52 protein-coding genes and 1 tRNA gene (1 of these 53 running past the window's edge) are annotated in these 57,671 nt (G+C 53.0%); 25 read left to right on the top strand and 28 right to left on the bottom strand.

Translation table 11 applies throughout. The annotated features are described in order from the left end of the window. Positions 1-467: the 5' portion of a helix-turn-helix domain-containing protein gene (locus tag L579_RS14900; RefSeq protein WP_021185033.1), read on the bottom strand. The gene continues 352 nt to the left of window position 1, outside the view; 467 of the gene's 819 nt are visible here — the first part of the coding sequence; its start codon is at positions 465-467; its stop codon lies off the left edge, out of view. A gap of 239 nt (positions 468-706) precedes the next feature. Here L579_RS14900 and L579_RS14895 point away from each other — a divergent pair, with 239 nt between their 5' ends. The 5 genes from L579_RS14895 (at position 707) to arsC (ending at position 7,092) form a co-directional block, all read left to right on the top strand. Next, positions 707-2,107, top strand: a complete 1,401-nt coding sequence (locus L579_RS14895) for an MFS transporter (RefSeq protein WP_021185032.1) — start codon at positions 707-709, stop codon at positions 2,105-2,107. A 10-nt stretch (positions 2,108-2,117) separates the two neighbouring features. After that, on the top strand, positions 2,118-4,073 hold the full coding sequence (locus L579_RS14890; protein WP_021185031.1) for a glycoside hydrolase family 127 protein: 1,956 nt from the start codon (positions 2,118-2,120) through the stop codon (positions 4,071-4,073). Between the two features lie 918 nt (positions 4,074-4,991). Beyond that, the gene (locus L579_RS14880; protein ID WP_036626855.1) at positions 4,992-5,318 is read left to right on the top strand and encodes a metalloregulator ArsR/SmtB family transcription factor; all 327 of its coding nucleotides are present in this window, start codon (positions 4,992-4,994) and stop codon (positions 5,316-5,318) included. A 45-nt stretch (positions 5,319-5,363) separates the two neighbouring features. After that, positions 5,364-6,653, top strand: coding sequence for an arsenic transporter (locus L579_RS14875; protein WP_021185029.1), 1,290 nt, complete (start codon positions 5,364-5,366; stop codon positions 6,651-6,653). A 13-nt stretch (positions 6,654-6,666) separates the two neighbouring features. After that, positions 6,667-7,092 (top strand): glutaredoxin-dependent arsenate reductase, encoded by a 426-nt coding sequence (gene arsC / locus L579_RS14870; RefSeq protein ID WP_036626852.1) that lies wholly within the window; start codon positions 6,667-6,669, stop codon positions 7,090-7,092. A 58-nt stretch (positions 7,093-7,150) separates the two neighbouring features. On the opposite strand, the gene L579_RS14865 is transcribed toward arsC, so the two are convergent. From L579_RS14865 to L579_RS14855, 3 genes are all read right to left on the bottom strand, one after another. Further along, positions 7,151-7,227 (bottom strand) — tRNA-Pro (locus tag L579_RS14865). Positions 7,228-7,299: 72 nt separating this feature from the next. Then, a complete protein-coding gene (yejM, locus tag L579_RS14860; RefSeq protein WP_021185027.1) occupies positions 7,300-9,054 on the bottom strand; it encodes an LPS biosynthesis-modulating metalloenzyme YejM in 1,755 nt (584 codons plus the stop codon). A gap of 22 nt (positions 9,055-9,076) precedes the next feature. Further along, complete coding sequence (locus L579_RS14855; protein ID WP_021185026.1) at positions 9,077-9,304, bottom strand: YejL family protein; 228 nt, start codon at positions 9,302-9,304, stop codon at positions 9,077-9,079. Between the two features lie 158 nt (positions 9,305-9,462). Between L579_RS14855 and yejK the strand changes: the two genes are divergently transcribed. Then, on the top strand, positions 9,463-10,467 hold the full coding sequence (gene yejK / locus L579_RS14850) for a nucleoid-associated protein YejK (protein ID WP_021185025.1): 1,005 nt from the start codon (positions 9,463-9,465) through the stop codon (positions 10,465-10,467). 58 nt (positions 10,468-10,525) lie between these two features. Here yejK and rplY read toward each other — a convergent pair whose 3' ends face one another. Together rplY and L579_RS14840 are read right to left on the bottom strand one after the other, a co-directional pair. Then, positions 10,526-10,810: a 50S ribosomal protein L25 gene (gene rplY / locus L579_RS14845; protein WP_013509825.1), complete on the bottom strand. Its 285-nt coding sequence runs from the start codon at positions 10,808-10,810 to the stop codon at positions 10,526-10,528. Positions 10,811-10,940: 130 nt separating this feature from the next. Further along, positions 10,941-12,695, bottom strand: a complete 1,755-nt coding sequence (locus tag L579_RS14840) for a DEAD/DEAH box helicase (RefSeq protein WP_036626842.1) — start codon at positions 12,693-12,695, stop codon at positions 10,941-10,943. 168 nt (positions 12,696-12,863) lie between these two features. On the opposite strand from L579_RS14840, the gene rsuA reads away from it, so the two are divergent. From rsuA to L579_RS14825, 3 genes are all read left to right on the top strand, one after another. Beyond that, positions 12,864-13,586 carry a 16S rRNA pseudouridine(516) synthase RsuA gene (gene rsuA, locus L579_RS14835; RefSeq protein WP_021185023.1) on the top strand — a complete coding sequence of 241 codons (723 nt, stop codon included), beginning with the start codon at positions 12,864-12,866 and terminating at the stop codon, positions 13,584-13,586. A 12-nt stretch (positions 13,587-13,598) separates the two neighbouring features. Then, a complete protein-coding gene (locus tag L579_RS14830) occupies positions 13,599-14,795 on the top strand; it encodes a Bcr/CflA family multidrug efflux MFS transporter (protein ID WP_036626795.1) in 1,197 nt (398 codons plus the stop codon). A 364-nt stretch (positions 14,796-15,159) separates the two neighbouring features. Continuing rightward, positions 15,160-15,486 (top strand): hypothetical protein, encoded by a 327-nt coding sequence (locus L579_RS14825; protein WP_021185021.1) that lies wholly within the window; start codon positions 15,160-15,162, stop codon positions 15,484-15,486. Here the strand turns inward: L579_RS14825 and yejF are convergent. The 9 genes from yejF to yeiP form a co-directional block, all read right to left on the bottom strand. Continuing rightward, entirely contained in the window at positions 15,483-17,072 is a 1,590-nt protein-coding gene (gene yejF, locus L579_RS14820; protein ID WP_021185020.1) for a microcin C ABC transporter ATP-binding protein YejF, read from the bottom strand. The two genes, L579_RS14825 and yejF, sit on opposite strands and share 4 nt — an antisense overlap. Next, the gene (locus tag L579_RS14815; protein WP_021185019.1) at positions 17,073-18,095 is read right to left on the bottom strand and encodes an ABC transporter permease; all 1,023 of its coding nucleotides are present in this window, start codon (positions 18,093-18,095) and stop codon (positions 17,073-17,075) included. It abuts the gene before it with no gap. Next, positions 18,095-19,189: a microcin C ABC transporter permease YejB gene (locus L579_RS14810; RefSeq protein ID WP_021185018.1), complete on the bottom strand. Its 1,095-nt coding sequence runs from the start codon at positions 19,187-19,189 to the stop codon at positions 18,095-18,097. The genes L579_RS14815 and L579_RS14810 overlap by 1 nt, the downstream gene beginning before the upstream one ends. A 10-nt stretch (positions 19,190-19,199) precedes the next feature. Beyond that, the gene (locus tag L579_RS14805; RefSeq protein WP_021185017.1) at positions 19,200-21,008 is read right to left on the bottom strand and encodes an extracellular solute-binding protein; all 1,809 of its coding nucleotides are present in this window, start codon (positions 21,006-21,008) and stop codon (positions 19,200-19,202) included. A gap of 65 nt (positions 21,009-21,073) precedes the next feature. Next, positions 21,074-22,645, bottom strand: a complete 1,572-nt coding sequence (locus L579_RS14800) for a cyclic di-GMP phosphodiesterase (RefSeq protein ID WP_021185016.1) — start codon at positions 22,643-22,645, stop codon at positions 21,074-21,076. Between the two features lie 299 nt (positions 22,646-22,944). After that, entirely contained in the window at positions 22,945-23,520 is a 576-nt protein-coding gene (gene mepS / locus L579_RS14795; protein WP_013509814.1) for a bifunctional murein DD-endopeptidase/murein LD-carboxypeptidase, read from the bottom strand. Between the two features lie 516 nt (positions 23,521-24,036). Continuing rightward, positions 24,037-24,744 carry a phosphatase PAP2 family protein gene (locus L579_RS14790; RefSeq protein WP_021185015.1) on the bottom strand — a complete coding sequence of 236 codons (708 nt, stop codon included), beginning with the start codon at positions 24,742-24,744 and terminating at the stop codon, positions 24,037-24,039. Positions 24,745-24,788: 44 nt separating this feature from the next. After that, positions 24,789-25,763, bottom strand: coding sequence for a CobW family GTP-binding protein (locus L579_RS14785; protein WP_021185014.1), 975 nt, complete (start codon positions 25,761-25,763; stop codon positions 24,789-24,791). A gap of 109 nt (positions 25,764-25,872) precedes the next feature. Then, positions 25,873-26,445, bottom strand: a complete 573-nt coding sequence (gene yeiP / locus L579_RS14780; protein WP_021185013.1) for an elongation factor P-like protein YeiP — start codon at positions 26,443-26,445, stop codon at positions 25,873-25,875. 254 nt (positions 26,446-26,699) lie between these two features. Between yeiP and L579_RS14775 the strand changes: the two genes are divergently transcribed. From L579_RS14775 to fruA, 4 genes are all read left to right on the top strand, one after another. Next, positions 26,700-26,954, top strand: a complete 255-nt coding sequence (locus L579_RS14775) for a YkgJ family cysteine cluster protein (protein WP_036626791.1) — start codon at positions 26,700-26,702, stop codon at positions 26,952-26,954. Between the two features lie 278 nt (positions 26,955-27,232). Then, a complete protein-coding gene (gene fruB, locus L579_RS14770) occupies positions 27,233-28,363 on the top strand; it encodes a fused PTS fructose transporter subunit IIA/HPr protein (protein ID WP_021185011.1) in 1,131 nt (376 codons plus the stop codon). Further along, entirely contained in the window at positions 28,360-29,298 is a 939-nt protein-coding gene (gene fruK / locus L579_RS14765) for a 1-phosphofructokinase (RefSeq protein ID WP_021185010.1), read from the top strand. The genes fruB and fruK overlap by 4 nt, the downstream gene beginning before the upstream one ends. A gap of 16 nt (positions 29,299-29,314) precedes the next feature. Next, positions 29,315-31,006, top strand: coding sequence for a PTS fructose transporter subunit IIBC (fruA, locus tag L579_RS14760; protein ID WP_021185009.1), 1,692 nt, complete (start codon positions 29,315-29,317; stop codon positions 31,004-31,006). Positions 31,007-31,061: 55 nt separating this feature from the next. On the opposite strand, the gene nfo is transcribed toward fruA, so the two are convergent. Then, positions 31,062-31,907, bottom strand: coding sequence for a deoxyribonuclease IV (nfo, locus tag L579_RS14755; protein WP_021185008.1), 846 nt, complete (start codon positions 31,905-31,907; stop codon positions 31,062-31,064). A gap of 39 nt (positions 31,908-31,946) precedes the next feature. Next, positions 31,947-33,008: a YeiH family putative sulfate export transporter gene (locus L579_RS14750; protein ID WP_021185007.1), complete on the bottom strand. Its 1,062-nt coding sequence runs from the start codon at positions 33,006-33,008 to the stop codon at positions 31,947-31,949. 109 nt (positions 33,009-33,117) lie between these two features. Here L579_RS14750 and yieE point away from each other — a divergent pair, with 109 nt between their 5' ends. Both yieE and L579_RS14740 read left to right on the top strand, forming a co-directional pair. After that, complete coding sequence (yieE, locus tag L579_RS14745) at positions 33,118-33,984, top strand: DNA-binding transcriptional regulator YeiE (RefSeq protein WP_021185006.1); 867 nt, start codon at positions 33,118-33,120, stop codon at positions 33,982-33,984. 123 nt (positions 33,985-34,107) lie between these two features. Further along, positions 34,108-35,574, top strand: coding sequence for an amino acid permease (locus L579_RS14740; protein WP_021185005.1), 1,467 nt, complete (start codon positions 34,108-34,110; stop codon positions 35,572-35,574). Positions 35,575-35,618: 44 nt separating this feature from the next. On the opposite strand, the gene L579_RS14735 is transcribed toward L579_RS14740, so the two are convergent. Genes L579_RS14735 through L579_RS14725 form a run of 3 tightly spaced genes read right to left on the bottom strand, consistent with a single transcriptional unit; the run spans position 35,619 to position 38,432 of the window. After that, complete coding sequence (locus L579_RS14735) at positions 35,619-36,821, bottom strand: MFS transporter (protein WP_021185004.1); 1,203 nt, start codon at positions 36,819-36,821, stop codon at positions 35,619-35,621. 8 nt (positions 36,822-36,829) lie between these two features. Beyond that, entirely contained in the window at positions 36,830-38,125 is a 1,296-nt protein-coding gene (locus tag L579_RS14730; protein ID WP_021185003.1) for a dTDP-4-dehydrorhamnose 3,5-epimerase family protein, read from the bottom strand. 43 nt (positions 38,126-38,168) lie between these two features. Then, the gene (locus tag L579_RS14725; RefSeq protein ID WP_021185002.1) at positions 38,169-38,432 is read right to left on the bottom strand and encodes a hypothetical protein; all 264 of its coding nucleotides are present in this window, start codon (positions 38,430-38,432) and stop codon (positions 38,169-38,171) included. Between the two features lie 459 nt (positions 38,433-38,891). On the opposite strand from L579_RS14725, the gene L579_RS14720 reads away from it, so the two are divergent. Both L579_RS14720 and L579_RS14715 read left to right on the top strand, forming a co-directional pair. Beyond that, entirely contained in the window at positions 38,892-39,971 is a 1,080-nt protein-coding gene (locus L579_RS14720) for a FecCD family ABC transporter permease (protein ID WP_021185001.1), read from the top strand. Beyond that, positions 39,971-40,759, top strand: coding sequence for an ABC transporter ATP-binding protein (locus tag L579_RS14715; protein ID WP_021185000.1), 789 nt, complete (start codon positions 39,971-39,973; stop codon positions 40,757-40,759). The genes L579_RS14720 and L579_RS14715 overlap by 1 nt, the downstream gene beginning before the upstream one ends. Before the next feature lie 96 nt (positions 40,760-40,855). Here L579_RS14715 and fghA read toward each other — a convergent pair whose 3' ends face one another. The 3 genes from fghA to L579_RS14700 are packed head-to-tail and all read right to left on the bottom strand — an operon-like array spanning position 40,856 to position 43,807. Further along, positions 40,856-41,698: an S-formylglutathione hydrolase gene (fghA, locus tag L579_RS14710; protein ID WP_021184999.1), complete on the bottom strand. Its 843-nt coding sequence runs from the start codon at positions 41,696-41,698 to the stop codon at positions 40,856-40,858. Positions 41,699-41,710: 12 nt separating this feature from the next. After that, entirely contained in the window at positions 41,711-42,835 is a 1,125-nt protein-coding gene (locus tag L579_RS14705) for an S-(hydroxymethyl)glutathione dehydrogenase/class III alcohol dehydrogenase (protein ID WP_021184998.1), read from the bottom strand. Positions 42,836-42,895: 60 nt separating this feature from the next. Beyond that, on the bottom strand, positions 42,896-43,807 hold the full coding sequence (locus L579_RS14700) for a putrescine utilization regulator PtrR (RefSeq protein WP_021184997.1): 912 nt from the start codon (positions 43,805-43,807) through the stop codon (positions 42,896-42,898). A 102-nt stretch (positions 43,808-43,909) separates the two neighbouring features. Here L579_RS14700 and L579_RS14695 point away from each other — a divergent pair, with 102 nt between their 5' ends. The 7 genes from L579_RS14695 (at position 43,910) to mglC (ending at position 52,145) form a co-directional block, all read left to right on the top strand. Next, the gene (locus tag L579_RS14695; RefSeq protein WP_021184996.1) at positions 43,910-45,040 is read left to right on the top strand and encodes a YbfB/YjiJ family MFS transporter; all 1,131 of its coding nucleotides are present in this window, start codon (positions 43,910-43,912) and stop codon (positions 45,038-45,040) included. Positions 45,041-45,164: 124 nt separating this feature from the next. Next, the gene (gene folE / locus L579_RS14690; protein WP_013509796.1) at positions 45,165-45,830 is read left to right on the top strand and encodes a GTP cyclohydrolase I FolE; all 666 of its coding nucleotides are present in this window, start codon (positions 45,165-45,167) and stop codon (positions 45,828-45,830) included. Positions 45,831-45,882: 52 nt separating this feature from the next. Further along, complete coding sequence (gene yeiB / locus L579_RS14685; protein WP_021184995.1) at positions 45,883-47,037, top strand: DUF418 domain-containing protein YeiB; 1,155 nt, start codon at positions 45,883-45,885, stop codon at positions 47,035-47,037. Between the two features lie 147 nt (positions 47,038-47,184). Next, entirely contained in the window at positions 47,185-48,225 is a 1,041-nt protein-coding gene (galS, locus tag L579_RS14680; protein ID WP_021184994.1) for an HTH-type transcriptional regulator GalS, read from the top strand. A 304-nt stretch (positions 48,226-48,529) separates the two neighbouring features. Beyond that, positions 48,530-49,525, top strand: coding sequence for a galactose/glucose ABC transporter substrate-binding protein MglB (gene mglB, locus L579_RS14675; RefSeq protein ID WP_021184993.1), 996 nt, complete (start codon positions 48,530-48,532; stop codon positions 49,523-49,525). 70 nt (positions 49,526-49,595) lie between these two features. Then, entirely contained in the window at positions 49,596-51,116 is a 1,521-nt protein-coding gene (gene mglA, locus L579_RS14670; protein WP_021184992.1) for a galactose/methyl galactoside ABC transporter ATP-binding protein MglA, read from the top strand. Positions 51,117-51,134: 18 nt separating this feature from the next. Beyond that, entirely contained in the window at positions 51,135-52,145 is a 1,011-nt protein-coding gene (mglC, locus tag L579_RS14665) for a galactose/methyl galactoside ABC transporter permease MglC (RefSeq protein ID WP_013509791.1), read from the top strand. Between the two features lie 132 nt (positions 52,146-52,277). Here the strand turns inward: mglC and sanA are convergent, their stop codons facing one another. From sanA to L579_RS14640, 5 genes are all read right to left on the bottom strand, one after another. Beyond that, a complete protein-coding gene (gene sanA, locus L579_RS14660; RefSeq protein WP_021184991.1) occupies positions 52,278-52,997 on the bottom strand; it encodes an outer membrane permeability protein SanA in 720 nt (239 codons plus the stop codon). A gap of 139 nt (positions 52,998-53,136) precedes the next feature. Further along, complete coding sequence (locus tag L579_RS14655) at positions 53,137-54,834, bottom strand: NAD-dependent malic enzyme (protein ID WP_021184990.1); 1,698 nt, start codon at positions 54,832-54,834, stop codon at positions 53,137-53,139. Positions 54,835-54,991: 157 nt separating this feature from the next. Then, positions 54,992-55,891, bottom strand: coding sequence for a cytidine deaminase (gene cdd, locus L579_RS14650; protein ID WP_021184989.1), 900 nt, complete (start codon positions 55,889-55,891; stop codon positions 54,992-54,994). Between the two features lie 119 nt (positions 55,892-56,010). Continuing rightward, entirely contained in the window at positions 56,011-56,703 is a 693-nt protein-coding gene (locus tag L579_RS14645; RefSeq protein WP_021184988.1) for a CidB/LrgB family autolysis modulator, read from the bottom strand. Continuing rightward, complete coding sequence (locus tag L579_RS14640; protein WP_021184987.1) at positions 56,696-57,088, bottom strand: CidA/LrgA family protein; 393 nt, start codon at positions 57,086-57,088, stop codon at positions 56,696-56,698. Before L579_RS14640 ends, L579_RS14645 begins: the two co-directional genes overlap by 8 nt. 151 nt (positions 57,089-57,239) lie before the next feature. On the opposite strand from L579_RS14640, the gene L579_RS14635 reads away from it, so the two are divergent. Next, positions 57,240-57,593, top strand: coding sequence for an endonuclease domain-containing protein (locus L579_RS14635; RefSeq protein ID WP_021184986.1), 354 nt, complete (start codon positions 57,240-57,242; stop codon positions 57,591-57,593). The last annotated feature ends 78 nt before the right edge of the window (positions 57,594-57,671 follow it).

Raw genomic sequence — 57,671 nt, 5'->3', positions numbered from 1 at the left:
GTGCTTTCCTGCGGGCCGGGCGCGGCAATTTGTTGCAGGATCAGCAACAAAATACACTCCAGCGCGATGCTGCGATGAATGTTTTCCTGCTCGCTGAGAAACTGACGAAACAGCGAAATGACGTATTGGGGATCGCTGACGCGTGTGTGCTGCGGGATGTTCAGCAGTGTCGCATGTAACCCGGCTGCCGATGTGGCTTTCAGCCAGTCAAAATGCAACCAGTAGAATTTGAGGTCGGCAGGAAATGCCCCTTCACCCACATGACGATGGCCGGGTCGCAGCAGCAAACTCTCTCCTGCCTGGACGGTGAACAGGCGATCGTCTTCGCGGATTTGCAGTTGTCCTCGTTCAACAAAGATGACTTCCCACGAGGTCAGAATCCGTGCCGGATGGCTTCCTACCCCACGCGAAATGAACAACCCGCCATTTTGCACCTGAATCGGAAACGCTATGGATAATTCGAGCATTGATATTCAATTTTCCGCTTTTTATGTCATATAAAATACGATTTCTTATTGATTATTAATCATAAAATCTTCATTCGCTCGATCCAGTTCACACTTTGTTAATCAGGTCGGAATTACCCCTTTTTTATACTTTTCCCTTCCCTTGTTGCACGGCATATTCCGGGCAGAATAAATCCGTACCTGAAAATAAGCCCGCCCTGATGCGGGTAATGGACTCTGACCCTGATGAGGAGTTTGCAATGACTTCTACCCCGATTACCCACACCGAATTGACGCAGCAGGCAGCGAGTGATTCGCTCTCTCTGCGTGAGAAAATCGGTTACGGGCTGGGTGATGCCGGTGGCACGGTGATCACCTGCCTGATCATGAATTTCCTGACATTTTTCTATACCGATGTGTTTGGCCTGACACCTGCGCTGGTCGGGACGCTGTTTATTGCGCTGCGCGTGTTTGATGCCGTATCCGACCCGATTATGGGCATTGTGGCAGACCGTACTCAAAGTCGCTGGGGACGTTTCCGTCCGTGGCAGCTGTGGATCGCGGTACCGATTGGCATTATCGGCGTACTGACCTTTACCGTCCCTGACGTCAGTATGAATCTGAAGATCATCTGGGCGTTTGGTACTTATCTGCTGCTCTCCGTCAGCTACACCGCGATTAACGTGCCGTACTGCGCATTGATCAACACTATGACCAGCCGCCACAGCGAAGTGATTGCCTGCCAGTCATGGCGTTTTGTGCTGTGCGGTGTGGCGGGCTTTTTGGTATCGGTGGGGCTGCCGTGGCTGGTATCGACCCTGGGCAACGGCAATGCGGCGCAGGGATATCAGCTCGGTGTCGGTATCCTGTGTAGCGTGGCGGTGGTGATGTTTCTGTGCTGCTTTTTCTGGGTGCGCGAGCGTGTCTCGCTGGACAGTATGGGGAAATTTACCCTGCGGGAACATCTGGCAGGGCTGCGCAAAAATGACCAACTGCTGCTGATGCTGCTGATGTCGTTCCTGCTGATCAATGTGTTCAACATTCGGGGGGGCGGCTACATGTACTTCATCACCTACGTGTTGCAGGGCAGTACCGCTTACACCTCGCTGTTTTTTACCATGGTGACTTTTGCTTCGATTCTTGGCTCGGTGCTGGTCAGCCCGCTGTCAAAACGCGTGGATACCGTCAGGCTGTATTATTGGACCAACATCGTGCTGGCTGCGCTGGCGGTATTAATGTGGCTCTTGCCCACCGGCCCGGCGTGGCAAACCCTCTGGCTGGTGGTGATCCTTGGCAATGGGATTATCCTTGGCTTCACGCTGCCGCTGCATTTTTCACTGATGGCCTTTGCCGATGATTACGGCGAGTGGAAAACCGGCGTACGTTCTTCGGGGATGAACTTCGCCTTTAACCTGTTTTTCATCAAGTTGGCCTGGGCCTCCAGTGCCGGCATCATCAGCCTGGTGTTTATTTTCGTCGCCTATCAACCTGGTGCAGCTAACCAGACGGCGGTATCTCTGCACGGCATCACCAGCATGGAAACCTTGTTGCCTGCCTTTTTCCACCTGCTGCTGGCGTTCACCATTCTCGCCTGCAAACTCAAAAATCCCATGATGGCGCGCATTGCCAGCGATCTGCGTGTTCGCCATGTCCAGTCTTAAGGAGAACGTTATGTCTGTAATGGAAGTCGATCTGCATCAGCTCAAAATTAACGATCCGTTCCTCGGTCAGTATCAGCAACTGGTGCGTGATGTCGTGATCCCCTATCAATGGGAGGCACTGAACGACCAGATTGCTGAAGCCGATCCCAGCCATGCGATTGAAAATTTCCGTATCGCTGCCGGGTTACAGCAGGGGGAATTCTACGGCATGGTGTTTCAGGACAGCGACGTGGCGAAGTGGCTGGAGGCGGTTGCCTGGTCGCTGTGCCAGCGGCCAGATGCAGAACTGGAGAAAACCGCTGATGAGGTGATTGAACTGGTGGCGGCCGCCCAGTGTGACGATGGCTATCTTAACACTTACTTCACTGTCAAAGCGCCCAACGAACGCTGGACTAACCTCGCGGAGTGTCATGAGCTGTACTGTGCCGGACACATGATCGAGGCCGGTGTCGCTTTCTTTCAGGCCACCGGCAAGCGCCGACTGCTGGAAGTGGTGTGTAAACTTGCCGACCATATCGACAGCGTGTTCGGGCCGGGTGATACCCAGTTGCACGGCTATCCGGGACATCCGGAAATCGAGCTGGCGTTGATGCGTCTGCATGAAGTGACCCGGGAGCCGCGTTATTTGACGCTGGTGAACTACTTCGTTGAGCAGCGTGGCACGCAGCCGCATTTTTACGATAGCGAGTACGAAAAGCGTGGCAAGACCTCTTACTGGAATACCTATGGCCCCGCATGGATGGTAAAAGACAAAGCCTACAGTCAGGCGCATCAACCGATTGCCGAACAACACACGGCGATTGGCCACGCAGTGCGCTTTGTCTATCTGATGACCGGGGTGGCGCACCTGGCCAGACTCAATCAGGATGAGGCAAAACGTCAGGACTGCCTGCGGCTGTGGCATAACATGGTCCAGCGCCAGTTATATATCACCGGCGGTATCGGTTCGCAAAGCAGTGGCGAAGCTTTCAGCAGTGATTACGATTTGCCGAACGACAGCGTCTATGCCGAAAGCTGCGCGTCGATTGGCCTGATGATGTTTGCCCGTCGCATGGTGGAGATGGAGGCCGACAGCCAATATGCCGATGTGATGGAGCGGGCGTTATATAACACCGTGCTGGGGGGGATGGCGCTGGATGGTAAACACTTCTTCTACGTCAATCCGCTGGAAGTCCATCCGAAAACCCTCAGCGCAAACCATATCTATGACCACGTAAAACCGGTGCGCCAGCGCTGGTTCGGTTGTGCCTGTTGTCCACCCAATATTGCTCGCGTGCTGACTTCACTCGGTCATTACATCTATACGCCACGCGAAGATGCGTTGTATATCAATCTCTATGTTGGCAATAGCCTTGAAGTGCCGGTGGGTGAGGATAAGTTGCGCTTGCGCATCGGTGGCAATTTCCCGTGGCAGGAGCAGGTGACCATCACCATTGATTCCCCGCAACTCATTCAGCACACGCTGGCATTACGTTTGCCGGACTGGTGCGATGCGCCACAGGTGATGCTTAATGGTACGGCAGTGGAAGGTCAGGTCCGGAAAGGCTATCTGCATATTAGCCGCTGCTGGAAGGAGGGCGATACCTTAATCCTGACGTTGCCGATGCCGGTACGTCGTGTCTATGGCAATCCGCTGGTACGTCATGTGGCGGGTAAAGTGGCGATCCAGCGCGGGCCACTGATCTATTGTCTTGAACAGGCCGATAACGGTGAGGAACTGCATAACCTGTGGTTACCGCAAACGGCGACCTTCCGCACTTTTGAAGGTAAAGGGCTGTTTGCGCACAAGGTGTTGATCCAGGCTGAAGGCAGCAAACACAGTGCGAGTTCGCCGGAAGAACAAGCGCTATGGCATTATGATCGCTCTCCTGCCACCCGTCAGACACAAACATTGACCTTTATTCCCTGGTTTAGCTGGGCGAATCGAGGGGAAGGCGAGATGCGAATCTGGGTGAATGAGGGATAGCAGAAAATAAAAAAACAGCCATAAGGCTAATGCTGGTCAGTTAAGGCTGCCATTTTTAAGGAATGGCAGCCTTTTTTCATGCGTACTCTGCTTTGGGCCATCGCCCCTCTACGGCTGCCTGGCAGTCCTCGCGCCGCTGACGCGGTGCCTTCAGCTTCAACGTCGTGCCGACGGACCGTTCGGGGAAGTCCATCCCTGTTCACCCCGAACTGACTCACGCATCCCTGCGTGAGTCTCCTGGCACAACGTCAAAGCCTCAGCGCTGCGGATAGCCCTTTGCAGCAGCAGAGGGGCGATGGCCTTCACAATTGTGCCCTTTCTGGCAACACACATCGAAGCTCTGGAGCAGGCTGGGGCCGCTCCGGGGCTGGCAATCCGCAGCGCTGAACAGAGTGAGTCTGCCAGGAGAGCGCGCATGGATGCGCGCGAAAGGCGGGGGTGGGACAGGGATGTTCCATCCCCGCCGGTCCGTGAGGCAGACGAATGACGTGAAGGAACCGCGTCAGCGGCGCGAGGGCAACCAGCCCCGGAGTGACACCAGGCTGCGTTATCACCGATTGCTTAACTGACCAGCAATAGCCTTATGGCTGCTTTTTTATTGGGAATTTTGGTCGGCACGAGAGGATTTGAACCTCCGATTGAGGGTGATTCACCTGACCGAAACAAAAATGATGAAAGCCCGGATGTTCCACTTTCATCCGGACCCCAACCATTCCAGTATTCCATCCCACCATGCTGCGCAATTCCTGAACTTTCGGATGTGTATCTGGAACATCATCAGGCTGTGAATTGAACAAAATGTTCAACATCAAGGGCTGGAAATAACGATATGTAATGTTCCCCCAGTGAATAAAATCTGCCTTTACATTAAACATATATGATTTAACATATGTGTTAAATGATTATCAGGAAACATCACTGATGCAGCCAGTTCAACTTTTCAAACTCCTTGCTGATGAGACACGCACAACAATCATCTTGCTGTTGCGTGAGGCTGGAGAACTCTGTGTGTGCGACCTATGTGCTTTTACAAGTCAATCCCAGCCGAAGATTTCACGCCACATTGCGTTACTGCGAGATGCTGGTTTGGTGTTGGATCGTCGTGAGGGTAAATGGATTCACTACCGTTTATCGCCTCATATGCCAGCCTGGGCGGCGTCGATAATAGATACTGCCTGGAGCAGTCAGCGTGATGAATTACGTGAATCATTCAAAAGTGCCAACGCAAATGTGTGCGGCCGTTAAAACATATTCATAAAAACATATGTATTTTCAGAGCAGGGGATTTTAATGTTACTGGCAGGCGCAATATTTGTTCTCACCATCATTTTTGTCATCTGGCAACCTCGCGGACTTAGCATCGGCTGGACCGCGTCGATAGGCGCAGTTCTGGCGTTGATGACCGGGGTCATCCAGTTACATGACATTCCGGTTGTCTGGAATATCGTCTGGAACGCAACGACTGCGTTTATCGCAGTAATAATCATCAGCCTGTTGTTGGACGAATCGGGTTTTTTCGAATGGTGTGCCTTGCATGTCGCCAAATGGGGTAACGGGCGAGGGCGGTTGCTGTTTACGTATATCGTCCTGTTAGGTGCTGCGGTTGCTGCATTATTCGCTAATGATGGTGCGGCGCTGATTCTGACACCTATTGTTATCGCGATGCTACTGGCATTGGGGTTCAGCAAAGGAACGACACTGGCTTTCGTTATGGCGGCAGGCTTTATCGCGGATACCGCCAGTTTGCCGCTGATAGTCTCCAATCTGGTTAACATCGTTTCTGCCGATTTTTTCCAACTGGGATTTAGTGATTATGCGTCAATCATGGTGCCGGTTGATCTTGCTGCCATCATTGCCACGCCGATCGTACTGCATCTTTTCTTCCGCAAGGAGATTCCCAGCCACTACGATCTTTCCCTGCTAAAGTCCCCGGCTGAAGCCATCAAAGACCCTGCGACATTTAAAATGGGCTGGCTAGTGTTGGTTCTGCTGTTGGTTGGTTTCTTCCTCCTTGAGCCGCTCGGTATTCCTGTCAGTGCAATAGCGGCGGTTGGTGCGCTAACGCTATTTGCGGTGGCTAAACGCGGTCATGCTATTAACACAGGAAAAGTTCTGCGAGGCGCACCCTGGCAGATCGTCATTTTCTCACTGGGGATGTATTTGGTCGTCTACGGTCTGAAAAATGCGGGCCTCACCCAGTATCTCACCTTGCTGTTGAATACCTTTGCAAACGGGGGGGTATGGAGTGCCACCTTTAGCACTGGTTTAGTTACGGCGATACTTTCATCTGTGATGAACAATATGCCTGTTGTTTTGATCGGTGCGCTCTCAATTGATGCCAGCACGGCGGAAGGTGTCATTAAAGAAGCCATGATTTATGCCAACGTAATTGGCTGCGATTTGGGGCCGAAGATCACACCCATTGGAAGTCTCGCTACGTTACTTTGGCTGCATGTACTCGATCAGAAAAACATCAAGATTAGCTGGGGTTACTACTTCCGGGTGGGTGTTGTGATGACACTGCCAGTGCTGCTGGTAACTCTGAGTGCGCTAGCTTTGCGCCTGGCCTTTACCCAATGATTTGAGAATGAACATGACTGACATCACCATCTATCATAATCCTGCTTGCGGGACTTCACGTAACACGTTGGCATTAATTCGCAACAGTGGAGTTGAACCTGTTGTCATCCACTATCTGGAGACACCGCCGCAACGTGAAGAGTTAAAGGAACTGATCCATGCGATGGGGATTAGTGTGCGGGCCTTATTACGCAAGAATGTCGAGCCTTATCAGCAACTCGGTTTGGCTGATGAGCACTTTAGCGATGATCAATTGCTTGATGCCATGCTGTCTTATCCCATCCTGATTAACCGTCCGATAGTGGTGACACCATTAGGGACGCGGTTATGTCGCCCCTCAGAAGTGGTGCTTGAGATTCTTCCTGACCCACAGCAGGGGGAGTTCAGCAAAGAAGATGGCGAAAAAGTGATTGATAAGGATGGCAACCGTCTGCTGTGATTGCAGCATGCAGAAAATAAAAAAGCAGCCTTTATGGCTGCTTTTTTATTGGGAATTTTGGTCGGCACGAGAGGATTTGAACCTCCGACCCCTGACACCCCATGACAGTGCGCTACCAGGCTGCGCTACGTGCCGAACGTGGAGGCATATAGTAACGTTTCCGCGCGCGATTGCAAGATGCACGGGATTTAACTGCCTCATAATTAATCAGTTTGCGATGAAACGCTTCTGTTCCGTCAGCACTTGCAACAGCAATGCCAGTTCAGGTTTATGGTCCCTGAGGACTTTTCCCTGCGCATCATAAGCGTAATAGCTGCCGTTGTTGTTCAGCACCAGGGTTGTTTCAGGGGTAGTGACTACCAATCTGCCATCTTCACTGCTCGCCACCCAATTATGGTTGCGTTGCGCGGCAAAAAGATCTTCACCCTGAGAGTAGTTCACCGGATTGGTACGCACATGCAACAGACGCTGCATCAATGTTGCCATCACATCCTGCTGATCGGTCAGGCGATCGATAGTTTGTGCAGGCGTATTAGGCCAGTGCACCACCAGCGGTACCTGAAGCGTCGCACGGTTACCTGGATTGTCATCATCACCATCCAGCGCAATCGCATGCTGGGCGGTAATCACCACAACGGTATTTTTCAACAAATCGCGCTCCTGCAAAGTTTGCAGCACAGCGGCGATTTGGCTGTCAACGCCAGCGGCCTGACGCAGATAGCTGCGCTGGCGCGCTTTAACACTGTCGCCATTCACGGTAATGCCGTTCAACGCGATCCAGGAGAACCACGGGGCATTATTGTCTTTCTGCCCATTCAGCCAGTTTTGCCATTGGGTAACCGTAGCGCTATTGGTCTGACTCTCCATCGTTGGCAGCGAGTAATCGGCCAGCAATGCCTGGCGATACAAGGGCTGATTAAAGCCATCGGACGAGAACAGGCCGAACTGATAACCCTGGCTATTCAGGGCGCTGAGTAACGCGGAAGGCATACGCGCCGCCAACACGCCATCCATATAGCTGGATGAGATACCGTAGAAAAGGCCAAACAGGCCTTTTTCAGCCTGGTTGCCCGCGCTGAAGTGTTGCGTGAAACGCACATTGTCGCTGGCAAACTGAGTGAGCGACGGCAGGGCTTTCTCTACCGTAGCGTTGTTAAGGCCGTTTACCGTCAGCACCAACAAGTTATGCCGTGTACCGCCATCGCGGAAAGTAATGTCGCTCAGCGGATATTGAACCGAGAGGGCTTCGGGATCACCTTGTTGCACCAGACGACGCTGATATTCCTGTGCATCCAACAGGCCGTGGCGTTCAAGGAAACGTCTTGCGGTCATTGGATAAGAAAGTGGCAGGTTCGCGCGCTGCATGGTGATGGGGCGATAGAAATTGGCATCGGCCCAGATATACAGTAGATGGCTGGCGAAGAACGCTGAGATAAACAACGCCGCCAGCGGCTTGCCGAATGAGCGTCGATTGAGGCTGCGCAGTTTCTGCCAGCTCCAGGTGGCGAACAGCATCTCCACCAGGAATATGATCGGCACACCGATAAACATCAGCTGCCAGTCACGCGCCATCTCACTCTGGTCGGGGTTAATCACCAGTTCCCACACCACCGGGTTGAGGTGGAGATGGAAGCGATTGAACACCGCGCTGTCGACCATAATCAGCGTCAGGCCCGCCGTCGCGATAATGGCCGACAGGAATCTCAGCAGCCGTTGCGACATCACCACGAAGGTGAGGGGGAAAATTATCAGCAGATAGCCAGCAAACACCAGGAAGCTAAAGTGGCCAATCCAGCTGCTGTAGGCATAGATACGACCAGCCAGCGACGCGGGCCAGTCGGAAACCAACAGGTAGCGGCTGCCTAAAATTAACGCGAAGATAATATTAAACAGGGCAAACCAATGCCCCCAGCTGATCATCTGGGAGACTTTTTCACGGTAGCGCTGCCGGTTGGTTACCATATTATAAGGTCAAATCTGCAAATTAATGGGCGTTGTCATCGCGAACCGACGCCTGCAATGCATCGGCAAAAGATCGCGCCAGGCTACGGCGCTGCGCCGGAGAGACACTGGTGTTGATCAAATTGGTTACCATATTTCCCAGCACCATCAGGGAAAGGTCGGTTGGCGCTTTGTCTTTTTCAAGAACCTGCGCCAGTTGCGCGAGGAGTTTCTCCACGCGTTCGTCACTGTAACGGGATGATTGTGGCATATCGTCGACTAATCAAGTATCAAAAGGCGGTATATTACCGTAACAACGCGATTTTTTCCGCAATTTTATCGAAAGCGAAATGTTCGTGTTGTGCATGGAGTTGAAAGCCGCGGCGGGCGGTGTTTGAATACGCGCCTGAGCTTAAAGGAGAGTCTATCATGAGTCTGGATATCGACCAGATCGCCCTGCATCAGTTAGTCAAACGTGATGAAAACCAGCTGGAGCTGGTGCTGCGCGATACCCTGCTGCCTGCCACCAAAGCGGTGGAAGAGATGGCAGAAGAGTTACACCGGGTTTATAGCGCGAAAAACAAAGCCTATGGGTTATTCGATGAAGAGAGCGAACTGGCCGCTGCGCTGCGTAACTGCCGCAAAGGAGAAGATGACTTTCTGGCCTTCAGTCGGGCGGCGACCGGTCGTCTGCGCGATGAACTGAGCAAATATACGTTTGCTGAAGGCGGTATCGTTCTGTTTATCCATTATCGTTATCTGGCGGTGGAATATTTGCTGGTGGCGGTGCTTAACAGCCAGTCCAGCATGCGTGTTAACGAACAACTGGACATCAGCAGCACCCATTATCTTGATATCAATCATGCGGATATTGTGGCGCGTATTGATCTCACCGAATGGGAAACCAACCCGGAGTCCACCCGTTATTTGACGTTTTTACGCGGGCGGGTGGGGCGTAAAGTCGCTGACTTCTTTATGGATTTTCTCGGTGCCAGCGTGGGCCTCGATACCAAAGCGCAGAACCGTGGCTTGTTGCAGGCGGTTGATGATTATTGCGCGGAATCGAATCTGGATAAAAACGAGCGCCAGAATTATCGTCAGCAGGTCTACAGCTACTGCAACGATCAGCTCCAGGCCGGTGAGGAGATTGCGCTGGAAGATCTATCCAGCGAACTGCCGCCACTGGGCGAGAAGACGTTCCAGGCATTTACCCAGGAACAGGGCTACGAACTGGAAGAGCATTTTCCGGCCGACCGTAGCACGTTGCGTCAGCTGACAAAGTTTGCTGGCAGCGGCGGTGGCTTAACCCTGAATTTCGATGCCATGCTGCTGGGCGAACGTATTTTCTGGGATCCGGCGACCGATACGCTGACGATTAAAGGGACACCGCCGAATCTGCGCGATCAGTTACAACGTCGCACTGGCGGCAACTGATTTTCGCCCATAAAAAAACGCCGCAAATGCGGCGTTTTTTCTTCAACTCGTCAGGCGATTAAGCGCGAACGAAGTCGATGTGGTGCAGTTTCGGCTTGAACGGGTGACGCTGTACAGCCTGAACTTTAACCTTGGTTTCTTTACCGTCAACAACGATGGTCAGAACTTCAGAGTAAAAACCTTCTTTAGCCTGCATGTTCATGATTGAATCGTGATCCAGTTCGATAGAAACCGGTGCTTCAGTTCCGCCGTAAACGATGGCCGGGAACTTGTTAGCGTGGCGCAGGCGGCGGCTCGCACCCTTACCCTGCTCTTTACGTGCTTCTGCGTTGATAGTGAACATCTTAATGTCTCTTCGTTGATTCCTGCTACAGGCGACCCAGCAACAGGACGATTATTCAAACGCTCTTGCGGATGCAAAAGCGGGCGGCATTATAGCCGCTATCCCGGCGCCGGGCAAATGATTCCGTGGCTTATCGCAGCTCATTGGCGCGGCGATAACGCCCCTGATAATCAAACACCTTTTCGCGAACCTGCCAGAAATGGCCTTTCGCGCGCGCGACGACAAAATCAGGGTGGCGCAATAACGGCTGCAACGCCACCACATCAGCGGCGGTCTGCCATCCCAGCGGTACGCCAGGCGCGCGCTGATGCGGGCGCATAAACAGTTGCTCAAAGGCTTTGCGCTGTGCGGGCGTATGCAGACGGAAGCGCTCACTTACATCCAGCCCATCTTCATCGTAGTAGGTGGCCTTTAACCATTCGCCTTTCTCGTCTCGTCCTTGCGTCAGCGTCATACCGCCACAGCGTAATACCCGGGCATCTTTCAGCTTCAGCGCCGCTTTCAACATATCGTCGGGATCGACCAGCACCTTGTCACACTGGTGACAGCGGCGCGCGGCTATATCGTTTTCCGCACCACAATCCGGGCAGCTTTTAAAGCGGAAACGGTAATCACATTGTTCGCGTGCGCCGTCGTCATCTTCCAGTACTCCCTGGCAGCGGCGACCAAAATGCTCAATCACATGGCCATCGGCGGTGGCTTTGCCCCAGAAGGTGTTGGCGAAGCCGCAGGCCGGACAAAACACCTGCACGGGTTGGTTGTCACTGGCACCTTTTGGCGCACCAACTTCTGGCGTAAAAAGATCATGCGGGTTGCCAGCGTAATCGAGGATCAGGCAATCGGTTTTGCCGGGGGCAAGCCGCAGGCCACGTCCGACAATCTGTTGATACAGGCTGACTGATTCGGTCGGACGCAGGATGGCGATCAGATCGACATGGGGGGCATCAAATCCGGTGGTCAGCACCGCAACATTGACCAGATATTTCAGTTGCTGTGCTTTGAAGGCGTTAATCAGCCGATCGCGCTCTTTCACGGCGGTTTCTGCCGAAACCAGCGCGCTATCCTCTGGCAATAACGTCAGCACTTCCCGCGCATGTTCGACGGTGGCGGCAAAAATCATCACCCCGCGTCGATCCTCGGCAAATTCCACGATCTGCTGAATGATATGCGGCGTGACGCGTTGTTGTTGTTTCAGCTCGCGATTCAGATCGGCTTCGCTGAACAGGCCATTGTTTTGCGGAATCAGGCGACTGAAATCATATTGCACCACTGGCATATCCAGCCGCTCAGGTGGCACCAGAAAACCGTGCTTGATCATATAACGCAACGGTAATTCGTAGATGCAGTCGCGAAACAAGGCATGGTTATCGCCGCGCACCATGCCGTGATAATGAAACTGATAGATCCAACCCTTACCGAGGCGGAAAGGCGTGGCCGTCAACCCCAGCAGACGGAGTTGTGGGTTATGTTGGCGCAGATGGCTGAAGAGTTGCTGATACTGGCTTTCACTCTGGTCACTGATGCGGTGACATTCATCGACGATCACCAGTGAAAAGGCGCTATCGAAGCGGTCAAGGTTGCGCGCCACCGACTGTACGCTGCCAAACACCACTTTGCGTTCACTTTGTTTGCGTTGCAGACCGGCGGCGAAGATGTCAGCCTCCAGGCCGTATGCCTGATATTTGCTGTGGTTCTGCTCCACCAGTTCTTTGACATGTGCCAGCACCAGCACCCGTCCACGCGCCAGTCGGGCCAGCTCGGCGATGACCAGGCTTTTGCCCGCACCGGTAGGCAGCACAATGACGGCGGGCGTAGCATGCTGGCGGAAGTGCGCGATGGTCGCATTAACCGCCTCTTGTTGATAGGGGCGCAGGGTGAAGGACATCGGAAAAAACTTTTTTCTGAAACGGGCGCGCATTATGCCATGAAAGGGCGTGAAACGCAGGATCAGCTCTGTTAGCCGCCGAAGGTTCAGGCTATACTGCCCTCACATTTTCAACGGATAAAAACACCGTTTCAGTTTCCCTCCGCAGTAAACAGGCAAAGCGAATTCATGCGACTCGACAAATTCATATCTCAGCAACTGGAAATCAGCCGTGCCATTGCCGCGCGTGAAATCCGCGCGAAAAAAATCACCATCAATGGCGAAGTGGTACGCGACACCGCCTATAAAGTGTTGCCGGATGACGAAGTCGAATACGACGGCAATCCACTGGTGCAGCAGCACGGCCCGCGTTATTTCATGTTAAACAAGCCACAGGGTTATGTTTGTTCCACCGATGACCCGGATCACCCGACCATTCTGTTCTTTATTGAAGAGCCAATGGTTGGGAAGCTGCATGCGGCAGGGCGTCTGGATATCGATACCACCGGTCTGGTGCTGCTGACGGATGACGGTCAGTGGTCGCATCGTATTACTTCACCGCGTCATCACTGCGAAAAAACCTATCGTGTTGGCGTGGAGTTGCCGATAGATCCGGCTCTGGTAGAAAAGTTTGCCACCGGCGTGCAACTGCACAATGAAAAAGATCTGACTAAACCGGCTACGCTGGAAATTGTTGGCCCGCAGGAAGCGTTGCTGACCATCAGCGAAGGGCGTTATCACCAGGTAAAACGCATGTTTGCCGCGGTAGGTAACCATGTGGTGACGCTGCACCGTGAACGCATTGGCGAAATCGTGCTTGATGCGGAGCTTGCGGAAGGTGAGTACCGGGAATTGACTGAAGAAGAAGTTGCCAGCATTGGCTTACCTGACGAATTAAAACAGCAAAAATAGCGGGAGCATGTGGTGCCAAAGGAAAAGAATTCACCGGTCGGGTTAGTGGTTATTCTCGGATTGCTGGCGATGCTGATGCCGCTCTCCATCGACATGTATCTGCCCGCTATGCCGCAAATTGCCCGCCAGTTTGCGGTTTCGTCTGGCAGCGTACAGATGACGTTAAACCTGTATATCTTCGGCTTTGCGATTGGTCAGTTGGTGTATGGTCCACTGGCCGACAGCTATGGCCGTAAACCGGTGATTGCCCTTGGCACCTTGATTTTTGCCTGTGCGGCGGCGGCATGTGCGTTGTCGCAAACTATTGATCAACTGATCTTCATGCGTTTTCTGCACGGACTGTCAGCTGCGGCGGCCAGTGTGGTGATAAACGCCCTGATGCGTGACAGCTACTCGAAAGAGGATTTCTCGCGCATGATGTCGTTCGTGATGCTGATCACCACCATTGCCCCCTTGATGGCACCGATTATCGGCGGCTGGTTGTTGCTGTTATGGAGCTGGCACGCCATCTTCTGGACACTGTCGATTGCCGCTATTGTCACCACGGTGCTGGTGGTCACGCAAATCCGCGAGACGCTAAAACCGGAACAGCGCCAGCGTTTTCACCTGCGTACCACGCTGGGGAATTTTGTCGCATTGTTCCGCCATAAACGTGCCTTCAGCTATATGCTGGCGAGCGGATTCTCCTTTGCCGGATTGTTTGCTTTCCTCAATGCCGGTCCCTTTGTTTACATCGAGGTGAACCACGTCTCGCCGCAGAATTTTGGTTACTACTTTGGCCTCAACGTGGTGTTCCTGTTTGTGATGACGTTGATCAACAGCCGTGCCGTGCGCCGCTTTGGGCCACTGGCGATGTTCCGCATTGGTCTGGTAATCCAGTTCTGCATGGGGATTTGGCTGCTGGTGGTGAGCGCGCTTAACCTCGGTTTTCTGCCGCTGGTACTGGGAGTAGCGATGTTTATCGGCTGCGTCTCAACGGTATCTTCCAACGCGATGGCGGTGGTGCTGGATGAGTTTCCACATATGGCTGGCACGGCATCCTCGTTGGCGGGCACCTTACGTTTCGGTGTCGGTGCGCTGGTTGGGGCATTGTTATCAATGATCAATGTCAGTAGCGCCTGGCCGATGGTGGCGACTATCGCGCTGTGCGCCACCGTTTCAATTGCGTTGTTCAGTTACGCTTCACGCCCCCGCCACGCCAGCGCCTGACCTGTTAACATCCCCCAACTCGTAACAGCGCGATTTATCGCGCTGTTCTGCAATTTGCGCGATAAATCACGTCGCTATGGTTTATGTAATACCTTTTCTGTTTGTAATGTTTCCATATTGTGAAAATTAATAAGTAAAAAAGTAACGTTATTGCGTCTAAAATGATTGTTAACTGCCGCCGAACAGGGTACATATAGCGATAAATGCGAGCAAACTCGCAAATAATAACTCTGCTACATGCTTTGTGTTTAAAACGAGAAGGCTAACCTTGACGTCCGTATTCTGAGTTAACCAGGAAAAAGGATTCACTGCGTGTGCGCCGTTCGTTGTGAATAACGTTAACGTCTCTGGGGATTACGTATCTATGCTGCAACTTTCCGTTGTGCATCGTCTGCCGCAACATTACCGCTGGTCGCTTGATCATGCTGGTGAGATTGAGCGCCAGGAATCTGCCGATGCTGAAAATGACCAGGATCTGGTGGCGTTACGCCTGCTTAGCCACGACGGCCATCCGGCAATGGAGATTCTGCGTCAGTTGCAGGATACGCTGGCGCAGATTCAGGTTGAGTGCAAGATCGCCCAATGTGAAGGGCAGCCCTGCCTGCTGATCCAGCGTGGCGACGAAAGCGCCACGAATTGCTGCCTGAAGAATCAGGGTGTCGCCATCGCGGAAACCTTTGACGGTCATTAAATCAGGCTTTCAACCTGCGCGGATGCTAACAGCTGCCGCGTATATTCCTGCTGTGGCGCATCAAATAGCGCATCACATTCACCTTGCTCCACCACCTCTCCCTGGCGCAGCACAATCAGCTGATGGCACAAGGCGCGCACCACCTGCAAATCGTGGCTGATAAACAGATAAGCCAACTGATGTTGTTGCTGTAAACGACGTAGCAGGCTAAGTATCTGTTTTTGCACCGAGCGATCGAGCGATGAGGTCGGCTCATCCAACACCATCAGTTGTGGCTCAAGAATTAACGCCCGCGCGATAGCAATGCGCTGACGCTGGCCGCCGGAAAATTCAGCCGGATAGCGTGTACGGCTTGCCGCATCCAGTCCGACTTCCTCCATTACCGCTATCACTTTGGCTTCCTGCTCGGCGGCGCTGAGAGAGGGGCGATGTACTGCCAGGCCTTCGGCGATAATCTGCTGCACCGTCATCCGTGGGTTAAGTGACGAGTTAGGATCCTGAAACACCACCTGAATTTTTTCCCGCAACGGTAACAACTGCTTCGCTGACAACTGATGCAACGGTTGATTATCGAACCAGATTTCCCCACGCGCCGCAATCAGGCGCAGCAGTGCCAGCCCGGTGGTGCTTTTGCCGGAGCCGGACTCACCCACCAGACCAAGACTTTCGCCGCGCCGCAAGGTAAAACTCAGATCCTGCACCGCCGTTTTCTCCGCCACGGTACGCTTTAGCAGGCCACGGCGCACCGGAAAGCCAACATGCAGATTCTTTACCTGCAACAGCGGGAGGGTGCCGCTGAGAGGGGCGGGCCTGCCATCTGGCTCCGCTGCCAGCAATTCTCGGGTATAGGCGTGCTGTGGCTGGCTGAACAGCGCAGCGCAGCGGTTATGTTCGACTTCCCGGCCATTGCGCATCACGGTGACGCTATGTGCCAGCTGACGCACAATGTTGAGGTTGTGGGTGATAAACAGCATCCCCATATTCAACTCGCGTTGCAGCTCGCGCAGCAGTTGCAGGATCTGCGCCTGTACCGTGACATCCAGTGCGGTGGTTGGCTCATCGGCAATCAGCAATTTTGGCTGAGTCAGCAGCGCCATCGCAATCATGACGCGCTGGCGTTCACCGCCGGAGAGTTGATGGGGGAAATCCTGCAAACGCGTGGCGGCCTGGCGGATACCAACACGATCAAGGCAGCTAAGGATCTCCGCCCGTGCCGCTTCACGCCGCATCCCCCGATGCAGCGACAACACCTCATACAACTGCTTTTCTACGCTGTGCAGCGGATTGAGCGATACCATTGGCTCCTGGAAAATCATCGCCATCTGGTTGCCGCGCAAGCCACGCAGCGTGCGTTCGTTGGCTTGCAACAGGTTCTGCCCATTAAACAGAATCTCGCCTTGTGGATAGCTGACCGGCGGCTGCGGCAGTAAGCGCATAATCGACAGCGCGGTGACACTTTTCCCAGAACCGGATTCGCCGACCAGCGCCAGGGTTTCACCCGCATCAATGCGCAGCGAAATATCCTCCACCACGGTGCGTTGTTGAAACGCAACGGCGAGGTGATTGACGGTCAGTAAGTTGCTCATTTAGCTCCCCCGGCTTGGATCAAAGGCATCGCGTACCGCTTCACCAATAAAAATCAGCAGCGACAGCAAAATGGCCAACGCAAAAAAGCCCGATAACCCGAGCCACGGCGCCTGCAAATTATTCTTACCCTGCAACAGCAGCTCGCCCAGCGACGGTGAACCCACCGGCAGACCAAAGCCAAGGAAATCGAGTGAGGTCAGCGTGGTGATCGACCCGCACAGAATAAAGGGCAAAAAGGTTAAGGTGGCGACCATCGCGTTAGGGAGCATATGGCGCAACATAATGCGGCTATCACTGACGCCCAGCGCGCGTGCCGCACGGATATAGTCAAAGTTGCGGGTGCGAAGAAATTCTGCCCGGACCACGCTGACCAGACTCATCCAGCCAAACACCACCGTCACCAGCAACAGCCACCAGAAACCCGGCTGAATGACGCTGGAAAGTAAGATTAATAAAAACAACGATGGCATGCCGGACCACACTTCAATCAGGCGCTGGCCGACTAAATCGACGCGTCCGCCGAAATACCCCTGCACCGCGCCGACCACGATGCCAATCACGCTGGAGAACAGCGTCAGCAGCAGACCAAACAGCAACGAAATCCGCGTGCCATACAACAGGCGGGCCAACACATCGCCGCCGTTAGCATCGGTGCCGAGCCAGTTCTGCGTCGATGGAGGAGAAGGGAAGGGGACATTGGTTGCAAAGTTGATGGTGCTGTCACTGAAACGAATCGGTGCCCAAATGGCCCAGCCTTGTTGAGCAAGGCGTTGTTTCAGCCACGGGTCCTGATAATCCGCCGGGGTCGAAAAATCCCCGCCATAATCGCTTTCGCTGTAGTTAAACAGCAGCGGAACATACCAGCGCTGCTGATAATGCACCAGCAACGGTTTATCGTTAGCCAGTAACTCGGCACCCAGCGACAGCAGGAAAATAATCAGGAAAATCCACAGCGACCAGTAACCCCGTCGATTGTGGCGAAAACGCTGCCAGCGCTGCTGGTTTAATGGGGACAAGCGCATCAGCGACCCTCAAAATCAATGCGTGGATCGACCAGGGTGTAGGTCAAATCACTGAGAATATTCATCAGCAGGCCAATCAGCGTGAAAATATACAACGTGCCAAACATCACCGGATAATCACGTTGGATGGTGGCATCGTAGCCCAACAGGCCAAGGCCATTAAGGGAGAACATCACTTCAATCAGCACCGAACTGGTGAAGAACATGCTGATGAACGTGGCGGGAAAACCGGCAATGACCAACAGCATGGCGTTGCGGAACACATGACCATACAGGATGCGTTTTTCATCAAGGCCCTTAGCGCGTGCGGTCACTACATATTGTTTGCGGATTTCATCGAGAAAAGAGTTTTTGGTCAGCATGGTCAGGGTGGCAAAACCGCCAATCACCGTCGCCAGCACCGGCAGCGTAATATGCCACAGGTAATCGGTAATTTTGCCGTACCACGGCAGGCTGTCGAATTGGGGTGACGTCAGGCCGCGCAGTGGGAACCAGTCGAGATAGCTGCCCCCGGCAAATAACACAATTAAAATCACGCCGAACAGAAACGCCGGAATCGAGTAACCAATAATGATAAAGCTGCTGCTCCAGATATCAAAAGCGCTGCCGTTACGGACCGCTTTCTTGATACCGAGCGGAATGGACACCAGATAAATGATCAACGTGCTCCATAACCCAAGGCTGATGGAAACCGGCAAACTTTCTTTGATTAACTGGAGCACCGACGCACTGCGGAACAGGCTGTCGCCAAAATCAAAGCGCACGTAATTCCACAGCATCTCCACATAGCGTTGCCACATCGGCTTATCGAAACCGTAGCGCTTTTTGATCTCGGCAATCACTTCAGGATCAAGGCCGCGTGCGCCGCGATACTGACTATCGCCGGGATTATCACGGCTTAGCGCACCACGCGCTCCGCCACTTTCGCCAGCTGGCGCGCCGGGTATCCCACTATTGTGACCAAACTGAATATTCGCCAGCGCCTGATCCACAGGCCCACCCGGTGCGATTTGGACGATAAAAAAGTTGAGCGTGATAATGGCCCACAAGGTGGGGATGATCAGCAGTAATCTGCGCAGGAAATAAGCACCCAAACCGCACTCCTCAGCGTCGATCGGCCGGCAAACGCGCGGCTTTGTTCACATCGTACCACCAGTTTTCCAGCCCGGTGGCGAAGGCGGGCTTGATTTCGGGGTGCGAGAATTTATTCCAGTATGCCAGCCGTTGTTCGGCGTTGTACCACATCGGGATCATATAGGCGCGCCACAGCAGGATGCGATCCAGCGCCTGACCGAGCGGCAGCAGCGCTTTCTCATCGCCCTGATCCGTGACTATCTGCTGCACAAAGTGATCAACAACCGGATCTTTCACCCGCGCGGTGTTCCAGGTTGATTCGATATATTCAGACTGCCAGATGGTTTGCAGATCGGTCGATGGCCACGGCATCGCGTAATAGGTCGATGGCGTCATATCGTAATCACCGTGGCGTAGGCGGCGCAGATATTGCGAGCTGTCTACCTGACGCAGGGAGACCTGAATGCCCAGCCGCGCAAGACTGTGCTGAAACGGTAGGGTCCAGTCATTGTTTGAACCGCTGTTCAGCAGTAGCTCAAAGCGGAATGGCTGACCGGTTTTCGAATTGACCAACTGCTGGTTTTTAATCTCCCAACCGGCTTCTTTCAGCAGGTTCATGGCTTTCAGCAAATTGTCACGATCGAAACCGCTACCATCGGAGCGGGGGGGCGCATACTCATTGGTAAACACTTCCGGCGGCAGCTCGCTTTTGTAAGGTGCCAGCAAGATCAGTTGTGCGGCGTCGGGGTAACCTTTTGCCGCATACGCGGTGTTCTGGAAGTAGCTGCTGGAGCGTTTATACGCACCGTAGAACAACGCCTTATTCATCCATTCAAAATCAAAGGCAAGGCTTATCGCCTGACGTACCCGTAAATCCTGAAACAATGGCTTTTCATTATTGAATGCCAGCCAACTGGTATTGGTGGATACATCATTCGGCGTGACCTGTTTGACGATGGCGTGGTTGTCAAAATTGCGGCCACGATATTGCGTTGCCCATTTCTTGGCGGAACCTTCAAGACGCAGATCGAAGGCTCCGGCTTTAAAGGCCTCAAATGCGACATTATCGTCGAGATAGTAGTCGTAACGGATAGTGTCGAAATTAAAACGACCGCGATTCACCGGAAGATTGGCGGCCCAGTAATTTTTCACCCGGCTGTACTGAATAAACTGCCCGGATTTATACGACGTGACGCGATAAGGGCCACTGGCAAGGGGGGGATAACCAATGGGTTCGTTGAATTTTTTATCCTGCCAGAATTTTTGCGGCAACACCGGCAGCGTCAGCCAACTGAGGGCTAAGTCTTTATCCGGCTTGGGCAGATCAATCCGCACCGTGAGGCGGTTCAGCGCTTTGACTTCAACGCCGCGAAATGCCACGCGGAACTGCGGCACACCTTCGGTCATAAATTTCTGAAAGGTGAAAGCGACATCCTGCGCGGTAATCGGCGTGCCATCCTGGAATTGCGCGTGTGGGTTAATGGACACTTCCATCCAGTGGAAATCACTGGGATAGCGAGCGGATTCAGCAATCAGGGGATAGTAACTGGCTGGCTCATCATCGGAGGTGGTGAACAGACCGTCGTACAGCGTATCGGTCGCAGCGCCGGGATTGCCGCGCGAAGCGTAACGGTTGAAGTTGTCAAAGGTGCCGATCACCGCCAGCGTCAGCTTGCCACCTTTCGGCGCTGCCGGGTTGGCGTAATCATAATGGGTGAAGTTCACCTCATATTTTGGATCGCCCAGTTTGGCGAAGGCATAGCTTTCGTTGATGGTTTCCGCATGTACTGACGACATGACACAGCCAATCAATAACGCTGTGATTAAACGAAGCAGCATAAGAGGGACGCTCTCCTTTCGTTATCCGCACCTTATGGTAGCAGTTTCATGACGTTCGCGTGACGTTAACCCGCAGCAGCCAGTTGCTGCTGCTGATAATAGTTCACCAGATTCTCCGGTTTCAGCGGGCGGCTAAACAGATAACCCTGCAAATGCGTCACCCCTCGATTAACCAGCCAGGCTGCCTGGTCACCGGTTTCCACCCCTTCCGCCACGGTTTTCAGATTGAGTTTTCTTGCCAGCAGGAGCACTGCATCCAACACCGGTGACGTGACGGTTTCGGTACCGATGCTCTGTACAAAACCACGGTCAATTTTCAGATAGTCGAAGGGATATTTTTCGAGGTAGATCAGGGCGCTGTGTCCGGTGCCAAAATCATCAATCGCAATCTTGATGTCGTTATCATGCAGCCAGGCAAAGATTTCACCTGCGTTTTTCTCCTTCACCATGGTGCGTTCGGTAATCTCAAACACATAGTTGAAGTGGTTGGGCGGCATGTCGGCAATCCAGTCCTGCACATCACGTCGGAAACTGTCGGAAGCGAGGTGCAACGGTGACAGGTTGAGACCCATTCGGGTGCCACGCGGTAATTGATGACACATCTCATGAGCATCACGCGCGACCAATTTAAACAGATGGCGGGTGAGAGGGATAATCAGGTTTTGGGCTTCGGCGTAGCTGATAAATGCATCGGGCGGGATCATGCCTTCGCTGGGATGAGTCCAGCGTAGCAGGGCTTCCACACCATAGGGTTTGCCGTCTTGTGCGGTGACCAGCGGCTGATACTCAACGTGAAACTGACCTCGTTTGATGCCCTGCATAATCTCTTTGCTGGGGTGTTGATGAATCATCAACAGCAACCAGCAGGCACCGCCCACCAGCAGTGAAAATAACATGCCGCTGAGAACAATCAGGTGATAATCCGGTGCGGCGAGGGTGGAGCCAAACAGGACAAACTGCATGGTGCCCTGATTAAACGTAATACTTGCCAGAGACGGGGGTAAATCGCTTACGCGCACCACTTGATTACTGCCGCTTAATATTGCCCGATCACCGACTATTAGCGCCATGCCGGTGATTTCTGGATGGTAAGAGGCCAGTAGCTGATAAGGCGTAAGGCTGAGGTTCATGGTAGTGAGAATGCCGGTTTCTTCGTTGCCGGGATTTTTCATCCACAATACCAGCGCCGGTTTTTTGGGTTGCAGCGGCGTGCCTTCCATTAAGCGCAGATCGCTGTCGCGCTCCAGTTCCGATTCCGGGGAGATATCCCCCACCGGCAACAGGAAGGCCCCGGTGGCGGATGAACAATAGGCGTTACCATGACGCACCAACAGGATGGCACGAATATTACCGGCGAAGGCGGCGCGTGAGGTAAGCTCGCGACCAACGCTGTTGCACTCCAGTTGGGTGTATTGCTGAAGTGGATAAAGGGTATTGACCAGAGTTGTCATCACCTGTTGTAAATCGTCCCGACTATGAGACAACAGCAACGTATGCTGCTGAACTCTTTTTTGCCAGGTCATCGTTAACAGGACAGTGACAAACAACAGAAAGAACACGGCGCCGACGATCACGCTGCTCCAGGCGATTCGGCGCGAATAGGTTGCATGACGTTTCAACGTCCCCGACAGTGGCATGGAGTGAATTCCCCTTGTCTTGCCATTTTATTATGTTAACCGCGCACTACTGCTATCTGGTGTCTTCCCGTCTTCCGTCTGGTTGCTGCTGCGTCTTTCGCCGCTGTGCAACCCGATTTGGTGAGGGTAAGTAAGTGAACGAGAATATAACGAGAGCGCGAGAAAAGTCTCGTTATATTTCTGATTCTCAATTACTTTTTATCGATTCTGAGGGAGAAAAAAAACGACAGGCGAAAAAAAACGCTGCCGGGGCAGCGTCTTCTGATTCTCTGGCTGAGAGGATCTTCAAAGGGGATTGATTAGCTGGGATTACGCCCTAAAACACGTCGTGCTTCACGGTAACGTGCCTTCCAGTAACTCTCGTTGAGACTGGAGATCATCACACCACTGCTGGTGGATGCGTGTACAAAATTGTCATTACCCAGATAGATGCCGACATGGCGACCGGTGGAACCGGCGCGGAACAGCACTAAATCACCAGGGCGCAGTTTTGTACGAGAAACCTGCTTACCGGTATCTTCCTGTTCATAAGTTGAACGTGGAAGATCTAACCCAAACTGCTCACGAAAGGTGCGCTGAACAAAAGCGGAACAATCGATGCCGCGCTTGGTATCACCGCCTAAGCGATAACGCACGCCTTTCCAGTCATCGTATTGGTCCATGATGCGGGATTTGATATCCACATTCCGCACCATCTGTTCGAATTCATCCTGAGACGCCTGAAGTAAAAAACCATTCTGGTTGTTAACTTCATGATTCTCGTTATTCGCGTTCTGCCCGTTATGGGTACTGCTACATGCTGATAAGAGCGTTGCTAATGCTACTGCCGGAATAATCCGTCTGAGGTATCTCAGTATTGGTTGAGACTTGACCATTATGGGTGTTTTCCTTCGAAATCCTTACGACAAAATGTCGCCAGCCAGATGACAAAACGAGTCGAGATTAATAAGAGCGACCAGCTAAGACAATTCCTTAATTACTAAAATGTGTTAATGCACACATTTTTGTTGCCTTCGGAACCACATTTTATGCTGTTCAGCTACTGATTGCGTTTGAGGTTAACCGATTACAGACCGCGTGGCGAGTGCTTTTATATAAATTTTTATAGGTTTTTTCGATGTGAAATCAATCTGTAACACAATGGCTACTTTATCGACAACTGGCAGCGATTAAACAGGGAAATAGCGGCAGGATCAGGGGCTAATTCTGGCGTTAAGGCCGATTTTAAGAGGGTTCTGACTGGACAGCTTAAGAAAAAGCCTGGTCAACAACAGATCACACCATAATCTTTTCTTTTTACCGATAACTACTTAGCGAGCTAATAATCTATTTAGGGTTTCATTAAGCGCGAGCGATCACTATTTTGTTGTTTGATCACTCGCGCTAAACAATTACGCTTGCGGCTTATATTTACCCGGCAAGCTTCGATACAACCAGTTAACTAATTTGTCACTGGCCGGCGTTAATAACCACCAGCTCAGACCCACCAGTACGACGGACAGGGAACCGACAGCGATATCAGTGAACCAATGCGCACCAGCCATTACACGCGGCAAACCAAACACGAATACGATCACCAAACCCACCAGGAAAGCGCGGAAGCCGAAATAGCGCCACATAAAGCAGGCAAAGATAATCAGCATCATACCGTGGTCGCCAGGGAAGCTATCGCTGGATGCATCTTTAGCGGGAATGCCAGTCAGTTCGCTGACGCGATGGACGTTTTCAAAGAACAGCGTCGGGCTGACGTGTTGCACGGGCAGCAGATGACCCAGTTGGTTCAGCACCACCGCAGTCAGTAGCATGGTGACGCCGATTGCCAACATCCGGCGACGGCCCTGCGGTGTTTCGCGACGCCAGAACCACAGATAGAGCAGCCCCATTGCCAGCAGTGACACCAGGTCAAAACCGCGAAAGTTGGTGACCGCCACCAAAATCGCAAAGCCGTGGTGTACCACCATCTGATCGTTGAAGCCAAAGAAGATGGCTTTATCAAGCCCAAACCAGAAGCCGTGGTCGGGCGGCAAATACCAGGAAAAGAAAATCACCAGACCCAGCACATTCAACAGCAGGATGGTGAGAAGACGAGAAGCGCGCATAGTTCAACTCAAAAAAAGAAAAATAACGGGGAAACCTACCGCAGTTATTTTAAACGAATCTTCAACAAGCCGGACTGCAAAATGTTCCAGTCGACGGGGTGATGGTGGATTAATTCAATGCGACTATCAGGTGGTGTGGTGGGACGCGTTTCAATAAACAGGTCCTCACCCTGACGATTAATGGTGACCAATCCGTCAGGCGTACGCAGCACGCCTTTCACCCTGTCCACTGGCGCAAGCCGCGCCCATTCAAGGGCTGGGAGGGTATCGAACACCGTGTCAGCATCGAAAATCCAGCCGCAGGAAGCATAACCCTGACCATCATTTAGCGCGCGTCGCCAGCGCGCCTGACCATCAAGTTTCAGCGCCGCCAGCCCTTGCGGGCGAGATTCTGGGTGGTGATGTTGTGCCTGGGGAACCGCACGATCCGCCAAACCCTGTTGCCTGAGTAGCGCGGGATCGATCTGGCCCCAGGCCGCTTCTACCCACTGACGATCGCCAAGGTTTTGCTGTTTCCAGGCAGCAAGCCGTTGCCGATCCTCTGCATGCCAACGGTCACTTTTGGTTGCAACCACGATATCGGCGGCACTGAGTTGATCGCGGAAGTTTTCATTCTGCATAATGCGTTCGTCAGCCAGATGCCGCGGATCGAGCAGCGTCAGCGTAGCATCAACCTGTAACCAGGGTTGATAGACGGCAGCGCGTAGCATATCAAGTAATTGTCGGGGATGGCCCAACCCGGTAGGTTCAATCAGCAGGCGGTCAGGTTTGGTTTGCTTCAGCAGCATATTCAGGCCAACCTGCAATGGCAGGCCGTTGACGCAGCACATACAACCGCCAGGGATCTCCTTGAGCGTGGCTCCGCGATCGGCGAGCAGCGCGCCATCAATGCCAATTTCGCCAAACTCATTCACCAGCACTGCCCAATTTTCGCCGGCCGGCTTATTGGCGAGTAGATGCAGCAGGGCGGTGGTTTTGCCGCTGCCGAGAAATCCGGTAATCAGATTTACATGCGTCACAATTCTGCCTCAATCATCGAGAACAACGTGCGCAGGAGATCACTCCCCGGCGCAGCCAACAGATTGTTATACTATAACATTTGTGACGCGCCGGACAGTCAGGGTGTGCTTAATCAGCACGTCCCATATAACGACGTTCCGCGATATGAATGCGGATGCGTTCGCCATTACTGAGATATTCCGGAACCTGGATAACCAGACCGGTGCTCATTCCGGCGGGTTTGGTGCGCGCGCTGGCGGAAGCGCCTTTGATGCCCGGTGATGTGTCAACAATTTCCAGGTCAACGGTTTGTGGCAGTTCCAGTGCCAGCAACTGACCATCCATCGTCAGTACCTGCATGCCAGGCATACCGCCTTCAGGAATAAACAGCAGCTCTTCTTCAATCTGCTCTTTTTTGAAGGTGTATGGCGTGTAGTCTTCATCATCCATAAACACGTATTCGTCACCATCTATATAAGAGAAGGAGACAAAGCGACGGGTCAGGGTGATCGCTTCCAGAATATCGTCGCCTTTGAAGCGTTCTTCCACTTTCATGCCGGTACGCACGTCGGTAAAACGCATCTTGTACAGGGTTGACGCGCCACGCGCGCTGGGGCTTTGAATATCGATGTCTTTCACCAGCAGCAGTTTGCCATTCCAGGTGACAGCCATCCCTTTTTTAACTTCGTTTGCCTTTGGCATCGTGTGTTACTCGCTAAGAGAGAATTGATCGCGCCACGTTACCCGCGCCGGTAAAAACAGGCAAGCGGACTGGCGTAAATTTTCCCATCTTGTAGGGAATTCGGGCATATTGTGTAGCGGCGCGATTTATCGCGCGGTTTTTTATACCCAAAGGTCAAAAGAGCGCGATAAATCGCGCCGCTACGGGAAATGAAGTGGCGTTCCCACAGGTAGCCTGCTATTGTCGCCGCGAAATCCCGGTGCAGGTATCTGTAATGTTGTGTCGTGACCAGTGCGGTGCCTGTTGCACAGCTCCCTCCATCTCATCTCCCATTCCTGGCATGCCCAATGGCAAACCGGCCAATACCCCCTGCATTCAGCTTGATGCCCAGCAACGCTGTAAAATATTTGGTTCACCGTTACGCCCGGCGGTGTGCGCGGGCCTGCAACCCAGCGCTGAAATGTGTCACACCAGTCGCGCTGAGGCCATGATTTATCTGCTGAAATTAGAAGCGGATACCGCGCCCTGAAGATTTGCTGATATTTTGCTGAAATGGTGGCTTTAACTGCCGCTGGCGTTACAGCAAAACCGTCAGCGTTGCATCTGGCGAAAATCCTAAATCACATCTGAAGTGTGCGTAGCGTCAAAAATCTGCTACGTCGATTACGCATTTTCTTGCCTGTCGGGCAGAGCTGTACCATATTCCCTGAAACGTTTCAGCGTTGTCGTCCCGGCTAAGCCGATGTCGTACAGCGTATTTTTTCGCCATCAAGCTGAAACGATTCAATTCAGCAAGCGAGGAGAGATATGTTCCAGCTCGAAGTTCAGGCCATTCATACCGGTGCCAGCGCACAGAACAAAGAAGAAGCCATTCGTCAGGTCGCGGCAGCCTTAACCGCTGCGGGCAATGTAGCGGAAGGCTACGTTAATGGCATGTTGGCGCGCGAACAGCAAACCACCACATTTCTCGGCAACGGCATTGCCATCCCACACGGTACGACCGACACCCGCGATTTGGTGCTGAAAACCGGCGTGCAGGTGTTCCAGTTCCCGCAGGGTGTGGCGTGGGGCGACGGCCAGACGGCGTATGTCGCCATCGGTATTGCCGCGAAATCCGACGAACATCTCGCCTTGCTGCGTCAGCTGACTCATGTACTCAGCGATGACAGCATTGCCGAGCAGCTGAAAACTGCATCGGCAGAAGATCTGCGTGCGCTGCTGATGGGTGAAAAGCAGGCGGCGGAATTCAAATTCGATACTTCCTTGATTGCAGTCGATGTTGCTGCCAGTGACCTGATGACGTTGCAGGCACTGAACGCCGGTCGTTTACAGGCGGCAGGTGCCGTGGATGCGGGTTTCGTTGCCAGCGTCGTATCAAACGCGCCGTTGAGTCTCGGCCAGGGCATCTGGTTGAGCGATAGCGCCATCGGCAACCTGAACAGCGCCGTGGCCGTCAGCCGTGCGGCAACACCGTTTGACCACGCCGGTGAAAACGTGGCGCTGTTGGTGACCGTGGCAGCCAGCGACGACCGTCCGCTGGAAGTGCTGGGCTACCTCAGCAGCTTACTGCATGCCAATAAAGCTGAACGTCTGCTGAAAGCCGATGCTGCCGGGATTCTGGCGTTGCTGACCAGCGAAGTGGACGAACAAGCCGATATGCTGACCGCTGAATACACCATCCGTAACGAACACGGTTTGCATGCCCGTCCGGGTACCGCGTTGGTCAGCGTGATCAAACAGTTTAACAGCGACATCACCGTCACCAACCTTGACGGCAGCGGTAAACCCGCCAATGGTCGCAGCCTGATGAAAGTGGTTGCGTTGGGTGTGAAGAAAGGTCATCGCCTGCGCTTTACCGCCAGCGGTGAAGATGCACAGCAGGCACTGAATGCCATTGAAGAGGCCATTAATAGCGGCCTGGGCGAGGGGGTAGCATGAGTCGTCGCGTAGCCACCATCACACTTAACCCGGCTTATGATCTGGTCGGCTATACGCCGGAGATCGAGCGCGGGGAAGTTAACCTGGTAAAAACCACCGGCCTGCATGCCGCAGGTAAAGGCATCAATGTCGCGAAAGTGCTGAAAGACTTAGGCATCGATGTCACCGTGGGTGGTTTTCTTGGTAAAGAGAACCAGGACGGCTTTCAGCAGCTGTTCAGCGAGCTGGGTATCGCCAACCGTTTTCAGGTGGTGCAGGGCCGTACCCGTATCAACGTCAAGCTGACGGAAAAAGACGGTGAAGTGACCGACCTGAACTTTTCCGGTTTTGACGTCACCGCCCAGGATTGGGAGCGCTTCACCGCCGACTCTCTGACCTGGCTTGGTCAGTTCGACATGGTGTGCGTCAGCGGCAGCCTGCCAGCAGGTGTGGCGCCAGAAGCCTTTACCCAGTGGATGAGCGATCTGCGCACTCAATGTCCGTGCATCATTTTCGACAGCAGCCGTGAAGCGCTGGTGGCAGGTCTGAAAGCCGCGCCGTGGTTGGTAAAACCCAATCGCCGCGAACTGGAGATTTGGGCGGGGCGTAAGCTGCCGACGCTGAAAGATGTGATTGACGCCGCGCATGAGCTGCGTGAGCAGGGCATAGCCCATGTAGTGATTTCACTCGGAGCAGAAGGGGCGCTGTGGGTGAATGCTTCAGGCGAATGGATTGCCAAACCGCCTGCGTGTGAAGTGGTCAGCACCGTAGGTGCCGGGGATTCAATGGTTGGTGGACTGATTTATGGCCTGCTGATGCGCGAATCCAGTGAACACACCCTGCGTCTTGCAACGGCAGTGGCGGCTATGGCCGTCAGCCAGAGCAACGTTGGGGTTACCGATCGTACCCAGTTGGCCGCGATGATGGCGCGTGTTGACTTACAACCCGTTAACTAACAGCAGGAGAGGTATAATGAAAACGCTGCTGATTAAAGATTCTTCCCTGGGCCTCGCCTCAGGTCATTTAGCGATGGAAAGTTTGCGTGCGGTTGCGGCGCAGGCTGGTCTTACCCTTACAGAAAATGCTGCTGACGCCGACCTGGTGCTGGTGGCGGGTCATAACGCCCCGAGCGATGCACAGCTGGCAGGCAAATCACTGGCGCTGGTGGATGTTCAGCAGCTGCTGCGCGATCCGCTGGCGACAATCAGCCAGGCGAAAGCTAACGCCCAACCGGTGCAAAGTGCGGTTGCCGCCCCGGCAGCGGTACAGAGCAGCGGGCCGAAACGCATCGTTGCTGTCACCGCCTGCCCGACTGGCGTAGCGCATACCTTTATGGCTGCCGAAGCCATTGAAGCTGAAGCTAAAAAACGTGGCTGGTGGGTGAAAGTGGAAACCCGCGGTTCTGTGGGTGCGGGTAACGCTATCACCCCGGAAGAAGTGGCAGCTGCCGATCTGGTGGTGGTTGCGGCCGATATCGATGTGGATCTGGCGAAATTCGCCGGGAAGCCGATGTACCGTACCTCAACCAGCCTTGCGCTGAAGAAAACCGCGCAGGAACTGGATAAAGCCCAGACCGAAGCCAAAACTTACCAGCCAAGCGGTGCGCGTGCGTCTGGCGGCCAGGAAGATAAGCAGGAAAAAACCGGTGCTTATCGTCACCTGTTGACCGGCGTGTCGTACATGCTGCCGATGGTGGTGGCCGGTGGTCTGAGTATTGCGCTCTCCTTCGCCTTCGGTATCACCGCGTTTAAAGAGCCGGGCACCCTCGCCGCTGCGCTGATGCAGATTGGTGGTGGCAGCGCCTTTGCCCTGATGGTGCCGGTGCTGGCAGGCTTTATCGCCTTCTCCATTGCTGACCGTCCGGGTCTGACGCCAGGTTTGATTGGCGGGATGATCGCGACCAGCATTAACGCTGGTTTCCTCGGGGGTATCATCGCCGGTTTCATTGCCGGTTATGCCGCGAAGATGCTGAGCAGCAAAGTGAAATTGCCGCAAAGTATGGAAGCGCTAAAACCGATTCTGATTATTCCGCTGGTTGCCAGTCTGATCACCGGCCTGCTGATGATTTACGTGGTAGGCAAACCGGTAGCGGGCATCATGAGCGGCCTGACTCACTGGCTGGCGAACATGGGTACGGCGAACGCTGTCCTGCTGGGCGCTATCCTCGGTGGCATGATGTGTACCGATATGGGTGGTCCGGTGAACAAAGTGGCCTACGCATTTGGTGTGGGACTGCTGAGCTCGCAGACTTACGCACCGATGGCCGCGATTATGGCTGCCGGTATGGTGCCGCCGCTGGCGATGGGTCTGGCGACTATCGTTGCGCGTCGTAAATTCAACAAAGGTCAGCAGGAAGGTGGCAAAGCTGCGCTGGTACTGGGCCTGTGCTTCATCTCTGAAGGTGCGATTCCGTTCGCAGCGCGTGATCCGATGCGTGTCCTGCCATGCTGTATCGTTGGTGGGGCGGTGACCGGTGCGATTTCGATGGCAATTGGCGCGAAGCTGATGGCACCACACGGTGGTCTGTTCGTGCTGCTGATTCCAGGGGCGATTACGCCGGTACTGGGTTACCTGCTGTCCATCGTGATTGGTACAGCGGTGGCGGGCCTTGGCTACGCTATCCTGAAACGCCCGGAAGAAGAGCTGGCAACCAAAGCCGCCTGATTTAATGCCAACACCAGGAAAAGCAAAGGGGCGAACCGTAAGGTCGCCCCTTTTTTTATCCTTGCTGTTCCGACTTCAGCCAGGCAATTTCGTCTTTCCAGATGTCCGGGTTGATAGTCTCCAGAATCATCGGGATACCATCAAAGCGTGCATCTTTCATCAGCCAGCTAAACACGGTTTTACCGATATTGCCTTCGCCAAGGCTGTGATGACGGTCAACACGGCTGCCGAGGGTGCTCTTGGCATCATTCAAATGCATCCCGCGCAGATACTGAAAACCAACAATGCGTTCAAACTCAGCAAAGGTCGCGACACAGGCCTCTTCCGTACGCAGGTCATAACCCCCGGCAAAGGCATGGCAGGTATCAATGCACACACCAACGCGTGATTTATCCTCGACGTGTTCAATGATGGTCGCGAGATGTTCAAAGCGGAAACCGAGGTTGCTGCCCTGACCGGCGGTGTTTTCAATCACGGCTGTAACGTTGTGCGTCTGCTCCAGCGCGATATTGATCGACTCCGCGATACGTTTCAGACAGGCCTCTTCTTCAATTTGTTGCAGATGGCTACCCGGATGGAAGTTCAACAACGTCAGGCCAAGTTGTTCAGCGCGTTGCATTTCATCAATAAAGGCATCACGGGACTTTTCCAGGGCGTCCATCACCGGGTGGCCAAGGTTAATCAGATAGCTGTCGTGCGGCAAAATCTGGCCTGGCGTGAATTTATACGTCTCGCAGGCGCTTTTGAACGCATCAATCACCTCGCCGGAGAGGGGGGCGGCGCGCCACTGGCGCTGATTTTTGGTGAACAGCGCGAAAGCTGTGGCTTCCAGTTCGTGGGCACGGATCACTGCCTGGTCTACGCCGCCTGATGCACTGACATGTGCGCCGATATATTTCATGCCGCTCTCCTGAATGGGCTGGGTTTTGCAAAACGCCCATCATAGCGGATGTACCTGGGCCATGAAATGTTGCACCAGCACATTCAGTGCGCCGCCACCGATAATCAGCCAGATAAACACCATCGATCCCAGCAGCAGAGGTTTAACGCCAGCCTGCTTCAACGCGCTAAAGCGGGTGGTCAAGCCAAGCGCGGCCATCGCCATCGCCAGCATCAGGTTTGTCAGTTGGTTGATGCCACCCACAATGCTGGCAGGCAACAGATGCAATGAGTTAAACAACGCCACGCCAATAAACAGCAGGGCAAACCACGGAAAGGCCACCGGTTGAGAACGCGCACTGCTGTGGCTGCGCTGACGGCGTAACCAACTGCCCAGCACCAGCAGAAAAGGGGCCAGCATCATCACGCGCAGCATCTTGGCGATCACCGCGTTGTTTTCCGCATCCGCGCCAATAGCATGACCGGCAGCGACTACCTGAGCCACTTCATGCAGCGTCGAACCGGTGTAGATGCCAAAATGCGCTTCGCTGACCGGCGGTATCAGCGTCCAGATCACCGGATATAACAGGATGCCAAGGGTGCCAAACAGCACCACGGTGGCGACCGCGACGGCCACTTTTGACGGCTCGGCTTTGATAATCGGTTCGCTGGCGAGTACTGCCGCTGCCCCACAGATGCTGCTGCCCGCACCAATCAGCCACACGGTTTCGCGATCCATTTTCAGCAGGCGAATGCCGAGAAAACAGGTCAACATAAAAGTCGAGCTGAGTACCAGCACATCAATCAACACGCCACTCAGGCCAACATCACCAATTTGCTGTAGGGTAATGCGAAAGCCATACAGAATAATGCCGAGGCGCAACAGACGCTGTTTCGCCAGCAGCACTCCGCTATCACATTGGGTGGCCAGACGGGGATAGAGGCTGTTCCCGAGCAGGATGCCCAAAATAATCGCCAGCGTTAATGCACCAAACCCTGCGCCAGCCAGCCAGGGCTGCTGAGCCAGTAACGCGGCACAGCCCGCAATGGCGGCAGTCAGCAGCAAGCCGGGTAGCCAGTGATGAAAGGGAAACGGGGTTTTGCTTACGCTTATGTCAGCCATACACTTCTCCTTAGTAGGTCTTTAGCGTGCGCCTGGCTGGCTTAAAAGTGAAATTGATAATATATTTATAATTAACCATTATAAGTGGTAAGCAATGTGAGGAGGACGCGTGCACATTACGCTGCGTCAGATCGAGGTTTTTACTGAAGTACTGAAAAGTGGCTCAACGACGCAGGCGTCGCAGGTTTTGGCGCTGTCGCAGTCGGCGGTAAGCGCCGCGCTGGCGGATTTGGAAAGCCAGCTTGCCGTGCAACTGTTTGACCGGGTCGGCAAACGTCTGGTGTTAAACGAGCATGGCCGTTTGCTTTATCCGCGCGCCGTTGGGTTACTGGAGCAGGCTGGCGAAATCGAGCAGCTGTTTAAAGAGGACAACGGGGCGATCCGTCTGTTCGCCAGCAGCACCATCGGCAACTACCTGTTGCCGGGCATGATTGCGGCGTATCGGCGCGATTTTCCCACGTTGCCGCTGGAACTGAGCGTGGGTAACAGCCAGGATGCCATCAATGCGGTGGCTGATTTCCGCGTGGATATTGGTCTGATTGAAGGGCCATGCCATATGCCGGAATTGATTAGCGAACCCTGGCTGGAAGATGAGTTGGTGGTGTTTGCCGCGCCAGATGCCGCCATCCTGCAACAACCGATCACCCTGGCAAGTCTGGCGGCTGCCCCGTGGATCCTGCGTGAGCGCGGTTCCGGTACGCGTGAAATCGTCGATTATCTGCTGCTGTCGCATTTGCCGCAGTTCCAACTGGGTATGGAATTGGGTAATTCCGAGGCGATCAAACACGCGGTACGCCACGGGATGGGCATCAGTTGCCTGTCACGGCGGGTGATTGCTGATCTGCTGGAAGCCGGCACGTTGGTTGAGGTAGCGGTGCCGCTGCCGCGTCTGACACGCACCCTGTATCGCATCCATCATCGGCAGAAACATCTGTCAAAAGCACTCAACCGTTTCCTGACGTATTGCCGCGAGTAAACGCAACTGGCTAATAATTTTGTAACGATTATGAACGTAACTAATAACCCGACGTGAATGCTATACAGAGCAGGCTTAGCTGCTACAATCGCGCCTTATTTTTATTCAGCATAGCGTTTACACATGCATAATGACTCAAAAACAACACAACAACCTGGGCTGCGCCGTGAATTAAAAGCGCGCCATCTCACTATGATCGCCATTGGCGGATCGATCGGCACCGGTCTATTTGTCGCCTCGGGTGCCACCATTTCTCAGGCTGGTCCGGGCGGTGCGCTGCTCTCCTATGCGCTGATCGGGCTGATGGTTTACTTCCTGATGACCAGCCTCGGCGAACTGGCCGCCTTTATGCCAGTGTCCGGTTCCTTTGCCACCTACGGTGCCAAATACGTGGAAGAGGGCTTCGGCTTCGCGCTGGGCTGGAACTACTGGTACAACTGGGCAGTGACCATCGCGGTCGATCTCGTCGCTTCTCAGCTGGTAATGAACTACTGGTTCCCGGATACCCCTGGCTGGATCTGGAGCGCGCTGTTCCTCGGCCTGATGTTCCTGCTCAACTACATCTCGGTTAAAGGTTTTGGTGAAGCGGAATATTGGTTCTCGCTGATTAAAGTCGCCACCGTGATTATCTTTATTGTGGTCGGCGTGTTGATGATCGTCGGCATTATGCGCGGCGCGGAAAATGCGGGCTGGCATAACTGGACGGTAGGGGATGCGCCGTTTGCTGGTGGTTTTGCCGCGATGATTGGCGTGGCAATGATTGTTGGTTTCTCCTTCCAGGGTACCGAACTGATTGGTATCGCTGCGGGTGAGTCTGAAGATCCGGCGAAGAATATACCGCGTGCGGTACGTCAGGTGTTCTGGCGTATCCTGCTGTTTTACGTGTTCGCCATTCTGATCATCAGCCTGATTCTGCCGTATACCGATCCTAAGCTGCTGCATAACGACATCACCGATATCAGCATCAGCCCGTTCACCCTGGTGTTCCAGAATGCCGGTTTGCTGTCTGCGGCGGCGGTGATGAATGCGGTGATCCTGACGGCGGTGTTGTCAGCGGGTAACTCTGGCATGTATGCCTCGACCCGTATGCTGTTCAATCTGGCGCGTGAAGGTAAAGCCCCGCGTATTTTTGGCAAACTGTCGAAAGGCGGTGTGCCGCGTAACGCGCTGTATGCCACCACCGTGGTTGCCGGGCTGTGCTTCCTGACCTCGAAATTTGGTAACCAGGAAGTTTATCTGTGGTTGCTGAACACCTCGGGTATGACCGGCTTTATCGCCTGGTTGGGCATTGCCATCAGCCACTATCGTTTCCGTCGCGGCTATGTGGCGCAGGGCAGGGATCTGGCGGATTTACCCTATCGCTCAGGTTTCTTCCCGCTTGGACCGATCTTCGCGTTTGTGCTGTGTCTGATTATTACACTGGGCCAGAACTATCAGGCGTTCCTGGCAGACCGTATTGACTGGTACGGCGTGGCGGCAACCTATATCGGTATTCCGCTGTTCCTGGTGATTTGGTTGGGTTACAAGCTGGTGCGTGGCACCCGTTTTGTGAAATACAGCGAAATGGATTTCCCGACGTTTAAAGAGTAATCGGCGCAAGCTGAGATAGATCGCAACTATTGAATGCCAGTCAGCTAAACCTGACTGGTATTTTTTTCATTCAGGCTTGTGATTTTGCTCAATGAGATACTCAGGAAACAGCCTGCCAGAAAGGTGATTGCTACGGCTGATGCCATCATCAAAAAGACGGTCATGGTTGAGCCATTGGAAAGAAACAATAGCAATCCAATACAGGGCAAAATCATTTGATTTAACAAGACGATGACAGATGATGTACTGGCAAAGATGTTAGCAGGTATTATCTCAATCCTGATTATCCGACAAATGTTACCTGAGAAGACTTTTCCTATTATTGAAATGCCATAGCAACCAACAAAAACCCATAGGGAATTCTGGAAAACAATAAGTGTAAAAGAAGAAAAAACAATTAAAACTACCGAAAAGGATAGTAGGGTACTTCGATTAGTATGTTTCTTTATTATTCCATAGATGAAGGTGCCTGCTACACCACATAGTCCGGCAACTATATCGATTAAGCCAAAATATTTCACAGGCAATCCCATAACCTGATCTATTAGTCCCGAACCAGCAGATTCAACCAGGCCGTCGAACATATTGTTTCCAATAGCGATGAATACTGAAAAGATAAGAAGCGGTGCCGAAAATATGAATAAAAAGGTTTTCTTCATCGTAGGTGAATCTTCATTTTTGAGGTCATTATACGAATTGTTTACTTTGCAGTCATGTCGGCTGTAGAAGAAAATAGCATTTCCTAAATAAAGAGTGCAGGGTAAAAATAATAAGTAATGGTATCCGTAGTCAATCAGGGAAATGCCAATAAGTGGACCGATTACCATGCCCAGGAAATCCATTCTTGACATAAGGTTGGCATGATGCTCTTTATCCTGGCTGATTAGAGAAATTATCTTCTCATAAGAAATTAATGTTTGTGAATTACCGATTGAGATCAAACTACCTGTGATTCCAAATGATATTGCAATCAGTAAGTCTGATGAGAATTCGTGTGTTGCAAGGAATAAACACCCTGCGATTTTTACACTGTCTGATAGAATAGACAAGAGTCTGACCCCTAAACGGTCAATATAACGACCAATCAAAGGGACTAAAAAAATTCGGGGTAACCACCATAGTGCATAGCTCAGGCCAGCATATTCAATACTGCTCGTAAGTTGATAGACAACAACTGGAGTTAAGAAAACCATTAACCCATCTGCAAGCAATACTGAAAACAGCATGTAAAAATATGTGATACCCATGATTAAATTCAGACCTTTTCTTTCAATAGTACTTTGACGTATTTTCCGTTGTTTTTATCGAAAACAACGACCGATTTTGGTGTCCGATGCGTTGGTGCATCTCTGGTAATTTCTCTCTGTTTTGAAACAAGAAACTGGTAATACTCGGTCCCAGCTTCTATTTGATTTGTTTTGTAACTCAGGTGATTTTTATTACCAATCGGCCAGTCGATGACATCGTGACCGGGGACGTATTCATTTGTATCATCCAAAAAAATGACTGGTCTATTTATGGTGGTTATGCGTGCCATATTTAAAAGCGCATGTGCTACACCACATGGTATTATTAGTTCCACGTTTGGGTGTGGAGTGAATGTGATTTCTTCTTCAGTGAATAAAGTGGCAGAACCCTCTCTCATATCTACCAGTTTTAGCGTTATTTCATGAGTGGAATTTCCAAGAAAGATTAGATGATCCTCTTGTCCCAGATGTAATCCGTAAGAATCAAAGTCATAACTATCGGAACCATGTTCAACAATGTACATAGGAGACTTTCTTGTTAGTGGAATAATGCAACTCTCTTTCCCTGTTTTAATGGATGGTAGTTGTTTGAATGTCACTCCTTGTATTTTAGATGTTGGTAGTTTTAGTTCTTTTTCTTTAACATTTTTCTCACGAATTCTCAGGTTAACGTGGCTACCATCATTTAAAGTAAACTCTCGTGTCTCAGGATGTTGAAACATGTGATTTGTTAAGTTTTCTTCCTGAAACTCACCTATTCGATGATAAACAAGAGTCGAGGCCTCCTCAGTCATTGGATCGTATCCTTCAATTTCTTCAGGAATGATATTCTCAGGTATGTTTATGACATCATTAGCAGGGGACCATTGAAGACTTTTATCAGATAACTGATAAATCGTGGGTAAAAATATTTTATACGTATTAAGCGTGAATACGTTTTCGAGGTTATGAAATGTATGTGCCACACCTGGTGGTATGATCAGCGTTTTTGTTGATGAAGGGGTGATTTCAAATTCCAGATAGTTCCTGAATGTTATTGATTTTTTTCTGCAATCAATAAATTTTGCAGTGATTTTTTGAGTTTCATCTCCCAGGAACGTCAATATGTCTTGCTGTCCAAGGTGAATTCCGTATTGCCCATATTTAAATTCCCTTTCGCCGTGAAATACAATGTTTACAGGGTGTGTTGTAGGAAATGGAATAACGTAAGAGTCTATTTTTCCATTATTAACTCTCCAGCGTGGAATCCAATGTAAGCCATCTATATTGATTTTTTCATTCAGTGTAGTAACTTCATTTTTCATTTTAATTCCCTCATCAAGGCAGCCACTCGGCTGCCTTTTGATGTTAAATATTCACGACTTCTATGTCGTAACCCAGGCTCTCAGCGCTTTTCAATAGCGCACTAAGATTGGTGGTATCTAATTGTGCATATTTATCATCTGCGGGGGCGTTTTTAATGCCTGCAAGGTAGGCGAGTTTGTCAAATGCAGCTGAGGCAACAGATTTGGTTTGAAAAATCATATCTGTGAAACTATTACCCTCCAGATCTTTATTAATTTCTTCAGGTGGATTTTGGTAAAGGCTAGAAATGTTATCGATATTGCTCATAATAAACCTCATTATTTAAAGTTACGATTAATTATGTATCTACAACAAACGTCATGATTTCCGGGAAATATAATAAAATATTTCGAAATTGTTATAGCATCGATTTTTTATGGCTGACAATGATGTGATTTATAATGAATTAAGATGTCGATATCTGCTCATTTTCGCATGGATAAAATAAAAACAGCCAGTTAGCATACCGTTTATCAGATTGCTTCTCAGACGCTCTCTATCAAAAATGAGGTTTTTATCATAAATAAATCTGATGAATTTACTAACTATAGGAGCCTGAGCTGATGCGCTGGCAGTTTTGTGTCCTGTAAGTGGCTTTATTCAACCAATGATTTGTAAGCGATATGCAACATATGCCTTCATCTGTAAAACACATAAGATTGATAATTATTATCACCTGCTCTATTGTGGCAGCCGTTATGATTGCAACGGGGAACAGGTAGATCAATGCGTACCACGGAAGCCGCGCTGGTGGCGGAAAACAGCAACGATATCGATACCATGACGCGCTATCACCAGGTGCTGCGTCAGAGGATGTTGCTGATTGGCGTTCTGGTGCTGGCGATTCTGGCATCATTAATTCTCGATTTCACTCTTGGCCCGGCCGGTCTTTCATTAGATACCCTATGGCAAACCCTGACGCACCCCGATAGCGTCGATGCGGGTACACGGGTGATTGTCTGGGATATCCGCCTGCCTTATGCGCTGATGGCGATTGTGGTCGGGTTCTCGCTCGGGCTTGCCGGTGCGGAGATGCAAACCATCCTTAATAACCCGCTGGCCAGCCCTTTCACCCTTGGTGTCTCTTCTGCGGCGGCTTTTGGTGCGGCGCTGGCGATTATTCTCGGCATTGGTATTCCCGGCGTACCGGACCAGTGGTTTATCTCGGCTAACGCCTTTATCTTCGCGCTGTTTGCCGCGCTGATGCTGGACGGCATTACACGTTGGACGCGAGTCTCTACCTCAGGCGTGGTGCTGTTTGGTATCGCGCTGGTGTTTACCTTTAATGCGCTGGTGTCGATGATGCAGTTTATCGCCAGCGAAGATACGCTTCAGGGATTGGTGTTCTGGACCATGGGTAGTCTGGCTCGCGCATCCTGGGAGAAACTCGGCGTGCTAACCGCTGCGTTTGCCATTCTGCTGCCTTTCTCGATGCTCAGTAGCTGGAAGCTGACCGCGCTGCGTCTTGGTGAAGATCGTGCCATCAGCTTCGGTATTGACGTGCGCCGTCTGCGCCTCGCCACCCTGCTGCGTATCAGCATCCTTTCCGCGTTGGCAGTGGCGTTTGTTGGGCCGATTGGCTTTATTGGCCTGGTGGCGCCGCATATCGCCCGTATGATGTTCGGTGAAGACCATCGTTATTATCTGCCTGCCAGTGCGCTGATCGGTGCGCTGGTGCTGTCGCTGGCTTCTGTGGCATCGAAAAACCTGATCCCCGGCGTCATCATTCCGGTCGGTATCGTGACCTCACTGGTTGGCGTGCCGTTCTTCCTGAGTATTATTTTGCGTCATCGGGGGAATGTGTGATGGAGCAAGGATTACGTCTCAGCCACTTTTACGCGGGCTACCCCAAACGCAAAGTCATTGAAGACCTCAATGTGCCACAACTGCCTCGCGGTAAAATCACCGTGCTGCTGGGGCCCAATGGCTGTGGTAAGTCGACGCTGTTACGTGCGCTGGCGGGGTTAAGCAAGGGGGAGGGCGAGTTGTGGTTGAATGGTGAAGAGTTGATGACTCAGCCGTTTGCCCGTCGTGCCCAGCGTGTGGTTTATTTGCCACAGACCCTACCCGCCGGGGTGCATCTGCATGTGCTGGAATCGATCATTGTCGCGCAGCGCGCTTCCGGTGGTCTGCACAGCGCTGCCAGCGAAGCAGAAATTATGCATCTGCTGGATCAGTTGGGCATTGCACATCTGGCCATGCGCTATCTGGACCAACTCTCGGGTGGGCAGAAACAGTTAGTCGGTTTGGCACAATCCTTAATTCGTCGCCCGGAGCTGTTGCTGCTCGATGAGCCGCTCAGTGCGTTGGACCTTAACTATCAGTTCCACGTTATGGATCTGGTACGCCGTGAAACGCAATTGCGCAATATCGTCACGGTGGTGGTGGTACATGATATCAACATTGCGTTGCGCCACGCCGATCATGCGTTGATGTTGAAAAACGGGACGCTGCTGGCTGACGGCGAGCCGGTTCAGGTGATCACGCCGGAGACGCTGGCTCAGGTTTATGGGGTGCGCGGCCGCATTGAATGCTGCTCGCGTGGTATGCCGCAGGTGATGATTGATGGGCTGGTAGCCGAATCTATCATTTAAGGAGTTCGTAGCGGCACGATTTATCGCGCGTTTTTTTCGAGCTGCGTGCTCAAGACTCGCGCGTTAAATCGCGCCGCTACGTGTAGGTTTTGTCAGTTACACCAGTAAATGCTTCGCGTGAAAACGCAGATGATCTTCAACAAAGCTGGCGATAAAGAAGTAGCTGTGGTCGTAGCCCGGCTGGATACGTAACTCCAGCGGGAAACCCTGTTCACGCGCCACCTCTTCCAGACGTTCCGGGCGCAGTTGATCCGCCAGGAACTGATCGTTGTCACCCTGATCGATCAGGATTGGCAGGCGATTTTCCACCTCACTCATCAACAGGCAGCTATCGTACTCACGCCAGGCGGCACGATCCTCGCCCAGATAGGCGCTGAACGCCTTCTGTCCCCACGGTACTTCCGTCGGATTTACGATGGGTGCAAAAGCAGACACCGAAGAGAAACGTCCGCCCAGGCGCAGCGCCAGCAGCAATGCGCCGTGGCCGCCCATCGAATGCCCCATAATCGACTGTCGTTCGCTCAACTTGAAGTTATCGGCGACCAGTGCCGGTAACTCCTTGCTGAGATAATCGAACATGCGGTAATGCGCGGCCCACGGTTGCTGGGTGGCGTTGAGGTAGAACCCCGCGCCCTGGCCCAGATCGTAAGCACTGTCATTCGCCACATCGTCACCGCGTGGGCTGGTGTCCGGCATAATCAGCACCAGACCCAACTGCGCCGCCACGCGCTGCGCACCCGCTTTGGTGGTGAAGTTCTCGTCGGAACAGGTCAGTCCGGCGAGGAACCACACCACCGGCGGCGGTGTGTCGTCATGTGGCGGCGGCAAAAAAATGCTGAAGATCATCGGGCAGTTCAGCACCGCTGAATGATGCCGCCAGCGCTGTTGCCAGCCACCAAACATGCGATGTTCTTCCAGCAATTCCAGAGTGGATGCCATAACGCCTCCTGCTTATTTGTTGAAATGCACCACCGAGCGGATGGATTTTCCTTCATGCATCAACTCAAAGGCGTCGTTAATCTCTTCCAGCGGCATGGTGTGGGTGATGAAATCGTTGAGCGCGAATTTCCCGTCGAGGTAATCCTGCACGATACCCGGCAGCTGAGTACGACCTTTCACGCCGCCAAATGCGGAACCACGCCATACGCGACCGGTCACCAGCTGGAACGGACGGGTGGAGATCTCTTCCCCGGCACCGGCCACACCGATGATCACGGACTCGCCCCAACCCTTGTGGCAGCATTCCAGCGCGGAGCGCATCACGTTGACGTTACCGATACATTCGAATGAGAAATCCACGCCGCCATCCGTCAACTCGACGATGACATCCTGAATCGGCTTGTCATAATCTTTCGGGTTAATCAGATCGGTGGCGCCCAGTTTGCGTGCCAGATCGAATTTACTGGTGTTGAGATCGATACCGATAATGCGGCCAGCTTTCGCCATTTTCGCGCCGATAATCGCCGACAGACCGATACCGCCCAGGCCGAAGATCGCCACGGTATCGCCTTCTTTCACCTTGGCGGTGTTCATCACCGCACCCATACCGGTGGTGACGCCACAGCCCAGCAGGCACACTTCTTCCAGCGGCGCTTCTTTGCTGATTTTCGCCAGCGAAATTTCCGGCACGACGGTGTACTCAGAGAAGGTCGAGGTACCCATATAATGGAAAATCGGCTGACCGTCTTTAAAGAAACGGGTGGTGCCATCTGGCATCAAGCCTTTGCCCTGGGTGGCGCGAATCGCCTGGCACAGGTTGGTTTTGCCCGACAGGCAGAACTTACATTTGCCACACTCCGGGGTGTACAGCGGGATCACATGATCGCCGACGGCCACGCTGGTCACACCCTCACCAACCGCTTCCACGATGCCGCCGCCTTCATGGCCAAGGATCGCCGGGAACACGCCTTCCGGATCTTTACCCGACAGGGTATAAGCATCGGTGTGGCACACACCGGTCGCCACAATGCGCACCAGCACTTCGCCTTTCTGTGGTGGCATCAGATCCACTTCTTCGATTTTCAGCGGTTCACCAGCTGCCCAGGCAACGGCGGCACGGGTTTTAATCATGTTCATGCAATTCCTCTTCCTGTAGATGCGGGCCAAACAGCCCGTTGGTCGTGATAAGGGTTAAAATTACTCAGCAGCATGCAAAGGATGCATTAACTCATCATTGAGCGGCCGGTCGTCAAATTGTTCAATAATCAAATACTTCAACGCTTCCACGTTGGGAGTGAAGGCATCACGCCGCCACATCAGCCAAGTGGCGGTGTCGCGATACTCCGGTGGCAACGCGTGTTCCTGTACCCGAACTTTACCCGGCATCTGGTTCAGCACCGAGGCCGGGATCATCGCGACGCCGGCCCCTCCCGCCACACAGGCCATCATGGCGTGGTAGGACTGGATTTCCATCACGCTGTCCGGTGCGGTTTGGCTGTCGCGATACCAGGACTCAAGTTTGACGCGATACGAGCAGCTGTTGCGGAAGGCAAACAGCGTGTCGCCCTGGGTATCCCGCGCGTTTTTAATCGGTTTATGTTCAAGGCTGGTGATCAGCACCATCTCTTCCCGAAAAGCGATACAACCGTTTAAGTCATCGTGGGTGACCGGGCCATCCACCAGCGCTGCCGCCAGTGTGCCTTCGCGCACTTTATCGATGATCTCCCCGGAGGTACCGGTGATCAGCGAAAGCGCCACCGCAGGAAAACGCTGATGATAAGCCGCCAGCAGGCCAGGCAGACGGGTTGCCGCAGTGCTTTCCATCGAACCGAGGGCAAAATTGCCGCCGGGTTCGCCCGCGCGTGTCATACTCAGCGCCTCATCGCTCAACGCCAGAATACGCTGGGCGTAATTCAGAAAGTTATGGCCCATCGGCGACAAACGGATACGTTGTTTCTCGCGGATAAACAGATCCACTCCTAACTCTTCCTCCAGCTGACGCAGGCGGGTAGTGAGGTTGGAGGGGACACGGTGCAGTTGTTCCGCCGCGCGAACCAGCGAGCCGGTTTCGGCTACAGAACAGAACATACGTAACTGGACTAAATCCATATTCTCTTCTCGTAAACAACTTAGTTAGTATTATTCACTTTTCGTGAGTTTAAACATCGCGCATGCTTGAGGCAAGTGATAAAACAAGATCAGGGGTTGGTTATGCCGTTTCGCGTCGCGCTCAGCGCATTCTTAAGTTTAGTGGTTGCTATGGGGATTGGGCGATTTGCTTTCACGCCGCAGGTGCCGTTGATGATTCAGGACCATCAGCTGACCTTAACCAGCGCCAGCCTGGTGGCGGCGCTCAACTACCTCGGTTATCTGTGCGGTTCTTTTGATGCCATGCGCGCCCGCAAACGCGTTGAGTGGCGTTTACAGATGGGGGTCTGGGGCGCGGTGGTGCTGACGTTGATCTCCGCCTGCGTCAGTGGCCCGTGGTTGCATGGGCTGATCCGTTTCCTGATCGGTTGTGCCAGTGGTTGGGCGATGGTGCTGGTGGCGGCGTGGAGTAATGAGCAGCTGCTGCACCACGGTCGTCCGGGCCTGTCGGCGGCGGTGTTTGCCGGGCCGGGTACCGGCATCTTCCTCAGCGGCATGCTGGCGGTACTGATGCACGCCATCGGTGCCAGCGCGGCGTTGGCATGGGGCGCTTATGGCCTGTTGGCGTTGGTGTTGATTGCCGCCATCGCGCGATTTCTGCCGCGCAAGGGCCAGCTCCATCGTCCCGATCAGGCACCTGCACCGTTGGTGCTGAATAGCAACCTGAAGCGACTGGTGCTGAGCTACAGCCTGGCCGGATTCGGTTATATTCTGCCCGCCACCTTTCTGTCGCAAATGGCAGCTGCGCGTTTCCCGCACAGCGCGTTTGCGCAGTTTGTCTGGCCGGTATTCGGCGGTGCGGCGGTGTTGGGGATTGTGCTGGGCATCCTGACCCGACATTGGGGCACCAGCCATCTTCGCCTGGCGCTGGTGTTATGGGCGCAGGCGTTGGGGGTGATTGCGGCCAGTGTTATGCCGGGGTTGAATGGCCTGATGATCGGGGCTGCGTTAATTGGTGGCGGCTTTCTGTGCGTGGTGCAGCTGGCGTTGCAGTATGGCCGCGAACTGGCTCCGCAGCATACACGTTATCTGGCCGGGCTGCTGACCACCGGTTATGCCGTCGGGCAACTGGGTGGGCCATTATTGTCGTGGATCTCCTCGCTGCTGTGGCATCAGCTGGAGCCGGCGTTGTGGGTAGCCGGAGCCGGTTTGTTGCTGGCCGGAGCTCTGGTGTTGCGTCGCGCGGCACCATGAAAAGCTTTCATCTCCAATCAGATTGATTGCTGGATTAAGGGCGCGGAGTGTTTCACAATACGCGCTCAGAATTTCCCCCGCAGGCAAAAATCTGCGGGCGCATCACCTGCCGGAGAAGAGTACGATGAGCACCTTAAGTCAGGAAGCCGCCCTGGTTCATGAAGCGCTGCTGGCGCGTGGCCTGGAAACGCCGTTACGCGCCCCGGTGCGCGAGATGGACGACGAAACCCGTAAGCGTCAGATCGCCGGTCATATGACCGAAATTATGCAGCTGCTGAATCTCGACCTGGAAGATGACAGCCTGATGGAAACACCGCATCGCATCGCCAAGATGTATGTTGATGAAATTTTCTCAGGTCTTGACTACGCCAACTTCCCGAAAATCACCGTTATCGAAAACAAGATGAAAGTGGATGAGATGGTGACGGTACGTGATATCACGCTGACCAGCACCTGCGAACATCACTTTGTGATTATCGATGGGAAAGCCACGGTCGCTTATATCCCGAAAGACAAGGTCATTGGCCTGTCGAAAATCAACCGCATCGTGCAGTTCTTTGCCCAGCGCCCCCAGGTGCAGGAGCGTCTGACCCAGCAGGTGCTGGTGGCGCTGCAAACGTTGCTGGGCACCAACAACGTGGCGGTGTCGATCGATGCGGTGCATTACTGCGTGAAAGCGCGCGGCGTCAAGGATGCCACCAGTGCGACCACCACCACCTCGTTAGGTGGTTTGTTCAAATCCAGCCAGAATACCCGTCAGGAGTTTCTGCGCGCAGTGCGTCACAACTAATTAATTTGGGCGGCGTTTGCCGCCCGTTTTCATTTTTCTCTCAGGACACCCGATGCAACGCTATCTCGCGCTGGATTTCATTCGTGGTTGCGCCATCCTCGGCATTTTACTGCTCAACATTGTCGGCTTTGGGTTGCCTTCGGCGGCCTACCTCAACCCGGCCTGGCAGGGTGACATATCATTGTCCGATGCCTGGACCTGGGCGATCATGGATGGCCTGGCCCAACTCAAATTCCTCACAATGTTTGCGTTATTGTTCGGGGCCGGTCTGCATATGCAGATCCCGCGCGGCAGCCGCTGGATAACATCGCGCTTATCGCTGCTGGTGCTGCTTGGTTTTATCCACGCGGTGTTTTTTTGGGAAGGGGATATCCTGCTGGATTATGGCCTGGTTGGGCTGATTATCTGGCGCATGCTGCGTGAAGTGCCCTCCGATCGAGCCTTGCTGCAAACTGGCGTGCTGCTGTATCTGGTGGGGTGTGGGGTGCTGGTGGTGTTTGGGGCGATCTCCACGCCGCAGCCCAGCCGTTCCTGGTTGCCGGGAGCGGCCGATCTGCAATATGAACGTTACTGGAAGCTGCTGGGCGGTTGGGAGACGGTGCAAAACCGGCTCGATCACCTTGCATCCAGCCTGATGGCGCTGGCATCACAATACGGCTGGCAACTGGCAGGATTGATGCTGATCGGTGCGGCACTGATGCGCAGCGGCTGGCTGAGCGGCCAGTTCAGCGTGCAGCATTATCGACGTGCGGCAGTGATGTTGCTGGGTGTGGGTTGGTTGATTGCCATCCCCGGCATCGTCGCTCAGTGGCACCTTGGTTGGGAATTCCTGTGGAGTGGCTTTTACTTACAGGTGCCGCGCGATGTGGCCAGCCCGTTTATCAGCCTCGGCTATGCCGCGCTTTGCCTGGGATTCTGGCCGCAAATCGCCCGTACGCGCATCAGCTTTGCCATTCAATGTGTCGGACGCATGGCGCTCAGTAACTACCTGCTTCAGACCTTAATCTGCACCACGCTGTTCTACCGTTTTGGCCTGTTTATGAAGTTTGACCGGCTGCACCTGCTGGCTTTCGTTCCGGCTATCTGGCTGGTTAATATCCTGTTTTCCGTACTGTGGTTGCGCGCGTTCCGCCAGGGGCCGATGGAGTGGCTATGGCGCAAACTGACCGCCCTTGCTGCCGGTAAATCAAGTAACGCGATCCCGTAAAGATAATGACGGCCATCACAAAGGTTGCAGAATTGTATGTAACCGTTTTCATCCGTGTGACGTAATTCACGCTGTGCCCACAAATGCCCTGACAGAATAGCGCCGTTACGCGCGCCAGGCGCATTTTCTCCTCTGTGGAACAGCTGCATGATAACGATTCGTGATGTCGCCCGTCAGGCCGGTGTGTCGGTAGCCACCGTCTCGCGAGTGCTCAATAACAGCAGTGCCGTTACGCCAGATACCCGCGACGCCGTGCTACAGGCGGTGGAAACCTTGGGATATCGCCCCAACGCCAATGCTCAGGCGCTGGCAACCCAGGTCAGCGATACCATTGGTGTCGTGGTGATGGACGTGTCTGACCCCTTTTTTGGTGCGTTGGTGAAATCGGTTGATACCGTCGCTCAGCGTATGCATAAACATGTGCTGATCAGCAATTCCTGGCATCAGGAAGAGAAAGAACGCCACGCGATTGAGGTATTGATCCGTCAGCGTTGCAACGCGCTGGTGGTGCACGCGAAAACGCTTTCAGACGCCGAGCTGGCGCAATTCCTCGAACAGGTTCCGGGTATGGTACTGATTAATCGTACTATTCCAGGCTATGAGGACCGTTGCGTCTGTCTGGATAATGTCACCGGTGCGCTGGTTGCCACGCGCATGTTGTTACAGCAGGGCCATCAACGCATTGGTTTTCTCAGCTCCAGCCATCCGATTGAGGACGTCGCGCAGCGCCGTGAGGGGTGGTTGCAGGCGCTGGCAGAGCAGGGAATACGCCCGCCAGAGAGTTGGATCGCCCAGGCTGAACCCGATATGCAAGGCGGTGAAGCGGCGATGGTGGAGTTATTGGGACGTAACCAACATTTAACCGCCGTCTTTTCCTATAACGACGGCATGGCCGCAGGCGCGCTCACCGCGCTGAAGGATAACGGCATTCAGGTGCCACAACATTTCTCCGTCATCGGTTTCGATGACATTCCTATCTCGCGTTATACCGATCCGCAACTGACCACGGTGCGCTATCCCATTGTTTCAATGGCAAAACTGGCTACCGAACTGGCGCTGAAAGGGGCGGCTGGCGAACTTGATCACAATGCCACGCATTGCTTTATGCCAACGCTGGTGCGTCGCCACTCCGTGGCCCAGCGGCAAAATGTGGAGTCCGTCACTAATTCAGGCGATGGGGCAGTGTAACCGTTTTCAATCTGTGATTGTATTCACAGTTAATTAACATGGCGCTCACTATGATGGCAGCGTCTTACCGGACTGAAACATTATGTAACGCCGGGTTTTCCTTCCCCGGTATGGTTTCAGCAGCCGATTGAAATGGTTCACAACATTCTTCAGGAAGCGGTTACGCACAGGGAAGTCAAGAAAACGATGGGGTTCGGCTTAAGCGTTATGCAACCACCCATCAGAGAGTTTCAACCGACTGCGTTGTCTGCCGCAGAGCAGCACGGCGCGATGAAATACCCTGCATAAAAAAACCGGAGATACCATGAATAAGAAGGTTTTCACGCTCACAGCACTGGTTGCCAGCATGATGTTTGGTGCAACTGCTCACGCCGCCGATACCCGTATTGGCGTGACCATTTACAAATATGACGACAACTTTATGTCCATGGTGCGTAAGGACATTGAGAGTGAAGCGAAGAAAGTGGGCGGCGTGCAGCTGCTGATGAATGACTCGCAGAATGACCAGTCAAAACAGAACGACCAGATTGACGTGCTGATGGCCAAAGGCGTGAAAGCTCTGGCGATCAACCTGGTAGACCCGGCGGCAGCGGCGGTGGTGATTGATAAAGCCAAAGCGAATGATGTGCCGGTGGTGTTCTTCAACAAAGAACCGAACGCGAAAGTGCTGGCCAGCTATGACAAAGCCTACTACGTGGGTACTGACTCCAAAGAGTCTGGCGTTATCCAGGGCAAACTGATTGAGAAACACTGGAAAGCGACTCCGGCGTGGGATCTGAACAAAGATGGCGAAATCCAGTTTGTGCTGCTGAAAGGCGAACCGGGCCACCCGGATGCGGAAGCCCGTACCAAATACGTTATTGATACCCTGAACAAAGACGGTATCAAAACCCAGCAGTTAGCGATGGATACCGCGATGTGGGACACCGCACAGGCGAAAGATAAGATGGACGCCTGGTTGTCTGGCCCTAACTCTAAGAAAATCGAAGTGGTAATCGCCAACAACGATGCGATGGCAATGGGTGCGGTTGAAGCACTGAAAGCACACAACATGACCTCTATCCCGGTGTTCGGTGTTGACGCCCTGCCGGAAGCCCTGGCGCTGATCAAATCTGGCGCGCTGGCTGGTACGGTGCTGAACGATGCGGAAAACCAGGCCAAAGCTACGCTGGATATGGCGAAAAACCTGGCTGACGGCAAGCCAGCGACTGAAGGTACCAACTTCAAGATGGTTGATAAGATCGTCCGCGTTCCTTATGTACCGGTAGATAAAGAAAATCTGTCCCAGTTTGTGAAGTAATCCGTCCTGGGCGCGGCGTTTCGCCGCGCCTTATTGCATCTGACCAACGCTTTTTTTAGCCAGGTAAATTATGGCCAGTGATAATCCGACCACACAGCGTGAATATCTGCTGGAGATGACGAATGTCTCAAAATCATTTCCAGGGGTTAAAGCCTTAGATAATGTGAATTTAAAAGTGCGCCCTCACTCAGTTCACGCATTAATGGGTGAAAACGGTGCCGGGAAATCCACATTATTAAAATGTCTGTTTGGGATTTATAAAAAGGATACGGGGAGCATCCTGTTTCAGGGTGAGGAAATTGATTACAAAAGCTCCAAAGAGGCGCTGGAAAATGGCGTGTCGATGGTGCATCAGGAATTAAACCTGGTTCTGCAACGCAGCGTAATGGATAACATGTGGCTGGGCCGCTATCCGCGCAAAGGCGTGTTTGTTGATCAGGATAAAATGTATCGCGATACCAAGGCGATCTTTGAAGAACTGGATATTGATATCGACCCACGCGATAAAGTGGCCAATCTTTCTGTTTCACAAATGCAGATGATTGAAATTGCCAAGGCTTTCTCCTATGACGCCAAAATCGTCATTATGGATGAGCCCACTTCATCGCTGACGGAAAAAGAAGTTAATCATCTTTTTACTATTATCCGTAAGTTAAAAGATCGTGGCTGCGGCATCGTATATATCTCGCATAAGATGGAAGAAATTTTCCAGTTATGCGATGAGATTACCATTCTGCGTGATGGACAATGGATTGCCACCCAGCCGCTGGAAGGGCTGGATATGGATAAGATCATCGCCATGATGGTGGGGCGTTCGCTTAACCAGCGCTTCCCGGACAAAATCAACGTGCCGGGTGAAGTGATTCTGGAAGTGCGTCATTTGACGTCGCTGCGCCAACCGTCGATCCGCGATATCTCGTTTGATCTGCATAAAGGTGAAATCCTGGGTATTGCCGGGCTGGTGGGGGCCAAACGTACCGATATCGTCGAAACGCTGTTTGGTATTCGCGAAAAATCGGGCGGCACCATCAAATTGCACGGTAAAGCGATTAATAATCACAGCGCCAACGAAGCCATTAACCACGGTTTTGCTCTGGTCACGGAAGAACGTCGTTCTACCGGTATTTATGCTTACCTCGATATTGGATTTAACTCGCTTATTTCTAATATCAGAAAGTATAAAAATAATATGGGGCTGTTGGACAATAAACGCATGAAAAGCGACACCCAATGGGTGATTGATGCGATGCGGGTGAAAACGCCCGGGCACCATACACAAATTGGATCGCTTTCTGGCGGTAACCAGCAAAAGGTAATTATTGGCCGCTGGTTGCTCACTCAGCCGGAAATTCTGATGCTGGATGAACCCACTCGTGGTATTGATGTTGGGGCAAAATTCGAAATTTACCAGTTGATTGCTGAGCTGGCGAAGAAAGAAAAGGGCATCATTATTATCTCTTCTGAAATGCCAGAACTGTTGGGCATTACCGATCGCATTCTGGTGATGAGTAATGGACAGGTAGCGGGCATTGTTGATACTAAAACGACCTCGCAGAATGAAATCCTGCGTTTAGCGTCATTACACCTTTAATGAAGCAAGGGCTTTAACATGAAAGCGACTACTAAAAAGAATGCGCTAACCTGGTTAAAAGAGGGCGGCATTTACGTTGTCCTGTTGGTACTGCTGGCTATTATTATTTTCCAGGATCCGACATTTTTAAGTTTAATGAACCTGAGTAATATTCTGACCCAGTCATCAGTGCGTATTATTATCGCACTCGGTGTCGCCGGGTTGATTGTCACCCAGGGTACTGACTTGTCGGCAGGTCGTCAGGTTGGCCTGGCGGCGGTGGTGGCAGCAACGCTGTTGCAGGCGATGGATAACGCCAACAAGGTGTTCCCGCATCTCGATACCGTGCCGATTCCGTTGGTAATCCTCACCGTGTGTGTGATTGGCGGTATCATTGGCCTGGTGAACGGTGTCATCATTGCTTACCTGAAAGTGACCCCGTTCATCACCACCCTTGGCACCATGATCATCGTTTACGGTATTAACTCGCTGTATTACGACTTTGTCGGTGCATCGCCGATTGCTGGTTTTGATGCGGGCTTCTCGAAGTTTGCTCAGGGCTTCTTCCGCTTTGGCGATTTCAAACTGTCATACATCACCTTCTACGCCATCATCGCTATCGTGTTCGTGTGGATTCTGTGGAACAAAACGCGTTTCGGTAAAAACATCTTCGCTATCGGTGGTAACCCGGAAGCGGCGAAAGTCTCTGGCGTAAACGTCCCGTTGAACCTGATTCTGGTGTATGCGTTGTCGGGCGTGTTCTATGCCTTCGGTGGGATGCTGGAAGCGGGACGTATCGGTAGTGCTACCAACAACCTCGGCTTTATGTATGAACTGGATGCGATCGCGGCCTGTGTGGTCGGCGGCGTCTCCTTCGCCGGTGGTGTCGGTACGGTAGCGGGTGTGGTGACCGGTGTGATCATCTTCACCGTTATTAACTACGGTCTGACCTATATCGGTGTTAACCCTTACTGGCAGTACATCATCAAGGGCGGCATCATTATCTTCGCCGTGGCGTTGGATTCACTGAAATACGCACGCAAGAAATAACCATACCGTTAACAACAAGGGCCGCTATAAGCGGCCCTTTTGTTATGCCCGTAGCGGCGCGATTTATCGCGCGGGTTATACGGCCACCGGCACGACATTGCGCGATAAATCGCGCCGCTACGCAGCATCGGGTTATTTCTTCAGCTTCTGTTCCAGTTCCAGCAACTGTTCCGGTGTGACTGCCGGATAACTCTGTGCATCCTCCGGCACTTCATGCAGTGCCGGGATTGGCACCAGCGGCCCTAAAAATCGCGGTTCACGTTTCATCAGATAAAGATCCGCCAGCGCACCCAGGCGAGCACCCACCTCGCGGAAACGCACTGTCAGCATATTTTTTGGCGAAGGCACGGCATAGCATTGCGCCTGGATCCCTAAATGTAAGGCGATAAACAATGCACGCTCGCAGTGGAAACGCTGGGTAATGATGATGAAATCGTTGGTGTCGAAAACTTTGCGCGTGCGCACTATCGAGTCCAGCGTACGAAATCCAGCATAATCGAGCACGATATCCGCCGGATCGACACCTGCTTTGATCAAATCGCGCCGCATGGTCATCGGCTCGTTGTAGCTTTGCAGCGCATTGTCACCACTCAGCAGCAGGTAATTCACTTTGCCACTGTTGTAGGCGTTGAGTGCGCCCTGAATGCGATACAGGTAATACTGGTTGATAACGCCGGTACGATAATACTTGGCAGTGCCTAACACCACGCCGACCTGCCGATGCGGCAGCGAGGCAACGTTTTCATAGATGTAAGGAGCCGTTTTCCAGCTAATCCAGCGATCGAGGCCAAGCGCGGTCGCCATCATCAGTAAGATGATGAAAAGCAGACCAATGAAAATGCGTTTAATCATGCACGCAGGCACTCGGTTGGCGGAAAAAGTAATGGTTAAAGGCTACTTTAGGCATCTGCGGGAAGCAAGTTAACGCCAGTCGGCTGGCGTTTTTTTAAGCACTGCCGGGCCTGTGTCACAGCCCGGCATGGGAACAGCATCAGATTGAAGTACGACGATAGTGACGGTACTGCGGCAGCCAGAAGTTATTATTGACGGCTTGTGACAGGACATCTTCTGAGGTCACCACCGCGACACCTGCCAGTTGCGCGGCTTTGCCCACTTCCATCGCAATCACTTTCGATACGCCCTGGATATCCTTGATCTCCGGCAGCACCGGACCTTCACCATCATTTACCAGCGGTGAACAATCAGCCAAAGCGCGGCTGGCGGTCATCAGCATCGAATCGGTGACGCGCGAAGCACCAGCGGCAATCACACCCAGACCGATACCGGGGAAGATATAGGAGTTGTTGCACTGGGCAATCGGATAAGTTTTACCTTTCCAGTTCACCGGTGCAAACGGACTGCCAGTTGCCACCAGTGCGGCTCCGTCAGTCCAGGCGATAATATCTGCCGGGGTTGCTTCAACGCGCGAGGTCGGATTGGACAACGGCATCACAATCGGGCGTTTGCAGTGCTTGTTCATCTCACGAATGATCTCTTCGGTGAACAGACCTGGCTGTCCGGAAACACCAATCAGGATATCCGGTTTGGCGTTGCGTACCACATCCAGCAGAGAGATCGAATCACTGGTGATATCCCAGCCCTTCAGATTGTCGCTCTTCTGCACCAGACGGCTCTGGAAATCGAGCAGATTTGGCAATTTGTCGGTCAGCAGACCAAAGCGATCCACCATCAGGACACGAGAGCGTGCTTCATCATCGCTCAGACCTTCCGACTTCATTTGCGCGATAATCTGTTCGGCGATACCACAGCCAGCAGAACCGGCACCCAGGAACACCACTTTTTGTTCGCACAGGCGGCTGCCTGCGGCACGGCTGGCGGCGATCAACGTACCCACGGTCACCGCGGCGGTGCCCTGAATATCATCGTTGAAGCAGCAGATTTCATCACGATAACGTTCCAGCAGCGGCATGGCGTTTTTCTGGGCGAAGTCTTCAAATTGCAGCAGAACTTTCGGCCAGCGGCGTTTAACGGCCTGGATAAAATCATTAACGAAGGCTTCGTACTCTTCGCCAGAAATACGCGGATGACGCCAGCCCATGTACAGCGGGTCATTCAGCAATTGCTGGTTATTGGTACCCACATCCAGCACTACCGGCAGGGTATACGCCGGACTGATGCCACCACAGGCGGTATACAGCGAAAGTTTACCAATCGGGATCCCCATGCCGCCGATGCCGAGGTCACCGAGGCCGAGAATACGTTCACCATCCGTGACCACAATCACCTTCACGTTCTGTTTGGTGGCGTTTTGCAGCATGTCTTCGATGCGGTCGCGATTGTTATAGGAAATAAACACACCGCGTGCGCGACGATAAATCTCGGAGAAGTGTTCACAGGCGGCACCGACCGTCGGGGTGTAGATGATTGGCATCATCTCTTCCAGATGATTGTCCAGCAGTCGGTAGAACAGGGTTTCGTTGGTGTCCTGGATATTACGCAGATAGACGTGCTTGTCGTTATTGTTCTTAAAATCCTGGAATTGACGCCAGGCACGCTCTGCCTGTTCTTCAATGGTTTCAACCGCTTCGGGCAGCAGGCCATTAAGATTGAATTCATTACGTTCTTCGAGAGAGAAGGCGCTGCCTTTGTTCAACAGCGGAAATTCCAGCAGGATCGGACCCGCGTAAGGAATATACAGCGGACGTTTACTTTCGTACTCGAGTTCCATGCAATGTTTGCTCCGGTTGCAGTGTTTTCTGGCGTGTCGCCGGGAAAGGTAACGCCAGCCTTTCTTATTGTGAAGTGATTTCTGGCGCCCGATCCTATGAAATTTCCTGCGGATGTACAGCTTTTGTTAATAAAAGGTCACAAAAGCGGTAAAAGGATCACTTAACTGCGATGGCTGACAAGGTTTCTGTTGCAAACGCATGACAACCCAGCGCCGCAAGTGTCGCACGCGTGGCATCTCGCTGGCTGAGGGTTGCCGTCTGACACTCCGCCAGTACCGCCTGCTGAATGCCATCCAGGGCTTCGTTATGCATATTCATCAGAATCAATGCTGCCTGTAGCGGTGGCAGGCTGGGATTAAACGCGGCATTTTCGGCGTAGCGTCCGGTAAAAATCTGCCCGCTGCGGCTGCGTAGCGCCACGCCGCTGTAGCTCTGACTGTAGGGTGCATGGCTTTGATTGGCGGCTTCGATGGCGGCCTGTTGCAGTGTATCGCCCTGCAAAGCAAAACCATGATCAACCGGGGTGAGCAAACGTTCGGCAATATTCAAATCTGCCGGGCCAAAGGCATCGGGCAGATAATCGCCAAGGGTGCGGATTGCCCGTCCCGGCAGGCTGACGCGAATTGCGGTGCCACTGTTCAGTTCATTCATAAACTGGCGGCAGTGCCCGCAAGGTGTGTAGTTGACGGTGATGGTTTCCAGCCGGGCTTCACCACGCAGCCAGGCATGGGTGATAGCGCTTTGCTCGGCATGTACAGTCTGCTGCAATGGGGCGTTGCGGAACTCCATATTGGCACCAAAATACCAGTTGCCACTGATGCCGCGCGCGATCGCGCCCACGTTAAAGTTCGACACCGGAGCAATCGCGCAGGATGCCGCCAATGGCAACAGCGCGAGAGCGAGGGCATCTGCATCCAGACCGGTAGCCTGCTGTAGCTGTGTCACTTCATTGGCATGCAGCACGCCATGAAAATCGGCCGCGTCCAGCAAGGGTTGCAGCGCCTGTTGCAGTCTGAGCGGCAGGGCAGAGAAAGCGGAAGTGAATCTTGGATGCATGATGGCCTCGTTACCTCGTCAGCGGCGGCACGCCGCCAGAAGGTTTATATGTGATCTATATCTCTCTGACAATGTAAGACGATTTGCGCGTTTCAACTTTGAGAGATCTCTCGCAAGTTTCATCCCAGCCAGTGCATCAGGACCGGGTAGAGAAACGGTGCCAGTAACGACGTAATAATGCCGCAAATCACCAACGCCAGAGAACTGAATGCCCCTTCCTGATAATCAATTTCCGCCGCTCGCGCAGTACCCAACGCATGCGAAGCATTGCCAATGGCTAATCCCCGCGATGCTTTGCTTTTTACCTGTAACAGATTCAGCAGCATATGGCCAAACACGGCACCCAGCACCCCAGCAATCAGCACGCAGATGGCGCTGATGGCGGGAATACCATGCAGCGAGCCGGACACGGCCATCGCGATCGGCGTGGTGACGGATTTCGGCATAATGGTGGCGGCGATCTCCGGGGTCGCTCCCAGCCATAACGCAATGGCGGTGCCGGAAATCATGGCGGTCAGGCTGCCAATAAAACAGACGCTGATAATGGTTTTCCAGCGCGCGCGGATTTGATGCATCTGCTCATACAACGGCAGCGCCAGTGCAACCACGGCAGGTTGTAATAATTGATTCAGCAGTGCACTGCCCGCGAAGTAACGCGCATAAGGCATATGGGTGAGCAACAAAATTGGAATCACAATCGCCATCGCCACCAGCAGCGGATTAATGATGGAGATATTGATTTTCGCGGCCAGCTTGCGTGCCAGGAAATAAGCGGCGAGGGTGAGGGGTAATGACCACCAGATGTCACTCATCGTTCGACTCCTTCATCACTTTTGGCCGTTGCATCCGTTCAGCGCTCAGACTCACCACCACCAACACCAGGAAAGTACTGACCAGGCAGGAAACTACAATCGGACCGAATTGGGCGGTGAGGATGTCGGTATAGCCCATCACGCCAACACTGATCGGCACAAACAGCAACGCCATGTAGCGGATCATCAAGTGGCAGCCAGGCTTGACCCAATCAACCGGCAGAATTTGCAGTGCCAGCAAGGCAAACAACAGCAACATACCGATGATGCTACCGGGAATGGTGATCGGGAGAAGGGCGGCAATGCCGATTCCGGCATAAAGAGCAGCGTAAATAATGACAAAGGCACGTAAATAGCGCCAGCAGACAGACAGCACGGTGGGCATGACAGGCTCCTGTTTTCTCAGGACTTCATCATACGCATTAAGCGCATAGCGTGCCAGAGATCACATTGCGAGACAGATTCCGGGTTTGGCGGCATTTCCAGACAGGCCCGGTAAAAAAGCATAGTCTGGCGGCGTTCATAAGGAGGTGAGAATGAAAAGAGCGATTCTGCTGCGACGTGAGCTTCGCAAGAATATGACTGAGGCGGAACTTCGGTTATGGCGTTTTTTGCGTGACCGGAATTTATGCGGGGTAAAATTCCGTCGGCAATACGCAATCGGACGTTACATTGTCGACTTTGCCTGTATCGAGCGTTTACTGGTTATCGAGCTTGATGGTGGTCAGCACGCTGAACAATCGACGTTGCACTACGATGAAGTCAGGACAGCCTATTTGCATCGTTGCGGATGGCGGGTGATTCGCTTCTGGAATAATCAGGTGTTTTGCGAATTAGATGCGGTGGTGGAGGAGATTTATCGGCAACTTAATTGGTCACCCTCACCCTAACCCTCTCCCGCAAGCGGGAGAGGGGACGGATCGAGCAAGAACACCCATCTGCCTCCTCCCGCAAGCAGGAGAGGGCCG

The sequence above is a fragment of the Pantoea sp. AS-PWVM4 genome (assembly GCF_000468095.1).
In the GTDB taxonomy this organism is placed as follows: Bacteria; Pseudomonadota; Gammaproteobacteria; order Enterobacterales; family Enterobacteriaceae; genus Pantoea; species Pantoea phytobeneficialis.
This window is presented reverse-complemented; position numbering and strand designations above follow the sequence as displayed.

Excerpts from the sequence above, each read along its gene's own strand:
- L579_RS14895 (WP_021185032.1), top strand. The coding sequence starts at position 707 with ATGACTTCTACCCCGATTACCCACACCGAATTGACGCAGCAGGCAGCG.
- L579_RS14890 (WP_021185031.1), top strand. The coding sequence starts at position 2,118 with ATGTCTGTAATGGAAGTCGATCTGCATCAGCTCAAAATTAACGATCCG.
- L579_RS14875 (WP_021185029.1), top strand. The coding sequence starts at position 5,364 with ATGTTACTGGCAGGCGCAATATTTGTTCTCACCATCATTTTTGTCATC.
- arsC (WP_036626852.1), top strand. The coding sequence starts at position 6,667 with ATGACTGACATCACCATCTATCATAATCCTGCTTGCGGGACTTCACGT.
- yejM (WP_021185027.1), bottom strand. The coding sequence starts at position 9,054 with ATGGTAACCAACCGGCAGCGCTACCGTGAAAAAGTCTCCCAGATGATC.
- L579_RS14855 (WP_021185026.1), bottom strand. The coding sequence starts at position 9,304 with ATGCCACAATCATCCCGTTACAGTGACGAACGCGTGGAGAAACTCCTC.
- yejK (WP_021185025.1), top strand. The coding sequence starts at position 9,463 with ATGAGTCTGGATATCGACCAGATCGCCCTGCATCAGTTAGTCAAACGT.
- rplY (WP_013509825.1), bottom strand. The coding sequence starts at position 10,810 with ATGTTCACTATCAACGCAGAAGCACGTAAAGAGCAGGGTAAGGGTGCG.
- L579_RS14840 (WP_036626842.1), bottom strand. The coding sequence starts at position 12,695 with ATGTCCTTCACCCTGCGCCCCTATCAACAAGAGGCGGTTAATGCGACC.
- rsuA (WP_021185023.1), top strand. The coding sequence starts at position 12,864 with ATGCGACTCGACAAATTCATATCTCAGCAACTGGAAATCAGCCGTGCC.
- L579_RS14825 (WP_021185021.1), top strand. The coding sequence starts at position 15,160 with ATGCTGCAACTTTCCGTTGTGCATCGTCTGCCGCAACATTACCGCTGG.
- yejF (WP_021185020.1), bottom strand. The coding sequence starts at position 17,072 with ATGAGCAACTTACTGACCGTCAATCACCTCGCCGTTGCGTTTCAACAA.
- L579_RS14815 (WP_021185019.1), bottom strand. The coding sequence starts at position 18,095 with ATGCGCTTGTCCCCATTAAACCAGCAGCGCTGGCAGCGTTTTCGCCAC.
- L579_RS14805 (WP_021185017.1), bottom strand. The coding sequence starts at position 21,008 with ATGCTGCTTCGTTTAATCACAGCGTTATTGATTGGCTGTGTCATGTCG.
- L579_RS14800 (WP_021185016.1), bottom strand. The coding sequence starts at position 22,645 with ATGCCACTGTCGGGGACGTTGAAACGTCATGCAACCTATTCGCGCCGA.
- mepS (WP_013509814.1), bottom strand. The coding sequence starts at position 23,520 with ATGGTCAAGTCTCAACCAATACTGAGATACCTCAGACGGATTATTCCG.
- L579_RS14790 (WP_021185015.1), bottom strand. The coding sequence starts at position 24,744 with ATGCGCGCTTCTCGTCTTCTCACCATCCTGCTGTTGAATGTGCTGGGT.
- yeiP (WP_021185013.1), bottom strand. The coding sequence starts at position 26,445 with ATGCCAAAGGCAAACGAAGTTAAAAAAGGGATGGCTGTCACCTGGAAT.
- L579_RS14775 (WP_036626791.1), top strand. The coding sequence starts at position 26,700 with ATGTTGTGTCGTGACCAGTGCGGTGCCTGTTGCACAGCTCCCTCCATC.
- fruB (WP_021185011.1), top strand. The coding sequence starts at position 27,233 with ATGTTCCAGCTCGAAGTTCAGGCCATTCATACCGGTGCCAGCGCACAG.
- fruK (WP_021185010.1), top strand. The coding sequence starts at position 28,360 with ATGAGTCGTCGCGTAGCCACCATCACACTTAACCCGGCTTATGATCTG.
- fruA (WP_021185009.1), top strand. The coding sequence starts at position 29,315 with ATGAAAACGCTGCTGATTAAAGATTCTTCCCTGGGCCTCGCCTCAGGT.
- nfo (WP_021185008.1), bottom strand. The coding sequence starts at position 31,907 with ATGAAATATATCGGCGCACATGTCAGTGCATCAGGCGGCGTAGACCAG.
- L579_RS14750 (WP_021185007.1), bottom strand. The coding sequence starts at position 33,008 with ATGGCTGACATAAGCGTAAGCAAAACCCCGTTTCCCTTTCATCACTGG.
- L579_RS14740 (WP_021185005.1), top strand. The coding sequence starts at position 34,108 with ATGCATAATGACTCAAAAACAACACAACAACCTGGGCTGCGCCGTGAA.
- L579_RS14735 (WP_021185004.1), bottom strand. The coding sequence starts at position 36,821 with ATGGGTATCACATATTTTTACATGCTGTTTTCAGTATTGCTTGCAGAT.
- L579_RS14730 (WP_021185003.1), bottom strand. The coding sequence starts at position 38,125 with ATGAAAAATGAAGTTACTACACTGAATGAAAAAATCAATATAGATGGC.
- L579_RS14725 (WP_021185002.1), bottom strand. The coding sequence starts at position 38,432 with ATGAGCAATATCGATAACATTTCTAGCCTTTACCAAAATCCACCTGAA.
- L579_RS14720 (WP_021185001.1), top strand. The coding sequence starts at position 38,892 with ATGCGTACCACGGAAGCCGCGCTGGTGGCGGAAAACAGCAACGATATC.
- L579_RS14715 (WP_021185000.1), top strand. The coding sequence starts at position 39,971 with ATGGAGCAAGGATTACGTCTCAGCCACTTTTACGCGGGCTACCCCAAA.
- fghA (WP_021184999.1), bottom strand. The coding sequence starts at position 41,698 with ATGGCATCCACTCTGGAATTGCTGGAAGAACATCGCATGTTTGGTGGC.
- L579_RS14705 (WP_021184998.1), bottom strand. The coding sequence starts at position 42,835 with ATGAACATGATTAAAACCCGTGCCGCCGTTGCCTGGGCAGCTGGTGAA.
- L579_RS14700 (WP_021184997.1), bottom strand. The coding sequence starts at position 43,807 with ATGGATTTAGTCCAGTTACGTATGTTCTGTTCTGTAGCCGAAACCGGC.
- L579_RS14695 (WP_021184996.1), top strand. The coding sequence starts at position 43,910 with ATGCCGTTTCGCGTCGCGCTCAGCGCATTCTTAAGTTTAGTGGTTGCT.
- folE (WP_013509796.1), top strand. The coding sequence starts at position 45,165 with ATGAGCACCTTAAGTCAGGAAGCCGCCCTGGTTCATGAAGCGCTGCTG.
- yeiB (WP_021184995.1), top strand. The coding sequence starts at position 45,883 with ATGCAACGCTATCTCGCGCTGGATTTCATTCGTGGTTGCGCCATCCTC.
- galS (WP_021184994.1), top strand. The coding sequence starts at position 47,185 with ATGATAACGATTCGTGATGTCGCCCGTCAGGCCGGTGTGTCGGTAGCC.
- mglB (WP_021184993.1), top strand. The coding sequence starts at position 48,530 with ATGAATAAGAAGGTTTTCACGCTCACAGCACTGGTTGCCAGCATGATG.
- mglA (WP_021184992.1), top strand. The coding sequence starts at position 49,596 with ATGGCCAGTGATAATCCGACCACACAGCGTGAATATCTGCTGGAGATG.
- mglC (WP_013509791.1), top strand. The coding sequence starts at position 51,135 with ATGAAAGCGACTACTAAAAAGAATGCGCTAACCTGGTTAAAAGAGGGC.
- sanA (WP_021184991.1), bottom strand. The coding sequence starts at position 52,997 with ATGATTAAACGCATTTTCATTGGTCTGCTTTTCATCATCTTACTGATG.
- L579_RS14655 (WP_021184990.1), bottom strand. The coding sequence starts at position 54,834 with ATGGAACTCGAGTACGAAAGTAAACGTCCGCTGTATATTCCTTACGCG.
- cdd (WP_021184989.1), bottom strand. The coding sequence starts at position 55,891 with ATGCATCCAAGATTCACTTCCGCTTTCTCTGCCCTGCCGCTCAGACTG.
- L579_RS14645 (WP_021184988.1), bottom strand. The coding sequence starts at position 56,703 with ATGAGTGACATCTGGTGGTCATTACCCCTCACCCTCGCCGCTTATTTC.
- L579_RS14640 (WP_021184987.1), bottom strand. The coding sequence starts at position 57,088 with ATGCCCACCGTGCTGTCTGTCTGCTGGCGCTATTTACGTGCCTTTGTC.
- L579_RS14635 (WP_021184986.1), top strand. The coding sequence starts at position 57,240 with ATGAAAAGAGCGATTCTGCTGCGACGTGAGCTTCGCAAGAATATGACT.